This is a genomic window from Halomonas sp., from assembly GCF_029263665.1.
Lineage (GTDB): Bacteria > Pseudomonadota > Gammaproteobacteria > Pseudomonadales > Halomonadaceae > Halomonas.
Map to the genome: position 1 here is coordinate 1 of NZ_JAJUFQ010000028.1, position 55,690 is coordinate 55,690.

The following is a 55,690-nucleotide window of genomic DNA, read 5'->3' on the forward strand; positions in this document are numbered from 1 at the left end:
AAATCCACCTCGAAACCCAGGTCAGATGCCACTCGAGTGGTCGTCTCGCAGCATTGCTCGGTACGAATCCCACTGATCCACAGCCGGGTGATACCACGATCGCGCAACCAGGCCTCCAGTTCGGTATCGGTGAAGGCATTATGCACATTCTTGTGGAACGTCACCGCGGCCGGGTCCTCGAATCCTGACAGAGGATAAATGAGCCCATGTTCAGGATCGAAGGGACCATCACTCCCCGGCTCCTGATGGAAGATACGTACCAGCGGCACTCCCCGTTCACGGGCCAGGTCCAGCAGGGACCGCTGAGCATCCTGCCACGGGCCGGTCGACTCAGGCGTCCAATAGTCACGTGTAGTGAAAGAAGCTTGTACATCGACAAGAAGCAATGCCGTGGACATGAGCGTCTCCTAAGGGGTAGCAATGAAAGGAGCCACCACTCTAGCCGCTGAACTCGCCATCACCGAGGGGGCATTCGGACCCTGAGCGGACAATTTCGGACATCCTGCCGAAGTCTGTTCACCAACCCCGCTGAAGGCTGTCCATCAACCCCGCTGAAGGCTGTCCATCAACCCCGCTGAAGGCTGTTCATCAACCCCGCTGAAGGCTCCTGCCCCCCCTGACACAGGCTTAGCCATCATATCGGCATATGAAAAGGGCGCCCCCTGAGGATGCGCCCTGAAACTCACTCGATCCATTCAGCCCTGTGGATCACTCCTCATTGAGGATATCGATACGATTCGCTCTGCGCTCCGCCTGCACGTTCTCCAGACCTTCGAAATCGAACAACTCACGATCGGCCAACTGCGACGGAGCAACATTGGTCACTGCCTTGAACATGGTTTCCAGGCGCCCTGGGTGCTTGGCTTCCCACTCTGCCAGCATTTCCTTGACCACCTGACGCTGCAGGTTAGGTTGGGAACCACACAGATTGCAGGGAATGATGGGGAATGCCATCTGTTCAGCGTAGGAGGCGATATCCGCCTCACGGCAGTATGCCAGCGGGCGGATGACAATGTTCTTGCCATCATCGGACAGCAATTTCGGCGGCATCGCCTTGAGGCTGCCAGCGAAGAACATGTTGAGGAATAGCGTCTCGAGGATATCCTCGCGGTGATGCCCCAGGGCGATCTTGGTCGCACCGATCTCTTCGGCAAAGCCATACAACGAGCCCCGCCGCAGGCGCGAGCACAATGCACAGGTTGTCTTGCCTTCGGGGGTCTTTTCCTTGACCACCGAATAGGTGTCCTTTTCCAGAATGTGGTAATCCACGCCTATGCCCTCGAGATATTCGGGCAACACATGCTCGGGGAAACCCGGCTGCTTCTGGTCCAGGTTGACCGCTACCAGAGAAAAGTTCACCGGAGCATTACGCTGCAGGCTACGCAGGATCTCGAGCATGGTATAGCTGTCCTTGCCGCCGGACAGGCAGACCATGACCTTGTCACCTTCCTGGATCATGTTGTAGTCGATGATCGCATTACCGACCTGCCGGCGCAGACGCTTCTGCAACTTGTTGAACTCGCGTTTCTGCTTCGCCGTGGGTTCATTGTCTGCTGCTGCCGGTACATGTTCCTCGGCGGCGGCATCAACACCAGCCACGGACGCGGGCACCTCCAACAGAGTAGAGGAAGGATCAAACAGTTCGGCGGGAGACGTCGCTGCGGACACGGTAGCTGCGGACATGGTCGGAGAACATCGGCTGGAAAATGAAGGGGCGCCATTCTATCACTGCCCTGGCTTTCTCGCGAAATAATGGCGTATGCAGGCATTTGACATCCCGCGGCATCCATTTAATTTTCTGGCTCCTCAGACAGTTAGGGAAGCGCTGAATAAATTGGCGAGCATGCTCAAGCGGCTATGTTCGTTCCCGACGAACAATCGCACTTCCCACATCCATGTGGGTCGCAAGGCGCCCGGAGCACAGACTCGAAGCGAAGCGGAGAGAACATCCTTCAGGATGGCCCCGAAGGGGTGAGAAACCGCAGGTTTCGAGTCAACCGGAGCCTATGGGGTATAGGTGAGGATTCCGACCGGGCTGGCGTACCAGCACCGCGCAACGCAGCGATTGAGTAGCACAGACATTTATGCAGCGTTTCCTTAGATCAGGCCCAGCACCAACACATACCTCACCACAACCCCCAGCAACAACACGACAATACCTGCGCGTTGCCAAACATGCTCTCTACGCTCAAGCATCAGGCGTTTCTCCCAGAAACGCACCACAGCACGAAAATCCCGGGTACGACGGACATACTGGAAGTAGGCAAACAGCACCATGCCCAGGCCTGACAGCAGCAGTACGGGCTCAACGACGGAAAGCACTTCAGCCAGGCTCATGGGACTTCTCCAGCAGGGCACCAGCCTGTAAACGTACATGCATCAGTGCTGTTGTCACCGCATCACCAAGAGCCGTGTGTCGTCCCATCACGGGCACATCCAGTTGACTGGCTACCTTCTCGAACTCCGGCTGAATGATCAGTTCGGGATGGCTGCGCCGCATGTGCTTGCGGTATTTCTGGGCCACATCCACCACCGCATTGGGTAACGAGAACCCCAGGTGGGCCTTGAGGTATCGATCAAGGATGGCCAGATCAAAGTCGATGCACCAGCCTACCAAGGGCCGGTTGCCGATGAAGTCGAGCAACTGCGATAGCGCTTCCTCGATGTCCAGACCATCATCCAGGTCCATCTCACGCAGGTGATGAATGCGAATGGAGTCCCCGGTCAGCGTCTCGGGCTTGGCCAGGCGCAAATCGAGGGACTCGCTGGTCAGTACTCGATCATCACGTATACGCACAGCCGCGATCGATACCAGCTCCGCTGTCCTGGGGTCCAGCCCGGTGGTCTCGCAATCGAGGGATACCAGTTCGTTGCCGGTATAGGGGTTGAACAGCCAGGCATAATCACCATTGGCCTGGCGACGGCGGTCAGCAACGCGTCTTAAAGCTCGCAGCATAGGGGTCTCTCCCAATCGTGATAGCCATCCTTGCAAAGGCGAGTCAGCACTCATGCATACTCCAGGTGATAGCGGTGCGATAGCCTTGCCTTGAACTCCTTGACGATATGCAAGGCTTCTCGCAGCATGTCCCGCTCCAGCGATGACAATTTCTGCACCACGACCTTGTCATCCGCTTCACTGGCATCATCACCATGTTTCCTGGCCTCGAGTTGCGCACGTAGGCGCAGCTCACTGAACAGCGCATGAGCCTCGCCCAGATCTTCCGCTGTCTCCCTTTCTATCCGCCCATCCGCCACCAGAGCATCCAGGCGCCCAAGCGTCGATGTGGCTCTTATTCCTCGTTCCAGTGCCATGGTGCGTACACCATGAACAATGGGAAAAATGCCTCCTTTCTTGATGTCGATGCCATGCTCTGGCTTCTTGAGCGTACCGAACAGGGTCAGAGGCGTAGAAAAACGCAGCACTCCCCTGGCGAAATGGGTCAGCAACAGCTCGTTGCCTCGGGTTTCTTCAATCAATACATCGCGCAGATGAGCGCTCAGGCGCAGATCACCGGCCACTCCATCCGCATCCAGCAGAATCGCCAGGCGCATCAGACTGTTCGCATCCAGACGTTCGACCCAGGAGCGAATGCGTTGCCGCCATTGCACCAATGTCCCCACCCAGTCGGGATTCGAGATCATGATATTGCCGGGACAGCGCGGATAACCCAGATCAGTGAGCACCTCCGTGAAGCGCTGCGCATCTTCTCTCAAGCTTGACCAGTCATGGCCATCGGCCAGGATCAGTGCATTGTCCTGGTCAGTCTTGAGCATCTGTTCCCCCCGACCTTCACTACCCATGACCAGCAGGCAGGCCGCTTGGCGATGTTGTTCCCCCATGGTGAAGTCCCAGGCTTTGCTGACAATGCGGCCATTGAGAGCGGCCAACATGCCCATGGCAAAACGCATGCGTACGCCCTGGGCCAGCAATGCCTGAATCAGTTCCGGAGTACGCTGACTCGCCCGGCTCAAGTCCTGCAGGCTCTGGGCCTGCTCCACTTGCAGGCTGACCACATAGCTGCGGCTGGAAAAGAAGCTCAGTACATCAGTGAGTTCCACTACGCCCACCAATGCCCCGTCTTGCATCACCACGACTCTGGCCACCTTGTGCCGGGTCATTTCAATCAGCGCTTCAAACAGATACTGGCTTTGCTCCACAGCCACCAGGCGCAGGTTGGCGATATCTGCCACAGCACTGGTTGGCGGGCGTCCAGACACCACCAAGGCTTCGAGCAGATCGGTCTTGGTGATCATGCCAAGCCCCTCCGGCTCTTCCACCAGCAGGCTATCGGCCTGGCTGTCGCGTAAGGTCTTTACGGCCTCATCAATACGCGTGGTATGACCGACCACCAATGGCTCACGCATGCATTCACTGACTTTTGCCAGCATGAAGCCTGCCAGCGTGATACCACCTTCCGAGCGGCGTTCGGCCAACATGCGCGTCTTTTCTGTCAGGCGCTGACGGAAGTACTCGGCGAAGACCGGATTGCTGTCACATAACGACAGGAACAGCTCTCGCGGCATTAGATAACAAAGGCTTTCCTGTTCGGCGACAAAACGATAGCGACTGCTGCCATTGAGCACGCTGATGGCACCGAACAGATCTCCCTTGGTGTAATGACCAATACGGGCTTCCCCTGGCCCGCTTTCAGGATCCAGCTCCGCGACTTCGCCCTTGAAAATGACAAAGACGAACTCGCCGGACTGACCAGCTTCGAGAATCACTTCATCACGCGAGAAATACACCAGGTCGAGCCCCGCACGAACGCGCTCTTGCTGAACATTGTCGAGCAAGGAGAATGGTGGCTCGGACAGGTCGATGTCGACCATGATGCCCTCCTGCGGCTACCCCAAGCCCGCCTCCGGCCCTTGGGCCGGAGGCGGGTCATCCCTGGATGAAAGAAGTTCCCTTCCTTCTGTGTGGTCAGTGAGCGTGGGCCACACCTGCTCCGCGTGGCACACGTACATGCTCGACCAGATCCTGAATCTCCTCGGGCGGTGCTTTCGTCGCACGAGACACCACGAAGGCCACGATAAAGTGGAAGATCATGCCCAGAGTCCCGATACCCTCAGGCGAGATGCCGAACCACCAGATCGAAGGATCCGTGTTGATGAACTTGGTGTAGACGATATAGCTGAAGGTGAAGGTCAAACCCACGATCATGCCGACAATGGCGCCTTCACGGTTCATGCGCTTGTCGAAAATTCCCATCAAGATGGCCGGGAAGAACGATGAAGCCGCAAGACCGAAGGCAAAGGCCACCACCTGGGCAACGAAGCCTGGCGGATTGATACCGAAATAACCCGCGATGACAACCGCTACCGCAGCGGCAGAGCGTGCTGCAATCAGCTCACCTTTCTCGCTGAGGCCGGGATTGATCTGCTTCTTGATCAGGTCATGCGATACCGCCGCTGAAATTACCAGCAACAGACCCGCTGCCGTGGACAGTGCCGCAGCGATACCGCCAGCCGCCATCAACGCGACCACCCAGGCTGGCAATCCACCGATTTCAGGGTTGGCCAAGACAATGATGTCGCGGTCGATATAGACTTCACCTGCACTCTCTGTCGGAGTGTTGGTGATCACCCGCTCACCATGCTCACCTCTGGCGCCATCGTCGAACGTCGGTTTGCCCTCGAATGGGTCTCCTGCCCCCATCTGCACCTTTCCATCACCATTCTTGTCCAACCAGCCGATCAGGCCGACGCCTTCCCAGCTCTTGAACCAGTTGGGAATCTCCTCATAGGAAGTTTCATTCACCGTATCGATGATATTGGTTCGTGCAAACACACCAACTGCCGGGGCAGTGGTATACAGCAAGGCAATGAAGATCAGCGCCCAGCCGGCACTGATGCGTGCATCACGCACACGCGGCACGGTGAAGAAGCGCACGATGACATGAGGCAGGCCTGCCGTACCGCACATCAGTGCCGCAGTGATGAAGAACACATTGATCATCGGCTGGCTGCCATCGGTGTAGGGTGTGATACCCATTTCATCGAGCAGACCATCGAGGCGATCAAGAATGTACTGGCCTGTGTCATTGCCAGCAGCATCTATATAAGTGGAACCAAGGCCCACCTGGGGCAGGATATGGCCTGTCATCATGATCGACAGGAAAATCGCCGGCACGATAAAGGCAGTGATCAGCACGCAATACTGCGCCACCTGGGTGTAGGTGATGCCTTTCATCCCACCGAGAACAGCGTAGAAGAACACGATGACCATACCGATGACGACACCGACATTGACATCCACTTCAAGGAAGCGGGCAAACACGATCCCCGTTCCTCGCATCTGCCCTGCCACATAAGTGAAAGAGACAAAGATCACGCAGATGACCGCAACGGTGCGGGCCACGTTGGAGTAATAACGGTCACCGATGAAATCAGGCACCGTGAACTTGCCGAACTTGCGCAGATAGGGGGCCAGCAGCATCGCCAGCATCACATAACCACCGGTCCAGCCCATCAGGTAAACCGAAGCATCGTATCCCAGGTAGGCAATCAGGCCAGCCATGGAGATAAAGGACGCAGCTGACATCCAGTCAGCAGCAGTCGCCATGCCATTGGCAGCAGGATGAACCCCTCCACCAGCGACATAGAAGTCCTTGGTCGAACCGGCACGAGACCAGATGGCAATACCGATATAGAGCGCGAAGGAGGCCCCCACGAATATATATGTCAGCAGCTGTACATCCATAAATTGCTCCCTTGATTGACATTATTGTTAGGGGAATCACTGCTCGTGGACATCGAACTCTTCATCCAGCCGATTCATTTTCCAGGCATAGAAGATGATCAGACCAATGAAGCAATAGATAGAACCCTGCTGAGCAAACCAGAAGCCAAGCTTGAAACCGAAGAAGCGGATCTCATTAAGCTGATCGACCAACAGAATTCCAAAGCCATAGGACACGACAAACCAGACGATCAAACAGCTGATGATCACTCTGAGGTTACGTTTCCAGTAGGCCTGTGCGCTCTTGTCTAGCATAAGGCTACCCTCATAAAGATGGTTTAATCACTAATTGCCACCTTAAAGACGGCAATTAAGCTTGAATCAAAGACTAGCCAAGAGCCCGCATTCGTATAACGAAAACTTTAGTCGAAAGCGTTGAATGCAGCGCAACACATGTTATGAAAACAATGAAAAATCATAAAGATACATTAAAATTTAAAATACTATCCAATGGTCTATCGATACAAAGGTGCAATGCACCATAGTCGAATTGCTAGATGTACATTATTAATTTCTAAACAAACATACTGTGACCAATATTCGACAAAAGGCGACAAGTAGCATCTTGCCTACCTCTATCAACAATCACTTGACCGAAACGACTGACCTGACGTATCGGCTTTTTTCCGAGACGCGCTGCAATAGCGTAGAATGGCCGCTGATGTCGAGGAGATGCCCATGTTCGTCGGTTGGCTGTTGATTCTTGTCTCTCTGCTATATATCGCTGTACTGTTCGCCATCGCCTGGCGTGGCGACCGCCATGCCCGCAAGCAAGGGGCCAGTCAGCGTCGCCCGCTGGTCTACAGCCTGGCACTGGCCATCTACTGTACCTCATGGACATTTCACGGTGCCGTTGGTCAGGCCGCCACTTCCGGCTGGTCCTTCGCCAGTATCTTCGTTGGCCCGATTCTGACGTTCCTGCTGTTCTGGCCGGTACTGGCAAAGATGGTACGGGTTGCCAAGCATCAGAACGTCACTTCCATCGCTGACTTCATCGCCTCACGCTACGGCAAGACCCAATCCCTGGCGGCCTTTGCCAGCCTGGTAGCCTTGATCGGCACCCTTCCTTACATCGCCCTGCAGTTAAAGGCAGTGTCGACATCCTTTACCTTACTGACCAGCGCTTCGGACATTACCCGGGCCCCGCTGTTCGGAGACACGGCCTTTTATGTGGCCATTGTCATGGCCATCTTTGCCATTCTGTTCGGGACCCGTCATACAGATGCCACCGAACACCATGAAGGCCTGATCCATGCCGTCGCTTTCGAGTCATTGGTCAAGCTGGTGGCCTTTCTGGTCCTGGGTGCCTATGTCACCTGGGGCATGTTCGATGGCCTCGGCGACTTGCTGTCCCGCGCCAACACCCAGTTGGAACTCCAGCGTCAATTGGAGCAACAGGATTTTGGCCAGAGCTTCTGGGCCCAGACACTGCTGGCCATGCTCGCGGTCCTGTGTCTGCCCCGCCAGTTTCATGTCACGGTGGTGGAAAATACTCACCGCGACGATGCTGCCCGGGCTCGCTGGATGTTCCCCCTGTACCTGGTGGCCTTTGCCTTCTTTGTGCTCCCCCTGGCGGCTGCCGGTCTGACACTATTTGCTGACACCGACATTTCTCCGGATACCTATGTATTGATGCTACCGGTATCCGCCAATCAGACCTGGCTGACCCTGCTGACCTTCATCGGTGGATTCTCTGCCGCCACGGGCATGGTCATCGTCGCGGCGGTGGCGGTCTCGATCATGATATCCAACGAGATCGTCATACCGGCCCTGTTCCGCTTACGCTGGTTTGATACCAAGGCCAGGGATTATGGCCGCCTGGTACTGCGCGCACGGCGAATCACCATCGCTGTCGTGCTGGCCATGGCTTATGTCTTCTATCAGTTGATCGGTGAGTTCACCTCACTGGCCTCCATCGGCATGCTGTCCTTCGCCGCCGCGGCCCAATTTGCCCCAGCCGTGATTGGCGGCCTGTACTGGAAACGCGGCAATCGCCTCGGGGTCATCGTCGGCATGAATGCTGGCTTTGCCATCTGGGCCTATACCCTGCTGCTGCCTGCCATGATCCATACTGGGGTTCTGCCCCATGCCTGGCTGGACGGCGGCCCTCTGGGCATGTCCTGGCTTTCGCCCACGTCTCTGTTCGGCCTGCGCATCGGCGACAGTTTCACTCACGGCGTCATGCTGTCCCTGGGCGTCAACCTGTTCGCCTATATCTTCATTTCGCAGATCACTCCTCAGCGCGTGGTGGAGCGTATTCAGGCATCGTTGTTCGTCGATAGCGTCGAGACCCGCCAGACATCGGTCAATCGTCCCTGGACCGGGGCCACGACGGTGGGCGACCTCAAGGTCCTGTGCCAGCGCTTTCTCAGCGCCTCTCAAGTGGATCGTGCTTTCAATGACTATGCCCGGCGTAACGGCAAGGCCCTGGAGGACAACAGCCGTGCCTCGATCGACGTGATCCAGTTCACCGAGCGCTTCCTGGCGTCGGTGCTCGGAGCATCCTCCGCACGCATCGTGGTCAACTCCGCCCTGCAGGGTCGCGGCATCGGGATTTCCGATGTCATTTCGATCGTCGATGAAGCCTCGCAAGTACTGGAGTTCAACCGCGCCCTGCTCCAGGCCACTATCGAGAACATCAATCAGGGCATCAGCGTGGTGGACCAGAACCTGCGCCTGGTGGTCTGGAACCAGCCTTATCTGGAGCTGTTCCGCTTCCCCGACCATTTGATCCGGGTCGGGGCGCCCATTGACCAGATCTTTCGCTACAACGCCCACAATGGAGAATATGGCCCCGGCGATCCCGAGGAGCATGTTCAACTGCTGCTGGACAATATTCGCGAGGGGCAGCCGCATCGTTATGTGCGCTATCGTCAGGACGGCAGTGTGCTGGATGTCCAGGGCAACCCCATGCCCGGTGGCGGGTTCGTCTACACCTACCAGGACATCACCCAACAGAAGCGCACCGAAGAGGCCCTGATCCGCTCGGAAAACAATATCCGTATCTATACCGACAATGTGCCGGCCTTGATTGCCTACTTCGATCGCGAGTGCCGCTACCTTTTCACCAACCGAGCCTATGAACAGGCCTTCGGCATCGACCGGAACGATGTCATCGGCAAGCCCATCCATCAGGTGATGACCGCCGAAATGGCTGACGAACGCATGCCCTGGATTGAGCAGACGCTTCAGGGAGAGCGGGTAACCTTCGAAGTGTCTCTATCAGGCGATACGACTCGCTATATGCTGGTGACCTATACCCCGCACTTCGGCGAGAGTGGCGCCATCCTGGGTTTCTTCTCTCTCTATCAGGACATCACTGAACGGCGTCTGGCGGAAATCGCCCTCAAGGAAACCAACGAAACCCTGGAAGAACGGGTGCGCGAACGTACCCAGGCGCTTTCCGAGGCCAACGTCGCCCTACGTCAGGAAAACCGCGTGCGAGCCGAAGCCGAGCAGGCGCTGCGCCAGGCCAAGCAGGTCGCGGAAGATGCCAATGCCTCCAAGACCCGCTTCCTCGCTGCGGCCAGCCATGACCTGCTACAGCCATTGAATGCTGCTCGTCTGTTCACCTCGGCCCTGTCCCAGAACATGGATGCCGAGGATATGAAGCGCACCATTGGCCATATCGACAGCTCCCTGCAATCGGCCGAGGAGTTGCTCAGTACCCTGCTCGACATCTCCAAACTGGATGCTGGCGCCCTGACTCCACGCCGTAGCCATTTCGCACTGGGCGACATCCTGAGACCGCTGCAGGCCCAGTTCGCCGTCATGGCCGAAGACCGGGGCCTGGACCTCAGGATGGTAGCGACTCAGCTATGGGTAGACAGTGACAGCCAGATGCTCCGCCGCATCATCCAGAACTTCCTGTCCAACGCCATCCGTTATACCCAGGAAGGCCATGTCTTGCTTGGTGTACGCCGCCGTGGAGAACGCATATTGGTCGAGGTCTGGGACTCTGGCCCCGGCATCCCAGAGGCCAAGCAATCGGAAATCTTTCAGGAGTTCCGTCGCCTCGACCAGGCCACGCGACACAAGGAAAGCGAGAAAGGGCTGGGCCTGGGGTTGTCGATCGCTGACCGCATGAGCCGGGTTCTCGATCATCCCATCCAGGTACGCTCCTGGGTCGGTATCGGCACCGTATTCTCGGTCAGCGTACCTCGGGTCGAAGCGCGCGAGACAACGGCCGAGACAGACACAAGCCCCGTACGCAAGGCCGGCAACAAGCTGGCTGGCAAGCGTATCCTGTGCATCGACAATGAAACGCTGATTCTGGAAGGCATGAAGGCCATGCTGTCAGGCTGGGGATGCGAGGTGTTCACGGCCACATCCATCGGTGGTGCAAAGTCGGTACTACGCCACCTGGGCAGTGACCCGGATGCCATTCTCGCCGATTACCACCTGGATAATGAGGTCACCGGCATCATGGCCCTGGATGCACTGGCTGAACGCCTCGAGGATGCCGTACCAGGCATTGTCATCACCGCTGATCGCACGGAAGAAGTTGCCGAGGAAGTCCGCCGCAGCGGTTTCCAGCTATTGCTCAAGCCCGTGCGCCCCGCGGCCCTGCGTGCCCTGCTGACGAGGACACTGCAGGCCAGCAAGGCACCGCAATAGCGTGAGCCAACCGGATCATGTGCCGCAGAACGTTCTCAACACCCGTTCTGCTGGCCGTGGGGGCTGAAGGAAACCTGGGTCATCAGGCGTGGAGAAGGGCTGAGTGACAGCTTCGAGCAGGCGCTCGAAAGGCGTGAAATCATCGTCATCCGCTGCCGCTCGAATGACCTTTTCGATCAGATGATTGCGTGGAATGACCAACGGATTGGTCGCCTCCATCTGGCGCTGAATCTCGCTTTCCGTCAGCACCTCTCGAGCCAGGCGCTGACGCCAGCGAGGCAACCAGGCCTCCAGCGCCTTGGCGCCTTCTCCCTGGCCATTGACACCGGTGTCATCGCTGAAGCCGGCCCTCAGACTGGACTCTGGTGTCGCGTCACTATCGGGCGAGATAGCCTTGGCCAGATGCCGGAAGGTCAAGGTGAAATCAGCGCCAGCCTTGTCCATGGCATCCAGAAGGGCTTCGCCCAACGCCAGATCATTCCCATCTGCTATCTCGCTGGAAGCACTCAAACCCAGCTTGGCCCGCAACACCGTCGTCCATTCCTGTTGATAGATGTCGCTGAATGCCACGATCGGCTTGGTCGCCAGCTCAATGGCCTTCTGCTGATCCTCGTCGATCAACGACAGCAGGGTTTCGGCAAAACGCGCCAGATTCCATTGCGCAATGGGTGGCTGATTGATCCAGGCATAACGCCCGCCTTCATCAATGGAACTGAACACCGTGCGAGGGTGAAACTCGTCCATGAAGGCGCACGGGCCATAATCGATGGTCTCGCCAGAGATCGCACAATTGTCGGTATTCATCACGCCATGGATAAAACCCAGCCCCTTCCACTGCGCGACCAGGCGCGCCTGGCGGGCAACGACTGCTTCCAGCAGGGCCAATGCCTTCTCTCTCCAGGAAGCTTGCTGAAGATCATCCAGCAGATTGGGATAATGGCGCTCGATGGCCAGGTCGACCAGAAGCTCCAAGGCTTCCCGGTCACCGCGCACGGAAAAATACTGGAAGGTGCCGACACGCAGATGACTGCTGGCGACCCGGGTCAGCACGGCTCCCGGTTCGGGCAGTTGACGAAGCACCCTTTCGCCGGTGGACACTGCTGCCAATGCCCGGGTGGTCGGCACCCCAAGGGCATGCATGGCTTCGGAAACCAGATACTCGCGTAATACGGGCCCCAGCGGAGCACGGCCGTCGCCACCGCGTGAAAAGGGAGTGCGCCCAGCCCCCTTCAGTTGCACCTCGTATAGCCCGCCATTGCGATGTTTCAGCTCGCCCAGCAGCAGCGCCCGGCCATCACCAAGCTGGGGCACAAAATTGCCGAACTGGTGGCCTGCATAAGCCGCGGCAACGGGCTGAGCGCTCTCAGGCACAGCATTGCCAGATAATGCTTCTGCGACACGTTTCCCATCGAAGGCATCGAGATCAAGCCCCAACTCTTCGGCCAGGGCATGATTGAAGGCCAGTAAACGCGGGGCGGTTACCAGTGTCGGCTCACACTCGGCGCGCATGCGAGACGGCAGGGAAGCATAACGATGGTGAAAAGCGGGAAACATGGTGGGCCCCATCAGGTAACAGCGGATTCTTTAATGCGTGCTCTTTGACGTGAGACAGTATCAGTTGGTCGCAACATCCGCACGCCGCTCCATCTCTCTCACACTGGCCACAAAGTCACTGAAGCGCTCGCCCTGGATCAGGACATGATCACGCAGTGTCTGCTCAGCCTTTTCGGCATCACCTGCTTCTATGGCAGCAAGAATCTCGCCGTGTTCATTCAGCGAACTCTGCATGCGGCTACGCACCTGAAGCTGCAAACGCCGGTAGGGTTTCAAGCGTTGCTTGAGCGAACGGGCTTCATCGGCGAGAAAGGCATTGTGACTGGAGGCATAGATACAGGCGTGAAATTCCTCGTTTTCATAGTAATACTCATCGCTGTCCCCTGACTCGCAGGCCTCTCGACAACGCTCATAGGCCTGGCGCAGCCCGGTCAGTTCCTGTTCGGTGATGCGCCGCGCTGCCAGCCGACCACACATGCCTTCCAGTTCGGCCATTACCTCGAACATCTCGATCAGTCGATCCAGCCCGACCCGAGCAACGAATGTCCCTTTCTTCGGCGATACCGTGACCAGCCCACTGGCCACCAGTTGCTGGATAGCCTCACGCACTGGCGTGCGGGACACATTATAGAGACGGCACAAGGCTTCCGGATCCAGTCGCTCTCCCGGCGCGCGACGTCCATTGATGATGTCATCCTCAAGCGAATCTCTCAGCCGCTGGGCATTGGACGGTTTCTTGCTCATGCCTCTTCTCCTGGCTCCTGACATCCCTGCATCCAAGTGTTGTCCTGATGAGGTCGAAAAACCTGTGAGGCACTACCTGTACCTCATGGTTCACCACCTTGGTCTAACCCTCGGCGTTTGACACTGATATACACAAGGTCTATTGAAGTATACATCAGCATGCCTGATGCATTTTCACTTCAGTGAAAGATACAACAATAACACCCCTTTCCAGGAGTCACTCCGATGAAACGCCAAGCTCCTATCCCAACCGCAGCTATCTCAACCACGTCTGTCTCAACCACTTCTGTCTCAACCTCTGCTACCTCGGCCATTTCTATCTTGATCATTGCGGGCTTGGCATTGACAGCCCCTGCCCTTGCCACAGCAGAGACGGTACTGCGTGTCTCCCACCAGTTTCCCGGTGGCAAAGGCGATGTCCGCGACGAAATGGTCCAGTTGATGGCCAAGGAAGTCGCAGCCGCCGATGTCGATCTCAAGTTGCAGGTGTATCCCGGTCAGTCACTGTTCAAGGCCAATGAGCAATGGAGCGCGTTGGTACGTGGCCGCCTGGACATGACGTCATTACCCTTGGACTATGCCAGCGGCCGGCATCCAGAGTTCTCCGCCACCCTGATGCCGGGCCTGGTGAGGAGTCATGAGCGTGCCGAGCGTCTCAACGACTCTGAATTCATGGGCATGATCAAGGAAGTGATTCAGGATGCCGGCGCCCGGGTCCTGGCCGACGCCTGGCTGGCCGGAGGATTCGCCTCCAGCAAGCAGTGCATCACCTCGCCGGATAGCGTGAAAGGCCAGACACTGCGTGCTGCGGGCCCTGCCTTCGAGGATATGCTGAGCGCTGCCGGAGCCTCCATTTCTTCGATGCCTTCTTCCGAAATCTATACCGCGATGCAAACCGGCGTGCTGGACGCCGCCAACACATCGTCTGGTTCTTTCGTCTCCTATCGCCTCTATGAGCAAGCTACCTGTCTGACGGCACCCGGCGAGAACGCGCTATGGTTCATGTACGAACCCATTCTGATTTCCGAGCAAAGCTGGAGTCGGCTCGACGAAGCACAACAGCAGGCACTGATCGACGCCGGCGAGAAGGCCGAAGCCTATTTCTCTGAACAGGCAGCGGAGCTCGATCAGAAAATGATCGATGTGTTCAAGGAAAATGGTGTCGAAGTGGTGGAAATGTCGCCCGAGGATTACCAAAGCTGGCTCGATATCGCTCAGCAGAGTGCCTACAAGAATTTTGCCGAGAACGTCGACAATGGCCAGGCACTGATCGACGCCGCACTGGCGGTGGAGTGACACCACAGGGTTGGCAGCCTCTGGCACGACTTGCTGTCAGCCCACCGACAAGAAGCAGGCTCCTGCCCGAGGCTGCTGACAATGGTCATGAGTCATAGTTTGTCAGCGGTTTCGCCCTGGAGCCTTGCCGCTGCTACCTACGGAGGTTGCATGTCCCACTCCACCTCTGGCCATGCCCAGTCGACACATCCCGGCGGTCACGGGCAGTCCCGTGAGTGTCGTCTGATCAATGCCTATTGCCGCCTGATGGACCGTCTGTCGATTGCGGCAGCGGTCCTGGCCGCAACCCTGCTGGGCCTTGGTGTACTGGCGGTCTGCCACATGATCTTCGTCCGCTACATACTGGGCGCAAGCACCAGTTGGCAGACCGAGTTCTGTGTCTTTTCCATTTCCGCTGCCATGCTGCTGGGGGCTCCCTACGTGCTGCTGACAGGTGGTCATGTGGCGGTCACCGCCCTGCCTGACATTCTGCCGCCATTACCTCGCTTCGTCATGAACCTGATCGCTTCACTGGTCGGCCTGGGGTTCTGCATTGCCCTGGCCTATGGCGCCTGGCGGTATCTTCTCGAAGCCTGGCACGCAGGCTGGACCACCGGCACGGTGTGGAATCCCCCGCTTTGGCCAGCATTATTGCCCATTGCCCTGGGCGCAACGTTGCTCGTGACCCAGTATCTCGCGGAGATTGCACGTGTCAGGCTCTTGCCATCCATCACAGACAAGGAGGCACGATGACATGGACCCAGTGACCAGCGGTATCTTCATCGTTGTCGTATTGTTCCTGCTGATGGCCATTGGCACGCCGATCGCCTTCGCCTTGGGCGGTGTGTCCCTGACCGCCCTGGTCATGACCCGCGGCATGGGTGAACTGACCTATTTCGGCGAAACCTTCTACGGCAGCCTGGCTTCCTTCAGTTTTGTGGCCATCCCCATGTTCATCCTGATGGGGGCCGCCGTTGCCTCCTCTCCCACCGGGCGTGATCTCTATCGGTCGCTCGATCTGTGGCTGGGCAAGGTGCCAGGTGGTTTGGCAATTTCCAATATCGGAGCCTGCTCGATCTTTGCTGCACTCTCCGGCTCCTCACCCGCGACCAGTGCCGCCATCGGCAAGCTGGGCATTCCGGAAATGCGCAAACGCGGCTATCCCGATGGTGTGGCGGCCGGCAGCATCGCGGCAGGCGGCACCCTGGGCATCCTGATTCCGCCTTCGGTAACCATGATTGTCTATGGCATATCCACGGAAACGTCCATCGGCCGCCTGTTCATTGCCGGGGCCGTGCCCGGCATCATGCTGGCGTTGCTGTTCATGATCTGGACGCTGATTGCCTGTCGCATGGGGGGTTATGGCGCACCCAGCGCCACAATGGAGGCCGCCTCTCGACTCAAGAATCACCTGCAGGACAATGTGGAGGGGAACCTCAAGGCGCTGGTGCGCGTGCTGCCTTTCCTGGTCGTGGTGATGTTGATCCTGTTCGCCCTGTACGGCGGCGTCGCCACGCCATCGGAAGCAGCAGGTGCCGGGGCCTTTCTGTGTCTGGCACTGGCCATCCTGGTCTACCGCATGTGGCAGGTGAAGCCACTGAGCGGCATCATGCGCGATGCCCTGCGTGAAAGTGTGATGATCATGTTGATCATCGCCTGTGCCGAAATCTTCGCCTATACCCTGTCGTCACTCTTCATCACCCAGACCGTGGCCGAAGCAATTGCCTCGCTCGAGGTCAATCGTTGGGTGCTGATGGCACTCATCAACGTGTTTCTGCTGGTCGCAGGCTTCTTTCTGCCGCCCGTCGCTGTGATCGTGATGACGGCCCCCATTCTGTTGCCGATCATCGTCGCGGCCAACTTCGACCCTTACTGGTTCGCCGTGATCCTGACCATCAACCTGGAAATCGGACTGATCACCCCGCCGGTAGGGCTCAACCTGTTCATCATCAAGGGAATCGCGCCCGATATTTCCCTGCGCGACATTCTGCTGGGCAGCCTGCCCTATGCCCTGTGCATGGTGCTCGGCATCATCCTGCTGTGTTTCTTCCCGGGCATCGCCCTGTGGTTGCCAGACCTGATCATGGGCGCCGGCGGTTGAGCCGCCCGGTGCCGCCAATGCTCCGGATGGGGAAAGGAACTGATTGAGGAAAGGAGACGGAATAAAGCCAGGAGCCAGAATCATGACAGAGACACAGCAAAGCCAAGGAGCCAGATACCATGAACTTCAGCTTTCTTCAGGAGCTGCTCAGCAACATTACCCAGCGCGACGCGCTTCTCCGACGACGTGGAAGCACAGGAGCCATTCATCATCACCAAGTCGTGGAGGCCTGCCGCCGCTTGCTTGACAGCGATGGTGAAGCTTCCAGCATCAACCTGGCCAGCCAGGCTCTGAATGGCTACGCCCAGCTCGACGACGATGGCAAGAGCCGTTTCTTCCGCTGCCTGACCGAGGATTTTGCCGCCGACCCTTCTGCCGTCGATGCCGCCTACGAAGCCTACAAGGCCACTCGCGGCAATACCGAATTACAACACCTGAATGAGGCCAGCGAACCTCAACGCCAGGAACTGCTGCGTCGTCTCAATCTCACGGCAGGCGGCACCTACGACCTGGTGCGCATGCACGCGGACCTGCTCTCCCTGATTCGTGCTGAACCAGAGCTGAGCCCATTGGATGCAGACTTCATTCACTTGTTCACTTCCTGGTTCAATCGTGGCTTCCTGGTGCTCAAGCGCATCGACTGGAACACACCTGCAGCCATTCTGGAAAAGATCATCCACTATGAGGCCGTCCATGAAATCTGCGACTGGAATGATCTACGCCGCCGCCTGGATGCCCGTGACCGACGTTGCTTTGCCTTCTTCCACCCAGCGACTGGCGATGAGCCCCTGATCTTTGTCGAGGTGGCCCTGACCAAGGGCCTGCCGGACCGTATCCAGCCGATACTCGATGCCAATCACGCCGCCATTGATGCCGAAGATGCCGACACGGCGGCCTTCTTCGGCATCAGCAATTGCCAGATGGGGTTGCGCGGTATCTCCTTCGGCAATTTCCTGATCAAGCAGGTAGTCCAGGAACTGAGCAGTGAACTGCCCGGACTCAAGCACTTCGTCACCCTGTCCCCCGTGCCGGGCTTTCGTGCCTGGCTTGATCAGCAGCGTGAGGAAAAACGATTCAACGAAGAGATCCACCACGTCCTTGATGATCTCGACCAGGATGGCTGGCAACAGGACGACGAGCGCCTCAAGGCTCTGGGTGACGTGATTCGCCCCCTGGCGGCTTACTATCTGACCAAGCAGCGCAACTCTCATGGTCTGCCGCTCAATCCTGTCGCCCGCTTCCACCTGGGCAACGGCGCACAGCTGCACCGTATCAACTGGCCAGGCGATGTATCGCACAAAGGCATCACCCATGGCGCAGGCCTGATGGTCAATTACCTCTATGTACTTGACGACATCGAACGCAATCACGAGCAATACACCACCGATGGCAAGGTGGTCTGCTCGTCGACGGTACGTGACCTCAGCCGTCGCGCGCGCAAGCATCTCAAGGGAGAACCCGTTACATGAACCACAATCTCTTTGCGACTTTCGAACGACGTATGGCAGCCCGAGGCCAGGCTCCTTTTATTACGACAAGGAAAGACATCACGACAAGGGAAGGTCGCGACTATTCCTATGCCGATGCCCTCGATGTCAGCGCCAGACTGGCCGGTGCCCTTGTGGCCATGGGCGTCACTCCCGGCGACCGGGTTGCCGTTCAGGTCGACAAGAGCCCCGAGGCGATTCTGCTGTATCTGGCCTGTCTCAAGGTCGGTGGTGTCTACCTACCGCTCAATACCGGTTATACCGCCGAGGAAATCCGCTACTTTCTCGGCGATGCCGAACCGGCCTTGTTCGTATGCCGTCCAGCAGCCCTGGAGGCCGCCCGCGCGGTGGCTGCCGCGTGCGGCGATGTGCGCGTCGAAACCCTTGGCACAGCGGCTGATGGCAGCCTGATGGAGGCAACGGCCCAGGCCACAGCGCACGACACCATCATCCCTCGCGCCAGCGATGACCTGGCGGCGATTCTATATACCTCAGGCACTACCGGCCGTTCCAAGGGCGCCATGCTGACCCATGCCAACCTGGGCTCCAATGCAGCATCACTGGTCGAAGCCTGGCGTTTCACCGAGCAGGATCGCCTGATCCATGCCCTGCCCATCTTTCATACCCATGGCCTGTTCGTTGCCTGTAACGTCATTCTGATGGCCGGGGCCAGCATGCGCTTCCTGCCCAAGTTCGACGTCGACGAGATCTTCGAGGAATTGGCCGAAGGCACAACCATGATGGGCGTTCCGACCTTCTATACCCGTCTGCTCAAGGATCCGCGCCTGACCCGCGAAGCCTGCGCCAATATGCGCCTGTTCACCTCGGGTTCAGCACCATTGACGGCAGAAACCCACCAGGATTTCGAAGCCGCTACAGGTCACGCCATTCTCGAGCGCTATGGCATGACCGAAACCAACATGAACACCTCCAACCCTTATGATGGCGAACGCATTGCCGGTACTGTCGGCATGCCATTGCCGGGGGTGGAAGTTCGCATCACCGAGCGCGACAGCGGGCACCATGAACCTTTGCCCCAGGGCCAGATCGGCATGCTCGAAGTGCGTGGTCCCAATGTGTTCAAGGGCTATTGGCGCATGCCGGAAAAGACCCGGGAAGAGCTGCTGGAAGACGGTTTCTTCATTACCGGTGACCTGGCCCTGATCGACGAACGCGGCTATGTACAGATCGTCGGTCGCGACAAGGACCTGGTGATCTCCGGCGGCTACAACGTCTACCCCAAGGAAGTGGAAAGTCATATCGACGAAATGAAGGGTGTGGTGGAGTCCGCCGTCATTGGCTTGCCCCACCCGGATTTTGGCGAAGGCGTCACTGCCGTCGTCGTTGCCGAGGAAGGCGCAGCACTTCAGGAAGATGCCATCATCGCGGCTCTGGCCAACAAGCTGGCCAAGTACAAGCAGCCCAAGCGGGTGTTCTTTGTCGACAGCCTGCCGCGCAATACCATGGGCAAGGTGCAGAAGAATCAGTTGCGCGAACAGTTCAAGGCAACCTATCAATAAGCCCTGTCTTGATGCCCATCGCACAGCGCTCTATAGGGCATTTCATATAGAGCGCTTCACTCCCCCTCGCCTTGATGGAATGAAGGTGTAGTTCAGTACCGGTGTCGTCACTATACGAACCACTGCCTTTAGCGATTCAGTTCCGATTCCGGCTAGTCTTGCCAGCGTAGCGGGATACACTGCTATCAGAACACGGCTATCAGAATCACGTATCTGGAGGCACTTTTATGTCTTCCTCGATCGCCCTGGCCCCCGATCAATGTCGACGCGCTCGACTGGCCAGGGATGCTCGCTTCGATGGACGCTTTTTCGTCGCGGTAGTCACGACCGGCATCTATTGCCGCCCTATCTGCCCGGCGAAAGCGCCCCTGGAGCGCAACGTGCGTTACTTCGATACGGCGTTCGCCGCCGCAGAAGCCGGCTTTCGCCCCTGCCTGCGCTGCCGCCCCGACAGCGCGCCGGGCTCACCGGCCTGGCGCGGCACCGATACGACACTCCGCCGTGCATTGCGCCTGATCGATGAAGGAGCACTGACGGATGGCAACATGACCCAACTGGCCGAGCGCCTCGGGATAGGGGAACGTCACCTGCGCGGGCTGTTCCAGCGCCGCTTCGGTGTCTCCCCAAAATCGTATGCGCTGCATCGTCAGTGCCTGTTCGCCAAGCAATTGCTGCATGAAACTCAATTGCCCATCACCGAGATTGCCTTTGCCAGTGGCTTTTCCAGTGTGCGTCGCTTCAATGACACCTTTCATTCACGCATTGGCCTGTCCCCACGGGAAGTGCGCCGACAATTGAAAACACACGACACGCCAGGCATCGAGCTCAAGCTCAGCTATCGACCACCCTACGCCTGGAAAACCTTGCGCGATTTCTATGCCCAACGTTCGATCGAAGGACTGGAGTGGGTTGGCGACAATTATCTGGGGCGGCATTTCCAATGGGGTAACGCTTCGGGAAAATTCACGGCCTATTTCGATGAGCCTGGGCCAAACAATGAACCAGGCCAGCGCAATGGATGTCATGCCATGCGTGTCGAGCTGACACTGGATGACCTGCGTCAACTGGCTCCCATCGTCGCCAATATCCGCCGTATCCTCGACCTGGATGCAGACCCCGAGGTTATCGCAACCGCCATCGAGCCAGCTATTGAGCGTTCGGCAACAGATGGGCTAGCCAAGCCATCCCTGGTGAGTGGATTGCGCCTGCCCGGTATCTGGTCGCCTTTCGAAGCCAGGATACGTGCCATTCTCGGACAGCAGGTCAGCATCGTCGCAGCACGACGCCTGACCCAGACGCTGGTGAATACCCTGGGCGAACCCGCCAGCGACGGTGGTCGTTATTTCCCCACACCCAGCGCCATTGCCCAGGACGACCTGGCATTTCTCGGCATGCCACAACGCCGCCGCCAGACCCTGAAAGACCTGGCCACCGCGATCATGAATGAGCGAGATAGCGAGAGCATTTCGGGTATCGGCCCCTGGACTCGCGACTACGCCCGCCTGCGCGGCGACTCGGATCCCGATGTCTGGCTCCCGGGCGATGCCGGGGTGAAGCGTGCCTTGAGACAGCTGCCTTCCGTCGATCCGGAAAGTGCCACACCATGGCGCAGTTACCTGCTACTTCAACTATGGAATCTCGATCATGAGCATCAAGTCCGCTGAATACGACATGCTGAACCAATGCGCCGGTCTCGATATCTACTATCCTCCTGAAACCGCTGCGCTGGGCTGCTTGGTCATCGCCGCCAGCGACAACGGCATCGTACATCTGGACTTTACCGACGAAGAGCATGTTCAAGCCCTATCCCCTCGCCCCAACGAACATACCGAAACCTGCAAGACGCAACTTGGCGAATATTTTCAAGGCAACAGAAAGGACTTCGACCTCAGCCTGGACGCCGCCGGAACCGACTTCCAGCGCCAGGTATGGCAGGCCCTGACCACCATTCCCTACGGCGAAACCCGCAGTTACGCCGAAATTGCCGAAGGACTTGGCCGCAAAGGCGCCCAACGCGCCATCGGCATGGCCAATGGCCGCAACCCCATTGCCATCGTCGTACCCTGCCACCGCGTCATCGGCAGCGACGGTCGCCTCACCGGCTACGCCGGCGGCATCGGCCGCAAGCAATGGCTGCTCGCCTTCGAAGCTGGAGAAGTGCCGCTGGGGTTGTGTTGATGAACCCAGGCCAGAAAGCAAAAGAGGACATCTGAATTCAGATGTCCTCTTTTGTTGAATTGCCCGAATGGCAGACCGTGCCTGAATGGCGGCCGATCCCAGGCTTTTTACCTGCTTTCTGGGATGCTGCGGAAGGCATCGGCAGACACTCCAAATCGCTCAGAAAGTTCGCATACCTGACGCCAGTTCAATTGGCGTTTACCGGAGAGAATCGCAGACACAACCGATTGAGCACCCACCTCAGGTAAGTCGCTCTGCGTGATGCTGTGTTCAATCATGAGATAGCGCAAGACTTCCACACCGGATGCCTGCGGAATGGGGCGATTAGCCTCATCATATGCCTCAATGACATCACCAAGCCGCAGCGCCAGGCTGGCCAATGGATGATCCTCATCATCACCAACCATCTCAAGCAGTTCATCCAGGGCCGCTACCTTGGCATCATAGTCCTCTTCATCACGTGGCTCTGCGAGCAGTGGAGCAATGTGTGCCCAGTGTGCAGCAGCCTGATCAAGAATGGCATTCATGGGTCACTCCTCCACTTTCCTTTGTCGTACTCGGCATGGTCGAGAATGTAGCGAATGAACACTCTCTTGGCCCGGTAGTGCACAGTGGCAATCAGCCTGATCTTGTTACCACCAATATCAAATACGTGATAACTCCCTACCTTGTCAGCAGCAGGGAAAATGCCCTTCATTGCAGCGAAGTCCTTAGGCTCGGAGGTTTTCATGAGCCGATACCATGAGTTCAGAGCCGTCGCCGCATGTGGCCACCTCTCCATGGCTTCCCAGATGCGCTTCTGCGTGACGATGTGCATGGAAACCTTCCCTGTTTTGACAAGGAAAGCGTATAGCAAATTGCTATTAATAGCAATTTGCTATAGCCAGCCTTTTAATTTCTGAGCTGCCTGTGCGGCAGTGAACGATGAATACCTTCTCGATCTAAATGCTACCCATTTCTGAGCTGCCTATCCGGCAGTGAACTAGGGCAACATTCTGCTAACAAGTTGATTTCTATGCAACAAGCATGAACTTTATGGCATTCACCCTTTTTTGACACAGGCTCCTAACCCATTGTTTTTCAACAACCGAAAATGACTGCTGAAAAAAGGGTCAGGATTTGGGGCATAATCTTCCCTGGTATCAGCCTTGAATGCTGCCGAGGCTGTGCGGCATAGATTGTCGACACAGCCTCGCGCCATTCATGTGTATTTCCAGTGATCAGGACTTACCGGCATGTGCGGCACGTGCTGCGTGCAGTTTCTTGTAGCTCTCGATCAGGCGCTGGTGCTTGTCCAGTCCTTCCAGTTGCATGCTGGTCGGGGTCAGGCCTGGGAAGCGTACTTCGCCATTCACTGCACCCACCACGGTCTGCATGGTGTCCTTGCCGAACATTCGCTCAAGGTTGAAAAGATAGTCGTCCAGTTCGAGTTCATCGTCGATGACGATCTCGAGAGCTGCCTGCATGGCTTGATAGAACAGGCCGCGCTCGACCGTGTTGTCGTTGTACTGCAGGAACATCTGGACCCTTTCCAGCGCTTCTTCGTGCTGCTGCAGCGCTAGGTGAATCAGCAGTTTCAGCTCGAGAATGGTGAGTTGCCCCCATACCGTGTTCTCGTCGAACTCGATGCCGATCAGGGTGATGATATCCATGTGCTCATCGATCTGGCTTTCTTCCAGGCGTTCGAGCAGATCGGCGAGTTGCTCATCACTCAGCGAGTGGATAGTGAGGATATCTTCACGGTAATCCAGGGCCATGTTGGTGTTGTCCCAGATCAGGTCCTCCACCGGGTAGACCTCGGAATACCCGGGCACCAGGATACGACATACCGGTGCGCCCAGGTCCGAGTGGACAGCCATGTAGGCCTCCAGCCCCAGCTCCTCCAGGATCCCCATCAAGGCGCTGGCTTCCTCGTCATTGGTGCCCGAGAAGTCCCACTCGCAGAACTCGAAGTCGTGCTTCGAACTGAAGAAACGCCAGGACACCACGCCGGAAGAATCGATGAAGTGCTCAACGAAGTTGTTTGGCTCGGACACCGCCAGCGAGTTGAACGTCGGTGGCTGAAAATCGTTCAGCCCTTCGAAGCTGCGGCCCTGCATCAGCTCCGTCAGGCTGCGCTCCAGCGCTACATGGAAGCTCGGGTGCGCACCGAAGGAAGCAAAGACGCCACCGGTCTTCGGGTTCATCAGGGTGACGCAGGCCACCGGGAAACGCCCACCCAGCGAGGCATCCTTGACCAGGATCGGAAAGCCCTGGGCTTCCAGCGCCTGCACGCCTTCAAGAATATCGGGATATTGCTGCAGCACTTCCAGCGGCACATCCGGCAGCGCGATTTCCTGTTCGATGATCTCGCGTTTCACCGCACGCTCGAAGATTTCCGACAGGCACTGCACCTGAGCCTCGGCCAGAGTATTACCGGCACTCATGCCATTGCTGAGATAAAGGTTCTCGATCAGGTTGGAGGGGAAATAGACCACCTCGCCATCCGACTGACGCACGAACGGCAGTGCAACGATACCGCGCTCCACCTTACCCGAATTGGTATCGATCAGGTGCGAGCCACACAGCTCCCCATCCGGGTTGTAGATGTCCAGGCAGTAGTCGTCCAGCAGTCCTTCCGGCAGAGCATCATCCGGCCCCGGCTTGAACCATTCCTCGTCGGGATAATGGACGAATTCGCTATTGGCGATCTCCTCGCCGAAGAACTGGTCGTTGTAGAAGAAGTTGCAGCTCAGACGCTCGATGAACTCGCCCAGCGCCGAACACAGCGCACTCTCCTTGGTGGCGCCCTTGCCGTTGGTGAAACACATCGGGGAAGCTGCATCGCGAATATGCAGCGACCACACATGCGGCACGATATTACGCCAGGAAGCGATCTCGACCTTCATGCCGAGTCCTTCCAGAATGCCGGTCATGTTGGCAATGGTCTGCTCCAGCGGCAGGTCCTTGCCTTCGATCCAGGTGTTGCTGCCGTCCTCCGGTGCCGCCAGCAGCAGCGCCTGGGCGTCCTCGTCGAGATTATCGACGGTCTCGATCTGGAACTCCGGCCCGGTCTGCACCACCTTCTTGACCGTGCAACGGTCGATCGCACGCAGAATGCCTTGGCGATCCTTGTCGGAAAGATCCTCAGGCAGTTCGACCTGAATCCGGAAGATCTGGTTGTAGCGGTTCTCCGGGTCGACAATGTTGTTCTGCGACAGGCGGATATTCTCGGTGGGAATATCCCGCGCCACACAATAGACCTTGACGAAATAGGCCGCACACAGTGCAGAGGACGCCAGGAAATAGTCGAACGGACTCGGCGCCGAGCCATCTCCCTTGTAACGGATCGGCTGATCGGTGATGACAGTGAAGTCATCAAACTTCGCTTCAAGCCGAAGGTTGTCGAGAAAGTTGACCTTGATTTCCATGGGCAGTGCACCGGATGTGTAAATTTGGGCGTTGCTGAGCGTCAGGAGAGCCGAACGTCAGGGAAAAAGCGGCGATTGAATCGCTCAGGCATGTTTGCCGTGTTTCCGTAGCCCGCCATTATCCAGCTTTTGCCCCGCCCCGTCTCGGGGGCATGGTGATAATCGACCACTCCCCGAGCATGAAGTCTCACGCGCCCTCCCGCTTATACTGCCCCAGCCTATATTGGCTGGCTGGTGCGGCCCCACCCTGAGAACGGGTTATGGCTTGACGATCCACTCATGCGCTGGATCGTTCTGGAATTTCCACTTGCGTTTGGGACCCGCCATCACATTCAGGTAGTAGAGCTCATAGCCATGCGGCGCCCCGACGGGATGATAGCCACGCGGGACCATCACACAGCAGCCATCCTCCACCGCCATGGTCTCGTCCAGCGAACGATCATCGGTATAGACCCGCTGGAAGGCGAACCCCTGGGACGGATCAAGGCGATGGTAATAGGTCTCCTCGAGGATCGACTCCTCGGGCAGGTTATCCACGTCATGCTTATGGGGCGGATAGCTCGACCAGTTGCCGGCCGGCGTATAGACCTCGACTACCAACAGGCTATCGGCAGGTTCGGTTTCCGGCAGAATATCCTGAATATGGCGGGTGTTGGTGCCGCTGCCTCGGGTACTGCACTTCACCTGATCGGGAGCAATCAGACGCGGCTGGTGGCGACCGTGTCCCGGCGCACTGCAGACCGCGAGCTCCAGCTCGGTAGTGGCCTCGACACGATAGCTCACGCCATCCGGCAGGTAGACGGCATAGGGAGGGACTCGCTCGAAGATGTCCATGCGCTCGCCGATATCCTCCCAGCGCTGCTCACCGCAGTTCACCGTTGCACGGCCGGAAAGCAGCACCAGACAATGCTCACGACCTCCGGTGCTGAGCTCCAGACACTGGCCACGAGCCAGCTTGTGCACACGGAAGCCGACATGCTCCCAGCCGGCGGACTCCGGAGTCACTTCCAGGACTGTCCCCTGCTCATCAGGCGGCGAGGGTCGAACCAGTAGCGAAGTCATTGCTGTCCTCCCTTGAGTGAACGCTGAATAAATGGATGGGATCGATGGTGCGGTGAAGCGTCATGCAATCTCGTCAAGGTTCACGGCCCGCTGCTCCTGCAGCGACAACTGCGCCGCATCCGCCAGGCGCAGGGCCTCCAGGCCGTCCTGAGCACCGGCAAGGGGAGCACGTCCCTGTTGCCAGGCGTCGACGAAATCAGTGATCTCGGCGCTGTAGGCCTGAGCATAGCGTTCGAGGAAGAACCACTTGGGCTTTTCCTCTACCTGTCCGGGTTCTCCAGTGAAGCGCAGACGAGTCTCGGTCTCGTTGCTGGCCTGCAGCATGCCGGCGCTGCCAAAGGCCTCGATACGCTGGTCATAGCCATAGCAGGCGCGGCGTGAATTGCTGATGTGACACAGTCGACCGCTGGCGGTGATCAGCGTCACCATCGCGGTGTCCACATCACCGGCCTCGCCGATCGCCGGGTCAATCAGGCAACTGCCCTGAGCCTGTACCTGAACGATGGGTTCATCGAGCAACCAGCGGGCCATGTCGAAGTCATGGATCATCATGTCGCGAAACAGGCCGCCGGACGCCCTGACATATTCCGCAGGAGGCGGCGCAGGGTCTCGGCTGATGATGATCAATGACTCCATGTTACCGATGCGTCCGTCGGCTACGGCCTGCTTTAGAGCCGCAAACTGTGGGTCATGACGGCGATTGAAGCCCAGCGCACAGGTCACCGGGTGTGCCTCCAGCACCTTCAGCGCCTCGCGGGTGCGGGCCAGATCGAGAGCAATCGGTTTCTCGCACAACACCGCCTTGCCGCTCTGCGCGGCTCGTTCCAGATAGTCGGCATGGGTCGGCGTGCTGGATGCAATCAGTACCGCGTCGATGCCGTCATCCTCGAAGATGGCATCGGCGCTGATGGCTCGCACACCATACTGTCGGGCCAGAGATTCGGCAGCCTCGGCATGGACATCAGCCACGGCGGCCAGGGTGACCTCAGGATTGAGGTCGATGGTTCGAGCATGCACCTTGCCGATACGTCCGGCACCGATCAAAGCGAGTCTCATGCAATAGTTCCTCCAGCCGATTGGTGATTGATGTTGTTGTCAGTACCACTGGTATTACAGATACATGGTGTTCCGGGTACATGTTGCTTGTTGTTGAAGCTATCAGGCGCGTTCCTCGTCCCCGGGTCGGGAGGACTGTTCCTTTTCCCTGTCCTTGCGCATCCCCAGGGCAATGGCCAGGCTTTGCGTCAGGCAAAGCGAGGCAGCCAGCCCTCGGAAACTCTTGACCTCTGCCTCATGGACAACCAGTACCACATCGGCAAGGCGCGCCAGCGGGCTGAGGCTCGAATCCGTAATCACCACTGTCGGCACGCCATGACTTCTGGCCTGCTCGGTCGCTCGAAGGCTTTCCTCGGCATAGGGTGAAAAGCTCACTGCAATCAAGGCATCCTGCTGCCCGATCGCCCGAATCTGTTCGCCATACATCCCCCCCAGCCCGTTGACCAGAAAGGCAGGCTTTTCGATGTGGTGCAGCGCATAGGTCATGTAGTTCGCCACGACGAAGCTGCGCCGAGCGCCAAGTACATGGATGGCGGAGGCCTCATCGAGGATATCCAGCGCCTGCTCCAGCCCCTTGGGATCAATACGCCCCGGCAACTGCTCCAGGGCATCGCGATTGGCCTCGGCGAATTCCCACAGCAGTTGAGTGCTGTCCGGCGTCTCACCGGTCGCGGAGCGCACAGCGCGAATGCGCTCGGTGTAATTGGGCAATTCATCCACCAGGCGAGAACGAAAGAGCTGCTGCATCTCCGAAAAACCCTTGAAGCCACAACTGTTGGCAAACCGGATCAAGGTCGAAGGCGTCACTGCAGCGTCCTGCGCCAGCCTGGCGACAGTGGCAAAGGCCACGTCCTGAGGATGATCAAGCAGAAAACGCGCCGTCTGTTGCAGGCGACGACTCATTGACGGGTAGTCGGCCGTGATACGTGCTTCAAGTTCCTCGAAGCTCTGGGGCGTCTGACTCATGGGAAGTTCCTCGCCATTGCTTGTCATGTCATGTCATGCCATGTCATCAGCAGCCGACTCTCCTGACTCTCGAAAAAACCGAGCCTTGAAAAACCTGATTCTGCCTCGAACAGCCTAGCCATATTGGAATAAACATTCCATTTATACAAAAGTATAGAACAATTCATCTGTAACTTTCATATATTGGAATCTATATTTCATTCTGCCTGCGCGCTTCGCGCACTCGACACCACAACGACACTTATAACGACAATCACGAGGACTCTACTCATGGCACGTCTTTCTCACTGGCTACTCGCCTCGACCGCTGCTGCCCTGATGGCTGGGTCGGTACAGGCGCAGGACAGCAACCGCTTTGTCATGGTCACACACGGCGTCCCCTCCGATCCCTTCTGGTCGGTGGTCAAGAACGGTGCCGAGGATGCCGCCGAACAGGTGGGTGCCGAGCTGGAGTATCGCGCTCCCTCGACCTTCGACATGGCCAAGATGCAGCAACTGGTCGAGGCCGCCGTCGCGTCCAACCCTGATGGTCTGATCGTTTCCTTTACCGACGAAGATGCGCTGGGCGGTATCGTTCAGCGCGCCGCGAACAACGGCATTCCCGTCATCACCATCAACTCCGGTGGTGATGTCGCCCGCAATTACGGTGCCCGTCTGCATATCGGACAGAGCGAGTACGAGGCTGGCAAGCAGGCTGCTGAACGCATGCAGGAAATGGGCGTGGAGAAAGGCCTCTGCGTCAATCATGAACAGGGCAACCAGGGCCTCGACCAGCGCTGTGACGGCTTTATCGAAGGCTTTGGCGGCAACGCCGAACAATTGGCCACCACCCATGACCCGGTCGAGATTCGCAACGCCATCGTGGCTTACCTCAACCAGAACCGCGATGTGAAAGGCATCCTCACCCTTGGCACCCTGGCCTCCGAGCCCATGCTGCGCGCCATGCGCGACCAGGGCGCCACCGATATGTTCACCCTTGCCACCTTCGATCTTTCGCCCAGCATCCTCGAGGCGGTGGATGCCGGTGAACTGGACTTCGCCATCGACCAGCAGCAGTACCTCCAGGGTTACCTGCCGGTGATGTTCCTCGACCAGTACGCCCGACATGGCCTGCTGCCCGCCGGTGACGTACCGACCGGCCCCGGATTTGTCACTCAGGAGAATGCCGCCCAGGTCATCGAGCTGAGCCAACAGGGTATTCGTTAGTCATCCACTAACAGTCTTTCACTACCCAAAGGGCCCAGCGCTCAACTGCCGGGCCCTGGAGTCGACCATCATGCAGTCCAATACACCTCCCCCATCTTCTACGCCAGTCGCGGAGCCGCAGGATGAGCGCATCCAGCGAGTTCCCTTCTGGAAAAAGGCGTTGAGCCGCCCCGAACTGGGCGCTTTGGCCGGCACCGTGCTGGTTCTGGCCTTCTTCATTGTCTCCGCCAGCGGGACAGGCATGTTCACCCCGGCGGGCATCGTCAACTTTCTCGAGGTAGCTGCCCAACTGGGGATCATCGCCACGGCCGCCGCACTGCTGATGATCGGCGGCGAGTTCGACCTCTCCATTGGCTCGATGATCGGACTGGCCGGTATTCTGATCGCCATTCCCGCTGTGGAATATGGCTGGCCGCTCTGGGCAGCAATGCTGCTGGCCTTCTCCTGTGCGGCCCTGGTGGGCTGGATCAACGGCAATCTGGTCAACAGAACCGGGCTACCATCCTTCATCGTCACCCTGGGATTCCTGTTCATTCTGCGTGGCATGGCCATCGGCATCAGCCGCCTGCTGACTGGCCGTACCCAGATCGGTGGAATTCACAATCATATGGACGGCGACTGGTTTGCCGCGCTGTTCTCGGGAGAAGTGGCTACCGGCCTCTTCACCTGGATGGCCGGCCAGGGGTGGATCGCCACCAACTTCGCCGGCAACCCGGTGGTCACCGGCATTCCGGTTTCCATTGTCTGGTGGCTGGGACTTACCGCCGTCGCCACCTGGGTACTGCTCTGCACTCCCTACGGCAACTGGATCTTCGCCAGTGGCGGCGACGCCAATGCGGCACGCAACTCCGGCGTTCCCGTACATCGCGTGAAGATCTCGCTGTTCATGTTCACTGCGCTCTCGGCCACCGTCTTCGCCTGCCTGCAGGTGATGGACACCGGCTCTGCAGACACCATTCGCGGCCTGCTCAAGGAACTCGAGGCCATCATCGCGGTGGTCATCGGCGGCGCCCTGCTGACCGGCGGCTATGGCTCCGCCATCGGAGCAGCGCTCGGCGCACTGATCTTCGGCCTGGTGCAGATGGGCATCTTCTATACCGGCGTGAACACCGACTGGTTCCAGGTCTTCCTCGGCGCCATGTTGCTGGTGGCGGTGCTGTTCAACAATTTCATGCGCAAGAAGGCAATGGAGGCCAAGTGAAATGAGCGAACGTACCCCCATGATCGAGATGCGCAACGTCAGTAAACACTTCGGTAGCGTCATCGCTCTGAGCGACATCTCGATGCAGGTTCATGCCGGCGAAGTGATGTGTCTGCTGGGCGACAACGGCGCCGGTAAATCGACCCTGATCAAGACCCTCTCGGGCGTCCACCGCCCCACCGAGGGAGAACTGCTGCTGAACGGTGAGAGCGTCCGCTTCAAGTCCCCTGCCTATGCCCTGGATGCCGGCATCGCCACCGTCTTCCAGGACCTGGCGATGATTCCCCTGATGTCGATCACCCGCAACTTCTTCATGGGCCGGGAGCCCACAGTGGGCTGGGGCCCCCTGAAACGCATCGACTGGAAGCGCGCCGATCGTATCGCCATGCAGGAGATGGCAAAGATCGGCATCGACGTTCGTGACCCCAGCCAGGCGGTGGGCACGCTGTCCGGCGGCGAACGCCAGTGTGTGGCCATTGCTCGGGCAGTCTACTTCGGCGCCAAAGTGCTGATCCTCGATGAGCCAACGTCTGCCCTCGGGGTCAAGCAGGCCTCGGTGGTACTGCGCTACATCGCCAAGGCACGGGCCGATGGGCTGGCGGTGATCTTCATCACCCACAATGTTCATCATGCCTACCCGGTTGCCGATGCCTTCACCCTGCTGAAACGTGGCGGCAGCCTCGGCACCTTCCGCAAGGAGGAGATCAGTCGCGAGGAAGTGCTGAACATGATGGCCGGCGGTGCCGAACTGGAGAGCCTCGACGCCGAACTGGCGGAGTTCCAGCAGAGCGACCGGCAGCAACAGCAGTCATCGGCTGCCAGTGCGCCATCGCTGAGCCAGGCTCCCAGCACATGATGACAAAGCCCTGTATGACAAAGCCCCAAATGTCTGAGACCAGGCGGAATCACGGTGACGCCGCCTTGCTGTCAGCGCCCTTCCACACCCCATGTCTGACGGAGACTCTATGAGCGAGAGCAACCCGACATCTCCTTTCACTCTGGCGGTCTGCGCCGAGATGGTCTTTGTGGAACTGCCGATCATCGAGCGGGTGCGCAGGATCCATGAGCTGGGTTTCCAGGTGGAAATCTGGGACTGGACTCGCCATGACCTCCAGGCCCTCGAGCAGACAGGCGCCACCTTCTCCTCCATGACCGGCTATATCGAGGGCAGTCTGGTGGATCGGGAAGGCGCCGAGCGCCTGGTGGAAACGGCCCGTGAGTCAATCAGCGTGGCCAGGAGACTGAACATCCCTCGTCTCAACCTGCACGGCACCGGCCTTGATGACAAGGGGCTGCCGCTCAAGCCCGTCAGCCAGTTGACCGGCTCGATGTGGATTCGTGCCCACGACACGCTCAAGCGTCTGGCCGACCTTGCCCAAGAGCAGGGTGTCACCTTCGTGCTGGAGAACCTCAACACCCAGGTCGACCACCCCGGAGTGCCATTTGCCCGTGCCGACGAGGTACTGGAACTGGTGGCCAGCGTCGACCGCCCGGAAGTGCGCATGATGCTGGACCTCTATCACGCCCAGATCGGCGAAGGAAACCTGGTCGATCTCGTGCATCGCTGCGCGCCCTGGATCGGCGAGGTACAGGTCGCCGATGTGCCCGGCCGCTGCGAGCCCGGTAGCGGTGAGATCCACTATCCCGCCATCGCTCGGGCGCTCAATGACATCGGCTACCGGGGCACCGTGGGGCTCGAAGGCTGGGCGTCGGGCGATGATGAATTGGCTCTGCAGCGGTTCAAGGATGCCTTCTCCCTGTAGCCATTGCTGGGAAAGCCGCTTGTTGGAAAAACCAGATCAGCACAAAACGTTGCGCGCGGTCCTGCACGAACCTGCTGGTTGAATTCAGGTGCAAGAACACGGCCCGAGGCGATACGTGATGCGGAGAGACGCTATGCAAGAAACACCCACCAACAACGGCGCGCTGGACCTGATCTGCCTGGGTCGCGTCGCCGTTGATCTCTATGCCGAACAGATCGGCAGCCGTCTGGAAGATGTCTCGAGCTTTGCCAGATATCTGGGCGGCAGCTCGGGCAACATGGCCTACGGCACAGCTCGGCTGGGCCTCAAGTCCGCCATGCTGTCGCGGGTCGGCAACGAACAGATGGGCGGCTTCGTGCGCGAGGAGCTTCAGCGCGTCGGTGTCGATACCAGCGCCCTGCAGACCGACCCTCACCGCCATACCGGCCTGGTGCTGCTGGCACTCAAGGACCGTAACAGCTTCCCGCTGCTGTTCTATCGCCACGACTGCGCTGACATGGCCATCGATGCAGATGCCATCGATCCGAGCTTCATCGCCCGAGCCAAAGCACTGGCCATTACCGGGACTCACCTGTCCACCGAGACCACCGCCAGGGCATGTCGCAAGGCGCTGGACGCCGCCGCCGAGCATGGCCTCAGGCGCGTGCTGGATATCGACTATCGCCCGGTGCTGTGGGGCCTGACCTCACCCGGTGACGGCGAAACCCGCTTTATCGCCGACGACCGGATCACGGCAGACCTGCAGGCCTGGCTCGGCGACTTCGACCTCATCGTCGGCACCGAGGAAGAGTTCCACATCGCCGGCGGCAGCACCGACACCCTGATGGCCCTGAGTGCCGTCCGTCGGATCACCGATGCCACGCTGGTGTGCAAGCTTGGAGCCCAGGGCTGCGTGATCTTCGAAGGCGAGATTCCTGCACGTATCGAGGACGGCATCCTCGTCGAAGGCGTCAAGGTCGAGGTACTCAACGTGCTGGGTGCCGGCGATGCCTTCATGAGCGGGTTGTTGAGAGGCTGGTTGCGCGGCGAGGACTGGCAGACCAGCGCCACCTATGCCAATGCCTGCGGCGCCCTGGTGGTCTCACGCCATGGCTGTGCCCCGGCCATGCCCACTGAAGCCGAGCTGTTCGACTACCTGGCGCGTCGCAGCGAGGTGCCTCGCCCCGACCAGGACGCCCAACTCAACCATCTGCACCGAGTCACCACCCGCCATCCAGCAGACTGGCCCGAGGTCTGCGGACTGGCCTTCGATCATCGTCGTCAGCTCACCGACATGGCGCGGGAGGTCCATGCCGACCCGGCCCGCATCCCGGCATTGAAACAATTGCTGGTGCGCGCCGCTGAAGAGGGTGCCAGACGTACCGGCCTCACCAAGCCAGCCATCCTGGTCGACGATGTCTTTGGTCAGGATGCCCTCAACGACGCCACCGGCAAGGGTTGGTGGATCGGTCGCCCGGTGGAACTGCCCAGCTCGCGTCCGCTGCGCTTCCAGCACGGCGACGACCTTGGCAGCCGTCTCCGTCACTGGCCACGTGAGCACATCATCAAATGCCTGGCGTTCTATCACCCTGATGACCCGGTAAGCATGCGACTCGACCAGGAGGCTCACCTGCGCCAGCTCTACCAGGCAGCCTGTGAACACGAGTTGGAGCTGCTGATCGAAGTGATTCCACCCAGCCACAGCAACGTCGATGACCACACCCTGGCGCGTTCTCTTCATCGCCTCTACAACCTGGGGATCCGCCCCGACTGGTGGAAGCTTCCACCGTTGTCGGATAGCGCCTGGCACGAGGTCAGCCAGACCATCGAAGCACAGGATCCTCACTGCCGAGGCGTGGTGCTGCTGGGACTGGATGCGCCCATGGAAGACATGAAGCGCGGTTTCGCCGACGCCGCCCGCCACCGCTGGTGCAAGGGCTTCACGGTCGGCCGCACCCTGTTCGCCGCGCCCTGCCGCGAATGGCTCGCCGGCGATATCGACGATGCAGGATTGATTGACCGGGTGGCAGGCAACTACGCCGAACTGATCAACACCTGGCAACAACTGCGCCACCTCAAGACCACCACCGAGGAAGCCCTGTCATGAGCACCATTCGACTCACCATGGCCCAGGCGCTGGTCAAGTATCTGGCTGCCCAGCGCATTGAGCATGACGGTACCGACGTTCCACTGTTCGAAGGCGTCTTCGCCATCTTCGGTCACGGCAACGTGGCGGGTCTCGGCGAGGCGCTGTATCACGCCCGGGATGAGCTCCCCACCCTGCGGGCCCACAACGAACAGACCATGGCCCATGCGGCCATCGCCTTTGCCAGGGCCAACGGTCGGCGCCGGATGATGGCGGCCACCAGTTCCATCGGCCCCGGCGCCACCAACATGGTCACCGCGGCGGGCCTTGCCCATGCCAACCGCCTGCCGATTCTGCTGTTGCCTGGCGATACCTTTGCCACCCGCGACCCCGACCCGGTGCTCCAGCAGGTGGAGCACTTCGGCGATCCTTCGATAACGGTCAATGATTGCTTCCGGCCCGTATCCCGCTACTTCGACCGCATCACAAGGCCGGAGCAGCTTCTGACCAGCCTTCCTCAAGCTCTGGCCACACTGCTCGATCCGGAACATTGTGGCCCGGCAACACTGGCGCTGCCTCAGGATGTGCAGACCTTCGCCTACGATTATCCGCGGAGTTTCTTCGAGCCCCGAGTACATCGCATCCGCCGTCCCCAACCGGACCCTCGCCAACTCGAGGAAGCCGTCGCGGCACTCAGCCGCGCTGAACGCCCGCTGATCATCGCCGGAGGCGGGGTTCACTACGCCGGAGCCTGCCAGCGCCTCGCCGACTTTGCCCTCGCCCATGATGTGCCGGTCGCCGAGACCCAGGCCGGCAAGGGAGTCCTCCCCGCTGCCCACCCCTGCGCTGTCGGTGCGATTGGTGTCACCGGCAGTGAAGCCGCCAACCGCCTTGCCGAACAGGCGGATGTGATCCTCGCCGTGGGGACGCGCCTGCAGGACTTCACCACCGGCTCCAGAGCACTGTTTGAACATGACGATCGAACGCTGGTGACGCTGAACGTGGGGCGTTTCGACAGTCAGAAGCATCGCGCCCTGCCCTTGATCGGTGATGCGTTCGATGGGCTGGCCCTGCTTGGTGCTCAACTCGAGCACTGGAAATCCTCGCAGGAGTGGCGGGAGCGCACCGTCCGACTCAAGCAGGACTGGGACGACGTGGTCACCAGGGTGACAGCAGATGATGGCCGCGAGCTTCCCAGCGATGCTCAGGTGATCGGGGCCGTGAACCGCCAGGCCGGCGAGAATGGCACCGTGGTCTGCGCCGCCGGAGGCCTGCCGGGTGAACTGCACAAACTGTGGCAGTGCTCCGGCCCGGGCAGCTACCACGTGGAATACGGCTACTCCTGCATGGGATACGAGATCGCTGGTGGTCTGGGGGTCAAGATGGCCCAGCCGGAGCGGGAGGTGTTCGTGATGGTCGGCGACGGCTCCTATCTGATGCATAACTCGGAGCTCGCTACCTCGGTCATGCTGGGCCACAAGCTTGTCGTAGTGGTTCTCGACAACAGAGGCTTCGGCTGTATCAACCGGCTGCAGCAGGCCACCGGTGGCGCCGGCTTCAACAATCTGCTGGACGACTGCCACACCATCCCCGAGGGAGCCCCGAAAGTCGATTTCGCCGCCCACGCCCGTGCGCTGGGATGCCAGGCCGAGTCTGTGCAGGGCATTGCCGAACTGGAGCAGGCGCTTGATCGCGCCCGCCAGGCCAGCAGTACCTATGTGATTGCCCTGGACACCGATCCACTGCCCAGCACCGCCGAAGGCGGCACCTGGTGGGATGTGGCGGTACCGGAGGTATCCCGGCGCGAGCAGGTGCAGAACGCATATCAAGGCTATGTCGAGGCCAAACGCCGCCAGCACCGATAAAGGCCCCGGCATTCGACACCTGTGCTCGCCGAGCCGAGAGACTTCCCAACAATCCGGGGTTTCCTCACGACGTTTTCACTAACGACATTTTCATCAACAACGAGTCGGACCATATGGCCCGCATCATTTCCCGTAAGGAACGCTGCATAAATGTCGCGAGCAATTTATTCAGTGTTTTCGTAAGCCAGGAGCACACCCATGACCACCATACGCCTAGGCATCAACCCTCTGACCTGGACCAATGACGACCTGCCGAGCCTGGGTGGTGATACCCCGCTCGACGTCTGCCTGGCGGAGGGACGCGAGGCCGGATTCAGCGGTTTCGAGCTGGGCCACAAGTTCCCTCGTACACCCGACGAACTGTCCCGGGTTCTGGGTCGCCACCACCTTTCGCTGGTCTCCGGCTGGTACTCCGGCCGCCTGCTGGAACGTAGCCCAGAGGAGGAGATCGCGGCGGTCGAGGAGCACCTTCAGTTGCTCAAGCAGTGCGGCGCCAACGTGATGGTGTTCTGCGAGGTATCCCGCTGCATCCACACGGATCAAGGCACGCCGCTATCCCGTCGACCGCACCTCAGCGATGCCGAATGGCAGCGTCTCACCGCGGGGCTGGAGGTGGTCGGCGACTATCTCAGGGAACAGGGTGTCCATCTGGCCTATCACCATCATCTGGGCACCGTGGTGGAGAGCCAAGCCGACATCGAGCGGCTGATGGACAGCACCGGCGATTCGGTGGGCCTGCTGCTCGACTTCGGCCACTTGGTGGGAGCCGGCGGCGATCCGCTGGCGATTGCCGGGCGCTACGCCTCTCGAATCAACCACGTCCACTGCAAGGACATGCGCTTTCCCGTACGCGATGAACTGCGCAACCGCGACAAGAGCTTCCTGGATGGCGTACTCGACGGCCTGTTCACCGTCCCCGGCGATGGTGACATCGACTTCCTGCCCACCCTGACGTCCCTCCGCAAGAGCGGCTACGAGGGCTGGCTGGTCGTTGAAGCCGAGCAGGACCCCAAGGTGGCACACCCCATGACCTATGCCCGACTGGGACATCGCAACCTGCGAGCACTCGCCGAACAGGCGGGCTTCAGCGTCAACGAACAAGCGAGTCACGAGACACAGGCCCCGAGCTCGGTAGCGAACACAGCGAGGTTTGAATGAAGACACTGAATTTCGGCCTGATCGGTACCGGCTTCATGGGCAAGGCTCACGCCATCGCCCTGAAGGCTGCTCCGGGCGTCTTTTCCCTACCGGCAATCCCTGTCTGCGAGCTGCTGGCCGACATTGACGAAGCGGCCGCGGCACGCAAGGCAACCGAACTGGGATTCGCCCGCTCGACAGGCGACTGGCGAATGCTGGTGCAGGACCCGGACGTGGATGTGGTCGATATCTGCGCCCCCAACTTCCTGCACAAGGAGATGGCACTGGCTGCCATCGCCGCAGGCAAGCACATCTACGCCGAAAAACCGCTGGCACTCAGTGCCACCGATGCCGCGGAAATGGTCGCGGCCGCCGAGTCGGCCGGCGTCAGAACCCTGGTGGGTTTCAACTACATTCGCAATTCAGCCACCCAACTGGCCCGCGAGATCATCGCCAGCGGCGAGATCGGCGAACTGGTGCACTTCCGTGGTCGCCACAACGAGGATTATCTGGCCGACCCGTCCAGACCCCATGATTGGCACACGCGCCGTTCCACCGCCGGGGCGGGAGCACTGGGTGACCTGGGTTCGCACATTCTCAACATGGCCGAATACCTTACCGGCCAACGCGTCGAGGAAGTCTTCGGCCAATTGCAGACCGTGACGACTCGACGTCCGCTGGCTGACGGCAGCGGTGGATTTGGCACGGTGGAAAACGATGACCATGCCCAGGCGCTGCTGCGCTTCGACGGTGGCCTGATCGGCAACATCGAAACCTCACGGATCGCCACCGGGCGCAAGATGGGGCTGGCCTATACGGTGACCGGGACCAGAGGCGCTCTTGTCTTCGATCAGGAACGCATGAGTGAGCTACAGCTCTACACTAGCGAGGGGCCCGAGGGACGCCGCGGATTCCGTACCCTGTTGATCGGCCCGGAACACCCGGACTATGCAGCCTTCAGCCCTGCGCCCGGCCATGGTCTTGGCTACAACGACCAGAAGATCATCGAGATCCGCGACCTGGTGGAAGGTATTGTCTCCGGCCAGCCGCTGTACCCGGACTTCCGCGAGGCCTGGCGGGTCAATCGCATGATCGATGCCATCGAAGCCTCACATGCGGAAGGATGCTGGATAAGGATCTAAACCGACCCCCCACCCGGACGCACCATCGCCAGCGTACCCCACTCCTCCTGATGTCCCTCCATCCAGTCGGCAGCCACAGGCTGCCGACTCTCGCATCTGTCATCTTCTTTACTGACAAAAATTTGTCATGTTGTCATCATACTTTAGAAGCATAAAACAAGAATGAATTTCAATACTAAATTGATTTAATTGGTTTTATTAAAAAACATCAAAAACCAACTTGTTTGACAACTTTCCATATCGAAACCTAACCTTCGACATCTCAGACGGTTGACAATGCTCAGCCCCTATCACGAAGGAGGGTTCCGATGTCCAAGCAAGAATCACGCTCACGAATTGAACAGGCCTTGGCAGGTGTATCTGGCGTGCATGTGACCCCGTATCAAGAAGACGGTCGCATCAATCACCAATTACTGAGCAAGGTCGTTGACGATATTGCGCAATCAGGCGTTCACAACATCGTCACCGGGGGGAATACGGGAGAGTTCTATGCCCTGACCCTTGATGAGATCGAGACCGTCTATCGCCTGGCCGTCGACAGCAACAGGGGAAGAAGCGTCGTCACCGCGGGGGTCGGACGCAGTCAGGCTGACGCCATTCACCTGACTCACGCAGCACAGGCAGCCGGCGTCGATGCCATCATGGTCCATCAGCCACCGGACCCGTTCGCATCGCCGCGCATGCTGACCTCATACATTCGCGGCATTGCCGATGAAACCGACCTGCCCATCATCGCCTATGCGCGCAACCCGGGATTGGCGCCTGGTGACTTTGCCGCGCTTGCCGAGATCGACAATGTCGTTGCCATCAAATATGCCGTTCCCGACCCACTGCGCATGGCCGAATGCATGCGGGCAACGCAAGGGGCATCTCTGCTGTGGATCTGCGGACTGGCCGAAAGCTGGGCATTGCCCTTCTATGCCTACGGCGCCAGGGGTTTCACCTCGGGTCTGGTCAACGTCAACGCCAGGCTCACCATGCAATTTCACCAAGCACTCGAAGAACAGCGGTGGGACGAAGCTCGTCGGCTAATCGATCTCATCGCCGATTTTGAAGACATGCGCACGCTGGAACAGAACGGCACCAATGTCACGGTCGTCAAGGAAGCCATGCGTCTGCAGGGAAGTGACGTTGGCCCAGTTCGCCCCCCAGGGGTGGATCGGCTCCATGCCCCCCAGGCCCATGCCCTCAACAACATACTCGAGGGATGGTCCTCCGCTCAGGCATAACGCCCAGACAGCTTCCAGCTCAGATAACTTCCAGCTCAGATAACTTCTAACAACAGCAACAAACATGGAGATTCGTGCATGCCAACTCACAGACTCATGAACCGGCTGATTTGCCTCATGGGCGCCTCTCTGCTGGCCTCATCAGCTATCGCGGCAGACTTCCCCCAACGAGACATCCGCTTGATCGTGCCCTGGGCTGCTGGAGGAGGTACCGATGGTATCTCGCGCAAGATCAGCAATATCGCCGAGCAGGACCTGCCGGTTTCCATCTATGCCGAAAACATCACCGGTGCCGTCAGCGCTACAGGGCTCACCCAGATGATGCGTGCCCGCCCGGATGGCCACACACTCAGCGTACTGACTTACGATAGCGTGATCACCATACCTCGCGACGAACTGGTACCGGGCTATTCTCTCGACAAGATGACGCCCATTGCGCGCATCACCCAGGAGGCGGACGCCATCGTCGCCTCCAAGCAGTCTGGTATCGAGAGTCTCGAGGAGCTCATCGAGGCCGCCAAGGCCGAGCCTGGCACTGTTCGTATCGGAGTCATGCCCGAGGGGTCGGGCCCATATCTTGCCGCACGCCGCCTGGAAAACATGACCGGCGCAGACTTCAACATCATTACCTACCCGGGTGCCGCGGCTGCCGAATCAGAAGCCTTGCTGTCCGGCGAGATCGATGCCGCCATCGCAAGCCTTGGTGACTTCGCAGGGCTGATCGAGTCCGGGGACGTGCAGGGGCTGGTAGAGCTCTCCTCCGAACAGAACCCGGCTTATCCGGATGTCTCGCCGATCAGTGAAAGCGGTATCGACCTGGAGTCCGGCAGCTTCATCATTCTGGCGGCTCCGGCCAACACGCCAGCGGATGCCATTCAGACCCTGGAAGCGGCCTACCGGAAAGCCTACGACAGCGATGAATTCCAGCAGTGGGTATCCCGGATAGGTGTTACCCCAAGCTGGCTGGGGTCCGATGAGGTTGGCGACTGGATGTCTGCTCGCCAGGAACAGGTGTTCGCGCTAATGGACGAACTGGGACTTTAATTCATGCGGCCAGGCCTCCGCTCAAGGAGGCCTTTCCATCAGGGTAATCCATCATGAACCAGTACAAGACCAGCAAGATACCTGAACTCGTTTTCCCCGCTATATTATTCGCAACTTCCCTCGGCTACCTGACATATTCCCTTGCGCTTGGAGCACCGATAAGCAAAGGCCTTCCCAGCCCTTTATTCTTTCCCACTGTTCTGGGAGCTGTTGCCCTTCTACTGTCCATTACTCTCCTTTATAGAGCCATTCGCTCCGTCAAGGACAGCTCCCAGGAAGAGAAGAAGGAAGAGACGACAGCGCTAAGGCCAGCCCTTATCGTTATCGCAACCATTGCCTATATCTCAATATTCAATTTTGCTGGATATTTTCTATCTTCCTTACTCTACATTTTCTGCATTATTGCCATTTTTTCCGACCTCAAGAAGCCATTTGTCACAGCCATAGGAAGCATCATCATCACTAGCATGGGGCTTCTTGTCTTTGAGTATGTCTTCCGTATCCGTCTGCCTGGCATTCTGGAGTGACACATGGACTTTACACTTCTCGTATTAAGTAGTTTTTCAGAGTTATTCCATCCCACCACTCTGATCTATGTCGTCACGGGTTTTCTGATAGGAACGGTCTTTGCGGCCATTCCAGGCCTGACCGCCACGCTGGCTCTGGCACTATTGCTGCCCCTGACATATAGCCTCGATCTCACCACTGCCTTGATGGCCTGTGCCAGTATCTACATGGCCGGCATGTGTGGCGGCAGCATTACCGCAACGACCATCAACATCCCGGGCGCGCCATCTTCCATGATGACTGCGCTGGAGGGGTATCCCATGCAGCAGCGCGGCCAGGGTGCCCAGGCTCTGGGTCATGCGTCTCTGGCCTCGATGATCGGTGGTGGCATTGGTGCCCTGCTCTTGATCATGCTTGCCCCTTTCGTCGCTGAAGCATCTTTGCTGGTGCAGACGGCCGGCAAGTTCTCCCTGATCGCCTTTGCCCTGGTCGTCATTGTCATTGCCCAGCGAGGCCGTATTGTAAAAGCCGCCATGGCGGCCTGCCTTGGCCTGATGCTGGCAACGATCGGGCTCGACAGCATGGTTCCCATGGCGCGCTTCACCTTCGGGACAGAGGCACTGACGGCCGGTATTGACCTGATGCCGGTCATCATCGGCACCTTTGCCATCAGTGAGTTGCTGATCCAGGCCAGAACCATTGCCGAACACAAGCGCCTACGCCAGGAAGCTCTCCAGGCTCCGGCCATTCGCCGGCGGGACTTCGTGCCGCCACTGTCCTCGATTCGCGAGATCGGTTTCTGGTGCTATCTCAAGTCATCACTGATTGGCTATCTGGTCGGCACCTTGCCGGGAGCGGGCGGCTCCATGGGCAGCTTCCTTGCCTATGCCGAAGCCGTGCGCACATCTCGCGAGCCCGAGCGCTTTGGCAAGGGCAATCCCCAGGGTATTGCTGCGGCCGAGAGCGCCAACAACGCCGTCTGTGGCGGTGCCCTGGTGCCCATGCTGACCTTCGGTATTCCAGGTGATCCTATTACCGCCATCGTACTCGGTGTGTTGATCATCAATGGTATCCAGCCAGGCCCTCAGCTATTGGCAGATCAGGCTGGGCTGATTGCTCCTATGCTGGCCTCGCTGCTGTTCAGCGCCATTGTGCTCATTCCTCTGACACTATTTCTCATTGGACCGTACTTCATTCGCATCGTCTCCATACGCAAGGACATGTTGTACGGAGCCATCGCCCTGCTTGCCGTGGTTGGCAGTTACGTCGCCACCTACTCGGTCTACCAGATGGGACTGACTCTGGCGCTAGGCGTTCTTGCCTATTATCTTCGCAAGCATGACTATCCGGTTATCACGCTATTGTTGGGTTTCATTCTTGCGCCCAACCTGGAGGAGTTTCTCAGAAGATCGCTGACCCTTTCCCAGGGTGATCCATCCATTTTCTTCACCAGCATGGACAGCCTGTTCTTCATTGTTCTCACTGTGATTTTTGTCTACTTTCTCGCCATAAAACGTCCAGTTCAATATAATTCGGACAAAAGAAGCACTAGCGGAATTGCCAAATGAGCCTTGATAAAAACAGCATTCTCGGGACACCTCCCCGAAGAGAGAAACTGGCTGACAAGCTTTATGGAAAACTTATGCAGGCCATCATTGATGGCCAGTTCAAGAAAGGCGAAAAATTGCCATCAGAGCACCGCATATGTCAGCACTACTCGGTTTCTCGCCCTGTCGTCAGGGAGGCGCTGATGCGCCTCCAGGCCGACGGCATCATCATTTCTCGTCAGGGGTCAGGCAGCTTCATTCAACGTATTCCTCCTGCTGGTCTCATTCAGTACGCCGATGCCTCGGATGTATCCCTGCTTCTCAAGAGCTACGAGGTCCGAATCGCACTGGAATGCGAGGCCAGCGCGCTGGCGGCGGAACGACGTAATGAAGGACAACTGATCCAGCTTCGCGATGCGCTCAAGGGAATGGAAGAAGATTTTTCGCAAGGCCGCATCGCCAGCGAAGCAGACTTCACCTTCCATATGGTGATTGCAGAAGCCACCGGGAACGATATGTTCCCGAGCATTCTCGAATCCATCCATATCGATATCGAAAAGGCCATGACCATGGCCTTGAGCATCACGCAAAGCGCCAGTCAGGAGCGCATCGACCGGGTCATAGGTGAGCACCGCATGATTCTGGAAGCCATCGAGCAGAGAGACAGCGACGGCGCTCGGCTGGCCATGCGCAGTCACATCAACCGAGTCCGCAAACGCGTTACGGATAACCTCAGCGATGCATGATGTGGCGACGGGGCAACAGGCATTTATGCAGGCTTCCTAATGCAGATGCCTCAACTTGTCAGGATTCCTCACCACATAAATGGCAGCAATCCTGCCATCCTCGATATCGAGCGCTGTCGTCTGGAACTCACCATCGGCCTCCAGCGTGACGAACCCCGGCAGACCGTTGACGAACCCTGTACGCACCAGTGTCGATCCATGCTCCCGGAGCTTGGCGGCGAGGCCTTGGTGAAACTTCATCACGGCCTCAAAACCCAGAATGGGTTTGCTGGCAGCAGCACGCTTGCCACCACCATCGGCATGCACACTGATGTCAGCAGCCAGCATTGCACCCAGGGCTTGCATATCGCCGCTGCGCGATGCGACGAAGAAGGCCTTGGCAATCTCCAGGCCCCGATGTCTGCTCATCTGATAACGAGGCCTTTCCTCACGCACATGGGCACGTGCACGGGCAGCGAGCTGGCGACAGGCGGTGACATCACGATGAATGGTCGTGGCAACTTCCTCGAATGCCAGCCCGAACACATCGTGCAGCAGGAACGCCGCTCTCTCGAGCGGCGATAGACGTTCCAATGCCAGCATCAATGGCAAGGTAACGTCCTCTTCTTCCTCCTCTTCCACTACCGGCTCGGGAAGCCACGGGCCTACGTAAGTCTCACGCTGATGCCGCGCCGACTTGAGCTGATCGAGGCACAGCCGTGTGACCGTGCGACGCAGAAACGCCTTGGGCTCGCTCACCTCTTCGCGATCTACCTTCATCCAGCGGATGAAGGCCTCCTGCAGAATATCCTCCGCGTCAGCAACAGAGCCGAGCATGCGGTAGGCAACGCGCATGAGCCTTGGTCGCAAGGCATCGAAACCGATGGCTGCATCCTCATGTCTCACGCCTGTCATCGAGTGCCCACCCTGGCGACAGAGGCTTTCACTTCGGCAGGATCGACCCAGACACCGAACCCGGTAGCGATACGGTTCCAGCCATTGATGACACTGAGTATCAAGGTAAGCTTCACCTGCTCCTCCTCGTTGAACTGATCCTGCAGGGCCTGGTAGGCAGCATCTCGATCATGCCCCTCCGAGAGCCGCGTCATCACCTCGGTCCAGCCAAGTGCAGCACGCTCACGATCGCTATAGCAGGGCGCCTCACGCCATGCTGAAAGCAGGTTGATGCGCTGTTCGGTTTCTCCGTTCTCCCGTGCAAACACCGTATGCATGTTGAGGCAGTTGGCGCAGCCATTGATCTGTGAAGCACGAATCTCGACGAGCCCGACAAGTGTCGGATCCATGCTCTTGTTGATAGTAAGAGACACTCGCTGCCAATCCTGCATCAGCGAGGGAGCAGCAGCAAAGGGGTCAACTTTCACCGTCATGGTTCTTCTCCTTCTGTGGGTTTCGATACATTCAGTTCGATACATTCAGAAAGTTTCGATACCTAGACGAGTGAAGCGCCGCGAGTGTGACACCACATCGTAAATTTTCTGCTATCTACGCATCACACATCACCATGACGCCTTTTGTAAGCGACCAAACGACGACACGTCTGACATCGCGCGGTCATGAGCCACTAATGGCACCGAATAGAACGATGGCGCCGATATAGAACGGGAGCTTGGGTGGATAGCACCATGCTCTGGCGCGTACAATGCGCGCTCCACTTTGGTCGTAGTCGCTTGTCGTGTCGGCCCAAGCCTCTCATCCATGTCCCTCCCGCGAGATTCTCTGCCGTGCTCTCTACCGCCAACATCACCATGCAGTTTGGCCCCAAGCCGCTGTTCGAAAACGTTTCTGTCAAATTCGGCCAGGGGCATCGCTATGGCCTGATCGGAGCCAACGGCTGTGGCAAGTCGACCCTGATCAAGATTCTCGGGGGCGACCTGGAGCCTACCAGCGGCCAGGTGATGAAAGATGCCACCACACGACTGGGCAAGCTACGTCAGGATCAGTTCGCCTTCGAGAACGAGCGTGTCATCGATACGGTGATCATGGGCAACGAAGAGCTGTGGTCTGTCGCGGCCGAGCGTGAGCGCATCTATTCGCTGGCCGAGATGAGTGAAGAAGATGGCATGGCGGTGGCGGATCTCGAAGTGCGCTTTGCCGAACTCGATGGCTATACCGCCGAGTCGCGTGCCGGTGAGTTGCTGCTTGGCCTGGGTATCCCCCTGGAACAGCATGATCAGCCGATGAGTGTGGTCGCTCCGGGCTGGAAGCTCCGGGTACTGTTGGCCCAGGCGCTGTTCAGCGATCCCGACGTGCTGCTGCTGGATGAGCCGACCAACCATCTCGATATCAATACGATTCGCTGGCTGGAAGATATTCTCAAAGCGCGTTCGTCGACCATGATCATCATCTCTCACGATCGCCACTTCCTGAACAGCGTCTGTACCCACATGGCGGACCTGGACTACGGCGAGTTGCAGCTGTTTCCCGGCAACTACGATGAGTACATGACCGCTGCCACTCAGGCGCGCGAACGTCTGCATAACGAGAATGCCAAGAAGAAGGCTGAAATCGCCGAGCTCAAGCAATTCGTCAGCCGCTTCTCGGCCAATGCTTCCAAGGCCAAGCAGGCGACCTCGCGCCAGCGCAAGATCGACAAGATCCAGCTCAATGAGGTCAAGCCCTCATCACGCATCAGCCCCTTCATTCGCTTTGAGCAGAACAAGAAGATTCATCGTCAGGCGCTGGCGGTGGAAGCACTCTCCAAGGCCTGGGACGACAATGTCCTGTTCGAGCGTTTTGACCTGAGAATCGAAGCGGGAGAACGCATCGCCATCATCGGGCCCAACGGCATCGGCAAGACCACCTTGCTCAACTGCCTGGTCGGCGCGATGGCACCTGACGCCGGCGAGGTGAAATGGACCGATGCGGCTGAAGTCGGTTATTTCGCTCAGGACCACGCGGCGGACTTCGACGGTGGCGAGACGCTGTTCGAATGGATGCAGCAATGGACGACCGCCGGCGAGCAGACAGTACGTGGCGCCCTCGGCCGAATGCTGTTCTCCAACGACGACATCGGCAAGTCGGTCAAAGTCATTTCAGGTGGCGAGCAAGGGCGTATGCTGTTCGGCAAACTCTCGCTGCAAAACCCCAACGTGCTGGTCATGGATGAGCCCACCAACCACCTGGACATGGAGTCCATCGAAGCGCTCAACCTGGCATTGGAGCACTATCCCGGCACCCTGATTTTCGTCAGCCACGACCGAGAGTTCGTTGGCTCACTGGCCACGCGCATCATCGAGATGAAAGACGATGGCATCGTCGATTTCAGCGGCAGCTATGATGACTACCTGCGCAGTCAGGGCGTGCTCGGCTAAGCCGTCTTTCTTGCTCTCAAAACCCCTGCACTCAAAGCCCTTCATTCAAAGCCCCCTCCGAGGCCTTTACCTCGAAGGGGGCGATGCACTCATTCAGATCATGATCGTCGAGCCAGCGTCAGGCTCACGGCTGGATCGAAGGTACAACAGACCTCAGACAAGCGACCTGCGCTGGCGGCGGGCTTCGCGCCGATCACGCCATACGGCACGACAGATCAACACCAGCACGCCCAGAGTCAGGGCTGGCCAGATCAGTACATAGACGGCAAAGAGGGTAGTCATGGACAAACTCCGTGTGATGGGCGCCGGTATGCCGACGCCATAGTAGCTGGGATATAGATCAGCGCTGCGTAGCGAGAGGTGCGGGTACAGGCTCTTTGGTCGACTCAACTGATTCCGCGTCGACGATATGCTCGTCGTAGTTTCCGACCTGCTCACGAATGCTGTCGAAATCAAAGCGCTCCCGGCTGGCCAGACTCATCACTACACACACCAGAGTGCTGGTGCCATAGGCGGTCAAGGAGGCCAGCAGCACGGTATAGTCACGCAGGAAGCCAGTGGCGAAGATCAGCATCGCCACCAATGCCAGCCCACCTGCGGTGAAGCCGGCCACGCGGCCAAGAAAACCAAAAACCATCAAGCCGATGATGACTCCGCCGCCGATACTGCCCAGAACCTCGAAGAACAGTCCTGTTACCCCCGACAGAGGTACCCACTCAAAGCGGGCCACACAGAACACCAGCATGGCGACCAGCACAGAGGTGGTGAATGCAGCATTGGTGACCCGGTTCCAGAAGCAGCTGGCGATGACTGGAAAGACGATGGCGCCCCATAACGCACCGACAAAGACCAGCATCACCAGGATATCCAGCGAGAAGCTGGCGAAGATAATGCCAATGGCAGTGGCAACGATCATGGTCAATCGCCCCACCAGTAACATGCGTTCAGGGTTGGCCTTGCCCCGGGCAATATTCTTCCCGTAAACGTCGGCCATCATGATCGCTGACAGCGCCGAAAGATCGGAATCTGCCGTAGAAGACAGCGAACCTATCACCAGGATGAAGAACAACGCGATGAACACCGGCGGCAGATAACCCGAGACCATCTGCGGAATCAGATTGTTCATGTCGCCGTTCAAGGGCTCGACGCCAAGTGTCAGCGCCATCAACCCGATCATCCCCAGACCAATGACAATGGCGCCATAACCGATGGTAGCAGTGAGAAAAGTCGGCTTGATGTGCTCTTCCTTGACGGCAAACAGGCGCTGGGAAATGGTCTGGTTGCCGATGGCATAGGCCAGTACAGCGACGAAGAAAGGTGCCCCCTGGTTAAGAACAGCATCAGCAGAAAAGAAATTGGCCTGCTCGGCGCTCAGGTTATCAAGCCCTGCGACCAGCTCACTCGGGCCGCCCATCGCAAAGAACACAGCGGGAATGATAACCACAGCAATGGCCATCAGAGCGACCAGCTGAGCGAAATCGGTAAGCACCGAAGCACGAAAACCCGACCACAAGGTATAGAGCAGTACACCAGTCCCGGCCATGATCACCCCTGCCTGAAAAGACAGTGGCGAGAGTACCGATACCAGCGCTCCAGCAGCAGTGAAGTTGACCATCAAGCTGATGATGCTGCCCAGCAGGTTGGACAGCGCCAGGATCAATTGGCTGGAGGAGCCGTGGCGGGCATGAATCAGCTCGCCCAGGGTATGGGCATTAGGGGCAAGCTTGCGAAAACGCCGGCCGAAAGGATAGATGAACAGAATCATCAGTGCCCCCCACAGTCCGTAGTGGATGGGGCCTGAGACACCGTAGGTATAGCCTGAAGTCGCGGCGGCGTAAAAAGAAGCCGCCCATATCCAGGTCGCAGTCATGCTCGCTGCACCAATACCAAAGCCAACGCGATGATTGGAGACCATGAAGGCATCGGCATCTTCTTTTTTCTTGCGAATACCAAGCGTCAGCAGATAAGTGCCGCCATAAAAGGCGAACATCAGCAGGATGACTGTCAGGGTCGAAAATTGATGGAGTGGAGCGTTGTTCAAGAGCAACCTCGAAGTGGGTGGAACAGAAGCGCGCCACCAGCGCCGCGACTTGCCACGGGCACAGGACGCAGTGAAGAGATGACCATGAGGGCACGAGAAACACGCTCGACGAGATGTCCCCGATCAGCCCAAGCAGGGCTTCGGAAGAAGGCAAAACGCGCTATCGGCCGTCATGGCGGCAGAGGCAGGAAACGTCGTCGAATCGACGTCAGAAAATCGGCGGTGGGCGGCGCGGCATGCAGCGGCCCTGGTCAGCATAATGGGGCGACATGGATTTCCTCTCTATCGATAACGACGTCGCCAGACAACCGAAAATGCCGGTGATCACGTCATCATCGTGGTAGTGAGACCAAAACATCCCGTTGCGGGATGATGCCGGGTCCATGTGGTGCAGCGATACGACCCGAGGCAGGTACCCTAATATGTTGCAGGCTAGATGTCCAATTGGCACCCATCGCTCCAATTTCTCCAGCCAATATCCAGAGAGCGGTGCAACGGTCATCAAGGCGCTCTACTCCTCCAAAGTCCCCGAGCGCCTAACTTTTCCTTTACATATTTATATTCAATGGCAAACGATCTTCTCTATTTCATCATGCCCAGACATTGATATGAAATATTACCGATAGTGCTTCTGAAAAACAGGAAGGCATCCAGAAAAAAACACGATTAATCCGCCAAGTCTTTCTTGCGCATATTGGCTTCCATATATTTTCCGTTTCAAACAGTATTTAACATTTTGCTTATTAATATAATGGACTCAAGGACATGCAAGACGTCCATCAGGCATATGAAGCTACCCAGGTGATGCACCACCATTTCTGATCTTCCTGCCTTTCACAACACCGTGGTTTACGGCACCATTTCCCCCAGCACAGCAACCTCAAGGAAGGCGCATGGCGCACTCAACTGCCCTCACACCAGGATTCATGGTGATCCACGGTAACCATCTGGAAGCACTGCGCGACCTGGCGGTGAACTGGATGCGCCAGCATCCGCTGGGACCGCTGGAAAACGAGGTGCTGCTGGTGCAGAGCAATGGCATCAGCCAATGGCTCAAGCTGGCCCTGGCGGCCAACCCGGAAGATGGTGGCTGCGGTATCGCAGCGGCACTGGATGTCACTCTCCCTGCGCGCTTCCTGTGGCAGGCCTATCGCACCGTACTGACACACCTTGATGGCCCCGATTCGGTACCTCCGACGTCACCTTTCGACAAGTCACGCCTGACCTGGCGGCTGATGCGTCTGTTGCCCAGCCTGCTGGACGATCCAGGCACTGCTGAAGCGTTCACGCCATTGCAGCGCTTTCTCGATGCCGACGATGACCAGCGCAAGCGCCACCAGTTGGCCGAGCGCCTGGCGGACCTGTTCGACCAGTATCAGGTCTACCGTGGAGACTGGCTGGAAGCCTGGGCCAATGGCGAGGATGTCCTGATCGATGCTCGCGGCCAGTCCCGCCCACTGCCGGAAGACCAACTCTGGCAGGCGGTGCTGTGGCGGGTGCTGCGTGCCGATATCGGCGAAGCCGGCATTGCCTCCAGCCGTGCTGGCGTCCACCAGCGTTTTGTCACCGCCTGCCAGTCCCTGGATGCCTCGGCGCGACCAGCAGGGCTGCCACGTCGAATCATGGTCTTTGGTATCTCGTCGTTGCCCAGCCAGACCCTGGAGGCCCTGGCCGCCCTGTCGCGGATGTGCCAGGTCGTGCTGTGCGTGCATAACCCTTGTGAGTTCTATTGGGCCGATATCATCGAACATCGCGACCTGCTGCGAGCTGCCCGACGTCGCCAGCAGCAGCGCCCCGGCATGCCCCTGGATCTCGACGACAGCCAGATGCACCTTCACGCCCATCCCTTGCTCGCCGCCTGGGGCAAGCAGGGCCGTGATTACCTGCGCCTGCTCGATGAGTTCGATGAACACCAGCAATATGCCAAGCTGTTCGAAAACGATGCACTACGCATCGATCTGTTTGAACCACATGCCCTGCCCGATGGCCGCCAGCAACTGTTGCATCAGTTGCAGGATGATATTCGCGCCCTGCGTCCTATGAGCGAGACGCAGGCGCTGTGGCCTTCTGTCGACAAGAACGACACCTCTCTGACCTTCCATGTGGCGCACAGCCCATTACGCGAGGTGGAATTGCTCCACGATCAGTTGCTCGCCGCTTTCAGTGCCGATGCAACCCTCAGGCCACGCGACGTGCTGGTGATGGTACCGGAGGTGGATGCCTATGCTGCGGCAGTGACATCCGTGTTCGGGCGTCTGGAAAGCGACGACCCACGCTACATTCCCTTTACCCTCTCCGACCAGGCCAGCCGCCATCGCCAGCCACTGGCTATCGCCGTGGAAACCCTGACCCGGCTGCCAGAGCTGCGTCTGTCGGTATCGAACCTGCTCGACCTGCTCGAAGTGCCCGCCGTGCGAGAACGCTTTGCCATCCGCGAGGACGATCTCCCGGTGCTGGAACGCTGGATTGCGGGTAGCGGTATTCGCTGGGGACTGGATGCCGAGCAGCGCCAGAGCCTCGACTTGCCAGGGGGGTTGAGCCAGAACACCTGGACCTTTGGCCTCCGCCGCCTGCTGCTGGGCTATGCCGTGGGAGAAGGGGCAGCAGATGAACCGACACCAGCGCCAGGCCAGGATACGGCCTGGCACGATATCGCACCCTACGGTGACATCGGCGGACTGGAAGCCGCCTTGGCTGGCCCGTTGGTGCGTCTGATCGACACCCTCGAACATCATTGGCATGCGCTTTCCACACCGACGGATGTGGGCAACTGGTGCATCCGGCTGCGCGCGCTGCTCGACGATTGCCTCAGTCCGGTGGACGACAACGACAGCAATCTGCTCAGCCGCCTCGACCTGGCCTTGGAAACCTGGCATGAATCGGCCATCGAAGCGGCCTTCGATGGCGAGATTCCCCTGGCGGTGGTGCGCGAGCAATGGCTGACCACCCTCGACGACGGCGGTCTGTCCCAGCGCTTCCTGGCCGGTGCCGTCAATGTCGCGACCCTGATGCCCATGCGCGCCATTCCATTTCGTCATGTATGGTTGCTAGGCATGAACGATGGTGACTATCCGCGTACCCAGGTTCCCCAGGACTTCGATCTGATGGGCCAGGACTATCGGCCCGGGGATCGTTCGCGTCGGGAGGATGATCGCTACCTGTTTCTCGAAGCCTTGCTCTCGGCCCGCGAGCGCCTGTCCATCAGTTGGGTAGGACGCAGCATTCATGACAATAGTGAATGCCCGCCATCCGTACTGGTCAGTCAGCTGCGCGATCACCTGGCCCGCGGCTGGAAACTGGACGAAACCGATGAAAATGGTGGAACGGCCCTGCTGGAGCACTTGACCACCGAGCACCCACTGACGCCTTTCAGCCCCCACTACTTCATGGGCCAGCCACACCTGTTCAGCTATGCTCACGAGTGGCGTCAGGTGCATGATCGTGACACCCTCACCGATCAGATCATTGCTCCCCTGCCAGCCTGGGAGGCCAACGCCCCTCTGACACTGGCTCGCCTGTCCCGGCTGCTGGACGATCCCGTCGCCACCTTCTTCAATCAGCGGCTTGGCGTGCGTCTGGCCTTGCCGGAGTCCGGCCGGCTCGACCAGGAACCCTTTGCCTTGAATGGCCTGGACAGATGGCAGTTGCAAGACACGCTGATCCAGGCCCAGCGCAGGGCCGTCGACAGTACTGAAGGCGGTGAAGACGACAGGCACCAGGCACGTCAGGATGCCTTGTACAGCACGCTGGACCGGCTAGCCCGGGAAGGACATCTCGCCATGGGGGGCTTTGCCGAACGCATGCGCCAGCACCTGGTCGAGCCCATGGATGAATTGTTCGAACTATATGCCCGAACCTGCCAACGCTGGCCCCATGCCCATCAGACCGCCACCCCGTTTTCTCTGACACTTGGCGGCCTGGAAATCGAGGATGTCATCGATGAACTGCGCCAAGACGCTGATGGCCAGCGCTGTCGAGTGGTATTGCTGACATCCAGCCTGATTCGCAATAACCGTTACCACTGGAAGCATTGGGTCCGTCCCTGGGTGGTGCATCTCGTGGCTCAGATCTGTCTCGGCCCGACAACCACCCGCCTGCTGTCCCGTGTGGGAGATGGCCACCTGCCCCCACTGACCGCCGATGAGGCGCAGTCCTGGCTCGGCAACATTGCCACTGTCTGGCATCAAGCCATGTGTTGCCCACTGCCCTTGGCCAGAGATTCGGCCTTCGCCTGGCTGCGCAAAGGCGGAACTCCTGCCGCCATGGCACGCATTCTCGAGGGGCAGTCTGAAAAAGCGGATGAAGCGGCCCTGGATGATGCCTGGAAAGTCCTGGCAGGCAATGAATTCCAGCCTGGGGAGTTCCCGCGTAACACTTACCTGACCCGTGTCTGGGCCGGACCAGAAGCCCTGATCAATGAGCATGGCAATGAATTTGCCGCCCTCGCCGAATCGCTGTATGGACCGCTCAGCCGTCTTGCAAGGTCCGGGGAACCTGACAATGGAGGCAACCAATGACCACCAGCATCATGCTTGATCCGGTCACACTGCCTCTCGACGGCAACCGGCTGATAGAGGCCAGCGCCGGGACCGGCAAGACCTTTACCATCGCCCTGCTGTATGTGCGCCTGGTCCTCGGCCCCAGGCCCTGCCCGGCCGATGGCGAACCAGATACTGCGGCCTTTCCACGTCCACTGACACCGCCTGAAATTCTGGTAGTAACGTTCACCAATGCCGCCACACTGGAGCTGCGGGACCGCATCCGTGCTCGCCTGGTGGAAGCGGCAGAGCTGTTTCAACAGCCCGTTCAACGGCAAGCTCAACAACAACCGTCACAGACCTCACCATCAGCAGAGCCGGCATGTAACGAAAGCGACGAAAGTAACGAAAGCGACGACAACGCCAGCGACCCACTGGTGCGTCTGCGCAACCAGTGGCCAAAGGAGCACTGGCCCGCCTGCGGCCGGCGCCTGCAACTGGCCGCGGAATGGATGGACGAAGCGGCCATCTCGACGATCCACTCCTGGTGCCACCGCATGCTCAGCGAGCATGCCTTCGACAGCGGCAGCCTGTTCTCGCTGTCCCTGGAAACCGATCAGAGCGAGCTGGAGCTGGACGTCGCCCGTGACTACTGGCGCACCTTCCTCTACGCATTGCCCAGCGAATATCTCGATCAGCTCACGAGTCATTGGGAAACACCGGAAGCCCTGCACAAGGCTCTCGGGAGACTGCTGCCCCATGCCGAAAGCCTGGACGAAGCACCCGTTCCTCTGGAAACCTTCGAGCATGTCAGTGCCGAAACCGAGCACTGCCTGGCCGCACTCAAGGCACCCTGGCCTGCCTGGCTGGATGAGCTGGAGGCCGTACTTGAAGATGCTGCTTCGCGCAAAGCCTTCAATGGCCAGAAGCTCAACTCCCGGAGTCGCGCCAACTGGCTCGCCGCCCTGCGCCAGTGGGTGGAGGATCCAGGCCAGAAGCAACCCGCGTTGAGCAAGGCTGCCTGGGAGCGCCTCACCCCACAGGGCATGGCCGATATCTGGAAAGAAGGCTCACCGCCGGACCTGCCCGCCCTGAATGCCTTGGCCGAGTTGCCTGCACGCTTGAGCGAGTTGCCCGACGCCTACCCGGCACTGGTCAGTCACGCGGTGCGCTGGATGGCGGAGCGTCGCCATCAGGCCCAGGCCCGCCGAGCAGAAATTGGTCCCGATGACCTGCTGATTCATCTGGATCGTGCACTTTGTGCAAGTGGTTCAACGCAAGCTGATGTTCAGAGCAAACGCTTGGCCGAGCGTATCCGGCGTCAGTTTCCCGTGGCCATGGTCGATGAATTCCAGGACACCGACCCGGTGCAGTATCGTCTGTTTGATCGCGTCTATCGGCTCAGTGGCCATGACAGCCCCGATGCAGAAACCGAGCCGAGCGCCGTCTTGCTGATTGGCGACCCCAAGCAGGCCATCTACGCTTTCCGTGGCGCCGATATCCATACCTACCTGGAGGCCCGCCGCGCCACTCAGGGGCGTCATGCCACACTGGGCAGGAACTTCCGTTCTACTCAGGCCATGGTCAGCGCTGTCAACCACTGTTTCGCACAGGCCGAAAACTATTCCCGTGGTGCATTCCTGTTCCGGCAAGGCAGCGATAACCCCTTGCCCTTCGTACCCGTGGCCGCCCATGG

At 58.8% G+C, this 55,690-nt stretch carries 43 protein-coding genes; 24 read left to right on the top strand and 19 right to left on the bottom strand.

The features are described from left to right. From Q1K07_RS19150 to Q1K07_RS19180, 7 genes are all read right to left on the bottom strand, one after another. Positions 1-398: isochorismatase family protein (locus Q1K07_RS19150; protein WP_300314847.1), on the bottom strand; the 398-nt coding region annotated here is incomplete at its 3' end. 310 nt (positions 399-708) lie between these two features. Next, the gene (ttcA, locus tag Q1K07_RS19155) at positions 709-1,683 is read right to left on the bottom strand and encodes a tRNA 2-thiocytidine(32) synthetase TtcA (RefSeq protein ID WP_300314850.1); all 975 of its coding nucleotides are present in this window, start codon (positions 1,681-1,683) and stop codon (positions 709-711) included. Between the two features lie 414 nt (positions 1,684-2,097). After that, positions 2,098-2,337, bottom strand: a complete 240-nt coding sequence (locus Q1K07_RS19160) for a hypothetical protein (protein ID WP_300314853.1) — start codon at positions 2,335-2,337, stop codon at positions 2,098-2,100. Next, positions 2,324-2,956 (bottom strand): 3'-5' exonuclease, encoded by a 633-nt coding sequence (locus Q1K07_RS19165; protein WP_300314856.1) that lies wholly within the window; start codon positions 2,954-2,956, stop codon positions 2,324-2,326. Before Q1K07_RS19165 ends, Q1K07_RS19160 begins: the two co-directional genes overlap by 14 nt. Positions 2,957-3,006: 50 nt before the next feature. Continuing rightward, the gene (locus Q1K07_RS19170) at positions 3,007-4,830 is read right to left on the bottom strand and encodes a DUF294 nucleotidyltransferase-like domain-containing protein (protein ID WP_300314857.1); all 1,824 of its coding nucleotides are present in this window, start codon (positions 4,828-4,830) and stop codon (positions 3,007-3,009) included. Positions 4,831-4,924: 94 nt separating this feature from the next. Continuing rightward, positions 4,925-6,703, bottom strand: coding sequence for a sodium:solute symporter family protein (locus Q1K07_RS19175; RefSeq protein WP_300314859.1), 1,779 nt, complete (start codon positions 6,701-6,703; stop codon positions 4,925-4,927). 36 nt (positions 6,704-6,739) lie between these two features. Then, positions 6,740-6,997, bottom strand: coding sequence for a DUF4212 domain-containing protein (locus tag Q1K07_RS19180; RefSeq protein WP_300314862.1), 258 nt, complete (start codon positions 6,995-6,997; stop codon positions 6,740-6,742). 423 nt (positions 6,998-7,420) lie between these two features. On the opposite strand from Q1K07_RS19180, the gene Q1K07_RS19185 reads away from it, so the two are divergent. After that, positions 7,421-11,359, top strand: coding sequence for a NahK/ErcS family hybrid sensor histidine kinase/response regulator (locus Q1K07_RS19185; RefSeq protein WP_300314865.1), 3,939 nt, complete (start codon positions 7,421-7,423; stop codon positions 11,357-11,359). 15 nt (positions 11,360-11,374) lie between these two features. On the opposite strand, the gene Q1K07_RS19190 is transcribed toward Q1K07_RS19185, so the two are convergent. Beyond that, positions 11,375-12,913, bottom strand: a complete 1,539-nt coding sequence (locus tag Q1K07_RS19190) for a YdiU family protein (RefSeq protein ID WP_300314867.1) — start codon at positions 12,911-12,913, stop codon at positions 11,375-11,377. A 60-nt stretch (positions 12,914-12,973) separates the two neighbouring features. Beyond that, entirely contained in the window at positions 12,974-13,657 is a 684-nt protein-coding gene (locus Q1K07_RS19195; RefSeq protein WP_300314870.1) for a GntR family transcriptional regulator, read from the bottom strand. 225 nt (positions 13,658-13,882) lie between these two features. On the opposite strand from Q1K07_RS19195, the gene dctP reads away from it, so the two are divergent. From dctP to Q1K07_RS19230, 7 genes are all read left to right on the top strand, one after another. Beyond that, positions 13,883-14,953: a TRAP transporter substrate-binding protein DctP gene (gene dctP / locus Q1K07_RS19200; RefSeq protein ID WP_300314873.1), complete on the top strand. Its 1,071-nt coding sequence runs from the start codon at positions 13,883-13,885 to the stop codon at positions 14,951-14,953. Positions 14,954-15,103: 150 nt separating this feature from the next. Next, positions 15,104-15,685 carry a TRAP transporter small permease gene (locus Q1K07_RS19205; RefSeq protein ID WP_366945096.1) on the top strand — a complete coding sequence of 194 codons (582 nt, stop codon included), beginning with the start codon at positions 15,104-15,106 and terminating at the stop codon, positions 15,683-15,685. Between the two features lies 1 nt (position 15,686). Beyond that, positions 15,687-17,033 carry a TRAP transporter large permease gene (locus Q1K07_RS19210; protein WP_300314876.1) on the top strand — a complete coding sequence of 449 codons (1,347 nt, stop codon included), beginning with the start codon at positions 15,687-15,689 and terminating at the stop codon, positions 17,031-17,033. A gap of 119 nt (positions 17,034-17,152) precedes the next feature. After that, complete coding sequence (locus tag Q1K07_RS19215; RefSeq protein ID WP_300314879.1) at positions 17,153-18,502, top strand: malonyl-CoA decarboxylase; 1,350 nt, start codon at positions 17,153-17,155, stop codon at positions 18,500-18,502. Beyond that, the gene (locus Q1K07_RS19220) at positions 18,499-20,040 is read left to right on the top strand and encodes a malonyl-CoA synthase (protein ID WP_300314882.1); all 1,542 of its coding nucleotides are present in this window, start codon (positions 18,499-18,501) and stop codon (positions 20,038-20,040) included. The genes Q1K07_RS19215 and Q1K07_RS19220 overlap by 4 nt, the downstream gene beginning before the upstream one ends. Positions 20,041-20,267: 227 nt before the next feature. Continuing rightward, complete coding sequence (locus Q1K07_RS19225; protein WP_300314884.1) at positions 20,268-21,704, top strand: Ada metal-binding domain-containing protein; 1,437 nt, start codon at positions 20,268-20,270, stop codon at positions 21,702-21,704. Further along, entirely contained in the window at positions 21,685-22,218 is a 534-nt protein-coding gene (locus tag Q1K07_RS19230) for a methylated-DNA--[protein]-cysteine S-methyltransferase (protein WP_300314887.1), read from the top strand. Before Q1K07_RS19225 ends, Q1K07_RS19230 begins: the two co-directional genes overlap by 20 nt. Positions 22,219-22,325: 107 nt before the next feature. Here the strand turns inward: Q1K07_RS19230 and Q1K07_RS19235 are convergent, their stop codons facing one another. The 6 genes from Q1K07_RS19235 to Q1K07_RS19260 form a co-directional block, all read right to left on the bottom strand. After that, on the bottom strand, positions 22,326-22,745 hold the full coding sequence (locus Q1K07_RS19235; protein WP_300314889.1) for a transcriptional regulator: 420 nt from the start codon (positions 22,743-22,745) through the stop codon (positions 22,326-22,328). Further along, complete coding sequence (locus tag Q1K07_RS19240) at positions 22,742-23,035, bottom strand: type II toxin-antitoxin system HigB family toxin (protein WP_300314892.1); 294 nt, start codon at positions 23,033-23,035, stop codon at positions 22,742-22,744. The genes Q1K07_RS19235 and Q1K07_RS19240 overlap by 4 nt, the downstream gene beginning before the upstream one ends. A 403-nt stretch (positions 23,036-23,438) precedes the next feature. Beyond that, a complete protein-coding gene (locus Q1K07_RS19245; protein ID WP_300314895.1) occupies positions 23,439-25,628 on the bottom strand; it encodes an OsmC domain/YcaO domain-containing protein in 2,190 nt (729 codons plus the stop codon). 258 nt (positions 25,629-25,886) lie between these two features. Beyond that, positions 25,887-26,690 (bottom strand): 5-deoxy-glucuronate isomerase, encoded by an 804-nt coding sequence (gene iolB, locus Q1K07_RS19250; protein ID WP_300314898.1) that lies wholly within the window; start codon positions 26,688-26,690, stop codon positions 25,887-25,889. Positions 26,691-26,750: 60 nt separating this feature from the next. Further along, on the bottom strand, positions 26,751-27,746 hold the full coding sequence (iolG, locus tag Q1K07_RS19255; protein WP_300314901.1) for an inositol 2-dehydrogenase: 996 nt from the start codon (positions 27,744-27,746) through the stop codon (positions 26,751-26,753). 102 nt (positions 27,747-27,848) lie between these two features. Next, positions 27,849-28,712: a MurR/RpiR family transcriptional regulator gene (locus Q1K07_RS19260; protein WP_300314904.1), complete on the bottom strand. Its 864-nt coding sequence runs from the start codon at positions 28,710-28,712 to the stop codon at positions 27,849-27,851. Positions 28,713-28,982: 270 nt separating this feature from the next. Between Q1K07_RS19260 and Q1K07_RS19265 the strand changes: the two genes are divergently transcribed. The 13 genes from Q1K07_RS19265 (at position 28,983) to Q1K07_RS19325 (ending at position 44,164) form a co-directional block, all read left to right on the top strand. Further along, the gene (locus Q1K07_RS19265) at positions 28,983-29,918 is read left to right on the top strand and encodes a sugar ABC transporter substrate-binding protein (RefSeq protein WP_300314906.1); all 936 of its coding nucleotides are present in this window, start codon (positions 28,983-28,985) and stop codon (positions 29,916-29,918) included. A gap of 70 nt (positions 29,919-29,988) precedes the next feature. Further along, a complete protein-coding gene (locus Q1K07_RS19270; RefSeq protein ID WP_300314909.1) occupies positions 29,989-31,119 on the top strand; it encodes an ABC transporter permease in 1,131 nt (376 codons plus the stop codon). Position 31,120: 1 nt separating this feature from the next. Then, positions 31,121-31,975, top strand: coding sequence for an ATP-binding cassette domain-containing protein (locus Q1K07_RS19275; protein ID WP_300314911.1), 855 nt, complete (start codon positions 31,121-31,123; stop codon positions 31,973-31,975). Between the two features lie 109 nt (positions 31,976-32,084). Further along, complete coding sequence (locus Q1K07_RS19280; RefSeq protein ID WP_300314913.1) at positions 32,085-32,882, top strand: TIM barrel protein; 798 nt, start codon at positions 32,085-32,087, stop codon at positions 32,880-32,882. Positions 32,883-33,015: 133 nt separating this feature from the next. Beyond that, a complete protein-coding gene (gene iolC, locus Q1K07_RS19285) occupies positions 33,016-34,968 on the top strand; it encodes a 5-dehydro-2-deoxygluconokinase (RefSeq protein ID WP_300314915.1) in 1,953 nt (650 codons plus the stop codon). Further along, positions 34,965-36,812 carry a 3D-(3,5/4)-trihydroxycyclohexane-1,2-dione acylhydrolase (decyclizing) gene (gene iolD / locus Q1K07_RS19290; protein WP_300314918.1) on the top strand — a complete coding sequence of 616 codons (1,848 nt, stop codon included), beginning with the start codon at positions 34,965-34,967 and terminating at the stop codon, positions 36,810-36,812. Before iolC ends, iolD begins: the two co-directional genes overlap by 4 nt. A gap of 198 nt (positions 36,813-37,010) precedes the next feature. Continuing rightward, the gene (gene iolE / locus Q1K07_RS19295) at positions 37,011-37,970 is read left to right on the top strand and encodes a myo-inosose-2 dehydratase (protein ID WP_300314919.1); all 960 of its coding nucleotides are present in this window, start codon (positions 37,011-37,013) and stop codon (positions 37,968-37,970) included. Beyond that, the gene (locus Q1K07_RS19300; protein WP_300314922.1) at positions 37,967-39,091 is read left to right on the top strand and encodes a Gfo/Idh/MocA family oxidoreductase; all 1,125 of its coding nucleotides are present in this window, start codon (positions 37,967-37,969) and stop codon (positions 39,089-39,091) included. Before iolE ends, Q1K07_RS19300 begins: the two co-directional genes overlap by 4 nt. Before the next feature lie 308 nt (positions 39,092-39,399). Continuing rightward, positions 39,400-40,320, top strand: coding sequence for a dihydrodipicolinate synthase family protein (locus Q1K07_RS19305; protein WP_300314925.1), 921 nt, complete (start codon positions 39,400-39,402; stop codon positions 40,318-40,320). A 78-nt stretch (positions 40,321-40,398) separates the two neighbouring features. After that, entirely contained in the window at positions 40,399-41,364 is a 966-nt protein-coding gene (locus Q1K07_RS19310) for a tripartite tricarboxylate transporter substrate binding protein (protein ID WP_300314927.1), read from the top strand. 53 nt (positions 41,365-41,417) lie between these two features. Then, positions 41,418-41,891, top strand: a complete 474-nt coding sequence (locus tag Q1K07_RS19315) for a tripartite tricarboxylate transporter TctB family protein (protein ID WP_300314930.1) — start codon at positions 41,418-41,420, stop codon at positions 41,889-41,891. A 3-nt stretch (positions 41,892-41,894) separates the two neighbouring features. Next, positions 41,895-43,439, top strand: coding sequence for a tripartite tricarboxylate transporter permease (locus Q1K07_RS19320; RefSeq protein WP_300314932.1), 1,545 nt, complete (start codon positions 41,895-41,897; stop codon positions 43,437-43,439). Next, entirely contained in the window at positions 43,436-44,164 is a 729-nt protein-coding gene (locus Q1K07_RS19325; protein WP_300314933.1) for a FadR/GntR family transcriptional regulator, read from the top strand. The genes Q1K07_RS19320 and Q1K07_RS19325 overlap by 4 nt, the downstream gene beginning before the upstream one ends. A 36-nt stretch (positions 44,165-44,200) precedes the next feature. Here the strand turns inward: Q1K07_RS19325 and Q1K07_RS19330 are convergent, their stop codons facing one another. Together Q1K07_RS19330 and Q1K07_RS19335 are read right to left on the bottom strand one after the other, a co-directional pair. Beyond that, the gene (locus Q1K07_RS19330) at positions 44,201-45,058 is read right to left on the bottom strand and encodes a sigma-70 family RNA polymerase sigma factor (protein ID WP_300314936.1); all 858 of its coding nucleotides are present in this window, start codon (positions 45,056-45,058) and stop codon (positions 44,201-44,203) included. Next, complete coding sequence (locus Q1K07_RS19335; RefSeq protein WP_300314939.1) at positions 45,055-45,531, bottom strand: carboxymuconolactone decarboxylase family protein; 477 nt, start codon at positions 45,529-45,531, stop codon at positions 45,055-45,057. The genes Q1K07_RS19330 and Q1K07_RS19335 overlap by 4 nt, the downstream gene beginning before the upstream one ends. A gap of 354 nt (positions 45,532-45,885) precedes the next feature. Between Q1K07_RS19335 and Q1K07_RS19340 the strand changes: the two genes are divergently transcribed. Continuing rightward, positions 45,886-47,475, top strand: a complete 1,590-nt coding sequence (locus Q1K07_RS19340) for an ABC-F family ATPase (protein ID WP_300314956.1) — start codon at positions 45,886-45,888, stop codon at positions 47,473-47,475. A gap of 153 nt (positions 47,476-47,628) precedes the next feature. Here the strand turns inward: Q1K07_RS19340 and Q1K07_RS19345 are convergent, their stop codons facing one another. Both Q1K07_RS19345 and Q1K07_RS19350 read right to left on the bottom strand, forming a co-directional pair. Then, positions 47,629-47,757 (bottom strand): putative transporter small subunit, encoded by a 129-nt coding sequence (locus Q1K07_RS19345; RefSeq protein ID WP_300314942.1) that lies wholly within the window; start codon positions 47,755-47,757, stop codon positions 47,629-47,631. A 58-nt stretch (positions 47,758-47,815) separates the two neighbouring features. After that, the gene (locus Q1K07_RS19350) at positions 47,816-49,516 is read right to left on the bottom strand and encodes a sodium:solute symporter family protein (protein ID WP_300314945.1); all 1,701 of its coding nucleotides are present in this window, start codon (positions 49,514-49,516) and stop codon (positions 47,816-47,818) included. Between the two features lie 893 nt (positions 49,517-50,409). On the opposite strand from Q1K07_RS19350, the gene recC reads away from it, so the two are divergent. After that, a complete protein-coding gene (gene recC, locus Q1K07_RS19355) occupies positions 50,410-54,033 on the top strand; it encodes an exodeoxyribonuclease V subunit gamma (RefSeq protein ID WP_300314948.1) in 3,624 nt (1,207 codons plus the stop codon). Continuing rightward, a partial coding sequence (locus Q1K07_RS19360; protein WP_300314951.1) for a UvrD-helicase domain-containing protein occupies positions 54,030-55,690 on the top strand: 1,661 nt, incomplete at its 3' end. The genes recC and Q1K07_RS19360, both read left to right, overlap by 4 nt.

Bases quoted from the DNA above. Each gene is read 5' to 3' on its own strand.
- ttcA (WP_300314850.1), bottom strand. From the start codon at position 1,683: ATGTCCGCAGCTACCGTGTCCGCAGCGACGTCTCCCGCCGAACTGTTT.
- Q1K07_RS19160 (WP_300314853.1), bottom strand. From the start codon at position 2,337: ATGAGCCTGGCTGAAGTGCTTTCCGTCGTTGAGCCCGTACTGCTGCTG.
- Q1K07_RS19165 (WP_300314856.1), bottom strand. From the start codon at position 2,956: ATGCTGCGAGCTTTAAGACGCGTTGCTGACCGCCGTCGCCAGGCCAAT.
- Q1K07_RS19170 (WP_300314857.1), bottom strand. From the start codon at position 4,830: ATGGTCGACATCGACCTGTCCGAGCCACCATTCTCCTTGCTCGACAAT.
- Q1K07_RS19175 (WP_300314859.1), bottom strand. From the start codon at position 6,703: ATGGATGTACAGCTGCTGACATATATATTCGTGGGGGCCTCCTTCGCG.
- Q1K07_RS19180 (WP_300314862.1), bottom strand. From the start codon at position 6,997: ATGCTAGACAAGAGCGCACAGGCCTACTGGAAACGTAACCTCAGAGTG.
- Q1K07_RS19185 (WP_300314865.1), top strand. From the start codon at position 7,421: ATGTTCGTCGGTTGGCTGTTGATTCTTGTCTCTCTGCTATATATCGCT.
- Q1K07_RS19190 (WP_300314867.1), bottom strand. From the start codon at position 12,913: ATGTTTCCCGCTTTTCACCATCGTTATGCTTCCCTGCCGTCTCGCATG.
- Q1K07_RS19195 (WP_300314870.1), bottom strand. From the start codon at position 13,657: ATGAGCAAGAAACCGTCCAATGCCCAGCGGCTGAGAGATTCGCTTGAG.
- dctP (WP_300314873.1), top strand. From the start codon at position 13,883: ATGAAACGCCAAGCTCCTATCCCAACCGCAGCTATCTCAACCACGTCT.
- Q1K07_RS19205 (WP_366945096.1), top strand. From the start codon at position 15,104: ATGTCCCACTCCACCTCTGGCCATGCCCAGTCGACACATCCCGGCGGT.
- Q1K07_RS19210 (WP_300314876.1), top strand. From the start codon at position 15,687: ATGGACCCAGTGACCAGCGGTATCTTCATCGTTGTCGTATTGTTCCTG.
- Q1K07_RS19215 (WP_300314879.1), top strand. From the start codon at position 17,153: ATGAACTTCAGCTTTCTTCAGGAGCTGCTCAGCAACATTACCCAGCGC.
- Q1K07_RS19220 (WP_300314882.1), top strand. From the start codon at position 18,499: ATGAACCACAATCTCTTTGCGACTTTCGAACGACGTATGGCAGCCCGA.
- Q1K07_RS19225 (WP_300314884.1), top strand. From the start codon at position 20,268: ATGTCTTCCTCGATCGCCCTGGCCCCCGATCAATGTCGACGCGCTCGA.
- Q1K07_RS19230 (WP_300314887.1), top strand. From the start codon at position 21,685: ATGAGCATCAAGTCCGCTGAATACGACATGCTGAACCAATGCGCCGGT.
- Q1K07_RS19235 (WP_300314889.1), bottom strand. From the start codon at position 22,745: ATGAATGCCATTCTTGATCAGGCTGCTGCACACTGGGCACACATTGCT.
- Q1K07_RS19240 (WP_300314892.1), bottom strand. From the start codon at position 23,035: ATGCACATCGTCACGCAGAAGCGCATCTGGGAAGCCATGGAGAGGTGG.
- Q1K07_RS19245 (WP_300314895.1), bottom strand. From the start codon at position 25,628: ATGGAAATCAAGGTCAACTTTCTCGACAACCTTCGGCTTGAAGCGAAG.
- iolB (WP_300314898.1), bottom strand. From the start codon at position 26,690: ATGACTTCGCTACTGGTTCGACCCTCGCCGCCTGATGAGCAGGGGACA.
- iolG (WP_300314901.1), bottom strand. From the start codon at position 27,746: ATGAGACTCGCTTTGATCGGTGCCGGACGTATCGGCAAGGTGCATGCT.
- Q1K07_RS19260 (WP_300314904.1), bottom strand. From the start codon at position 28,712: ATGAGTCAGACGCCCCAGAGCTTCGAGGAACTTGAAGCACGTATCACG.
- Q1K07_RS19265 (WP_300314906.1), top strand. From the start codon at position 28,983: ATGGCACGTCTTTCTCACTGGCTACTCGCCTCGACCGCTGCTGCCCTG.
- Q1K07_RS19270 (WP_300314909.1), top strand. From the start codon at position 29,989: ATGCAGTCCAATACACCTCCCCCATCTTCTACGCCAGTCGCGGAGCCG.
- Q1K07_RS19275 (WP_300314911.1), top strand. From the start codon at position 31,121: ATGAGCGAACGTACCCCCATGATCGAGATGCGCAACGTCAGTAAACAC.
- Q1K07_RS19280 (WP_300314913.1), top strand. From the start codon at position 32,085: ATGAGCGAGAGCAACCCGACATCTCCTTTCACTCTGGCGGTCTGCGCC.
- iolC (WP_300314915.1), top strand. From the start codon at position 33,016: ATGCAAGAAACACCCACCAACAACGGCGCGCTGGACCTGATCTGCCTG.
- iolD (WP_300314918.1), top strand. From the start codon at position 34,965: ATGAGCACCATTCGACTCACCATGGCCCAGGCGCTGGTCAAGTATCTG.
- iolE (WP_300314919.1), top strand. From the start codon at position 37,011: ATGACCACCATACGCCTAGGCATCAACCCTCTGACCTGGACCAATGAC.
- Q1K07_RS19300 (WP_300314922.1), top strand. From the start codon at position 37,967: ATGAAGACACTGAATTTCGGCCTGATCGGTACCGGCTTCATGGGCAAG.
- Q1K07_RS19305 (WP_300314925.1), top strand. From the start codon at position 39,400: ATGTCCAAGCAAGAATCACGCTCACGAATTGAACAGGCCTTGGCAGGT.
- Q1K07_RS19310 (WP_300314927.1), top strand. From the start codon at position 40,399: ATGCCAACTCACAGACTCATGAACCGGCTGATTTGCCTCATGGGCGCC.
- Q1K07_RS19315 (WP_300314930.1), top strand. From the start codon at position 41,418: ATGAACCAGTACAAGACCAGCAAGATACCTGAACTCGTTTTCCCCGCT.
- Q1K07_RS19320 (WP_300314932.1), top strand. From the start codon at position 41,895: ATGGACTTTACACTTCTCGTATTAAGTAGTTTTTCAGAGTTATTCCAT.
- Q1K07_RS19325 (WP_300314933.1), top strand. From the start codon at position 43,436: ATGAGCCTTGATAAAAACAGCATTCTCGGGACACCTCCCCGAAGAGAG.
- Q1K07_RS19330 (WP_300314936.1), bottom strand. From the start codon at position 45,058: ATGACAGGCGTGAGACATGAGGATGCAGCCATCGGTTTCGATGCCTTG.
- Q1K07_RS19335 (WP_300314939.1), bottom strand. From the start codon at position 45,531: ATGACGGTGAAAGTTGACCCCTTTGCTGCTGCTCCCTCGCTGATGCAG.
- Q1K07_RS19345 (WP_300314942.1), bottom strand. From the start codon at position 47,757: ATGACTACCCTCTTTGCCGTCTATGTACTGATCTGGCCAGCCCTGACT.
- recC (WP_300314948.1), top strand. From the start codon at position 50,410: ATGGCGCACTCAACTGCCCTCACACCAGGATTCATGGTGATCCACGGT.